Source organism: Paenibacillus selenitireducens (assembly GCF_002021565.1).
In the GTDB taxonomy this organism is placed as follows: domain Bacteria; phylum Bacillota; class Bacilli; order Paenibacillales; family Paenibacillaceae; genus Paenibacillus_K; species Paenibacillus_K selenitireducens.
In genome coordinates, this window is sequence record NZ_MSZX01000016.1 from 1 (window position 1) to 57,671 (window position 57,671).

Here is a 57,671-nt window from a genome sequence, read left to right on the forward strand (position 1 = left end):
STRCSSATNDATACTNTRYCHNAGCDTGGTTAAGCTACTAAGAGCACACGGAGGATGCCTAGGCGCTAGGAGTCGACGAAGGACGTGGCGAACAACGAAATGCTTCGGGGAGCTGTAAGCAAGCTTTGATCCGGGGATGTCCGAATGGGGAAACCCGGCTGGTGTAATAGCCAGTCACTCACATCTGAATACATAGGGTGTGAAGAGACAGACGAGGGGAACTGAAACATCTAAGTACCCTCAGGAAGAGAAAACAAAAGTGATTCCGTCAGTAGCGGCGAGCGAAAGCGGAATAGCCTAAACCAATCAGCTTGCTGGTTGGGGTTGTGGGACGTCTCACATGGAGTTACAAAGGAACCGATTAAACGAAGAGGTCTGGAAAGGCCCGCCATAGAAGGTAAAAGCCCTGTAATTGAAAGTCTGTTCTCTCCGAGACGGATCCCGAGTAGTGCGGGGCACGTGAAATCCCGTATGAATCCGCCAGGACCATCTGGTAAGGCTAAATACTACCTAGCGACCGATAGTGAAGCAGTACCGTGAGGGAAAGGTGAAAAGCACCCCGGGAGGGGAGTGAAATAGAACCTGAAACCGTGTGCTTACAAGAAGTCAGAGCCCGATCTATGGGTGATGGCGTGCCTTTTGTAGAATGAACCGGCGAGTTACGTTCCCGTGCAAGGTTAAGGTGAAGAGCCGTAGCCGCAGCGAAAGCGAGTCTGAATAGGGCGACTTAGTACGTGGACGTAGACCCGAAACCGTGTGATCTACCCCTGTCCAGGGTGAAGGTGCGGTAACACGCACTGGAGGCCCGAACCCACGCATGTTGAAAAATGCGGGGATGAGGTGGGGGTAGCGGAGAAATTCCAATCGAACTCGGAGATAGCTGGTTCTCCCCGAAATAGCTTTAGGGCTAGCCTCGGTGTTAAGAGTCGTGGAGGTAGAGCACTGATTGGGTGCGGGGCCCGCCAAGGGTTACCAAGCTCAGTCAAACTCCGAATGCCATAGACTTATAACCGGGAGTCAGACAGTGAGTGCTAAGATCCATTGTCAAAAGGGAAACAGCCCAGACCATCAGCTAAGGTCCCCAAGTGTGTGTTAAGTGGGAAAGGATGTGGAGTTGCAAAGACAACCAGGATGTTGGCTTAGAAGCAGCCATCATTTAAAGAGTGCGTAATAGCTCACTGGTCGAGTGACTCTGCGCCGAAAATGTAACGGGGCTAAACACACCACCGAAGCTATGGCTTGATACGTATGTATCAGGGGTAGGGGAGCGTTGTATGTAGGTTGAAGGTGTACCGTAAGGAGCGCTGGACAGCATACAAGTGAGAATGCCGGTATGAGTAACGAAAAGACATGTGAGAATCATGTCCGCCGAAAGCCTAAGGGTTCCTGAGGAAGGTTCGTCCGCTCAGGGTAAGTCGGGACCTAAGGCGAGGCCGAAAGGCGTAGTCGAAGGACAACAGGTTGAAATTCCTGTACCACCGTAAGCCGTTATGAGCAATGGGGTGACGCAGTAGGATAGTGACGCAGACTGATGGATGTCTGTCCAAGCAGTGAGGCTGATGTGTAGGCAAATCCGCACATCGATAAGGCTAGGCTGTGATGGGGAGGGAAAATTGCAGTACCGAAGGTCATGATTTCACACTGCCAAGAAAAGCCTCTAGCCAGGTGATGGTGCCCGTACCGCAAACCGACACAGGTAGGCGAGAAGAGAATTCTAAGGCGCGCGGAAGAACTCTCGTTAAGGAACTCGGCAAAATGACCCCGTAACTTCGGGAGAAGGGGTGCCCCGGTAGTGTGAATAGCACGAGGGGGCCGCAGTGAAAAGGCCCAAGCGACTGTTTAGCAAAAACACAGGTCTGTGCGAAGCCGTAAGGCGAAGTATACGGGCTGACGCCTGCCCGGTGCTGGAAGGTTAAGGGGAGTGGTTAGGGGTAACCCGAAGCTATGAACCGAAGCCCCAGTAAACGGCGGCCGTAACTATAACGGTCCTAAGGTAGCGAAATTCCTTGTCAGGTAAATTCTGACCCGCACGAATGGCGTAACGACTTGGGCGCTGTCTCAACGAGAGATCCGGTGAAATTTTAATACCTGTGAAGATGCAGGTTACCCGCGACAAGACGGAAAGACCCCATGGAGCTTTACTGCAGCTTGATATTGGACTTTGGTACGATCTGTACAGGATAGGTGGGAGCCTTTGAAGCATGAGCGCCAGCTTGTGTGGAGGCGACGTTGGGATACCACCCTGATCGTATCGGAGTTCTAACCTAGGACCGTAACCCGGTTCGGGGACAGTGTCAGGTGGGCAGTTTGACTGGGGCGGTCGCCTCCTAAAGAGTAACGGAGGCGCCCCAAGGTTCCCTCAGAATGGTTGGAAATCATTCGAAGAGTGCAAAGGCATAAGGGAGCTTGACTGCGAGACATACAGGTCGAGCAGGGACGAAAGTCGGGCTTAGTGATCCGGTGGTACCGCATGGAAGGGCCATCGCTCAACGGATAAAAGCTACCCTGGGGATAACAGGCTTATCTCCCCCAAGAGTCCACATCGACGGGGAGGTTTGGCACCTCGATGTCGGCTCATCGCATCCTGGGGCTGAAGTAGGTCCCAAGGGTTGGGCTGTTCGCCCATTAAAGCGGTACGCGAGCTGGGTTCAGAACGTCGTGAGACAGTTCGGTCCCTATCTGTCGTGGGCGTAGGAAATTTGAGAGGAGCTGTCCTTAGTACGAGAGGACCGGGATGGACATACCGCTGGTGTACCAGTTGTTCCGCCAGGAGCACCGCTGGGTAGCCAAGTATGGACGGGATAAGCGCTGAAAGCATCTAAGCGTGAAGCCCCCCTCAAGATGAGATTTCCCAATTAGTAAGACCCCTTGAAGACGACGAGGTTGATAGGTTGGAGGTGGAAGCGCAGCAATGTGTGGAGCTGACCAATACTAATCGGTCGAGGGCTTATCCTATAAATTAATTCGCAAAAAGTTGTTTCGTATCTAGTTTTCAGGGTTCAAACCTTGAATAAGTATTCCGTTTGGTGTCGATGGCGGAGGGGTTCCACGCGTACCCATCCCGAACACGACCGTTAAGCCCTCTAGCGCCGATGGTACTTGGACCGCAGGGTCCTGGGAGAGTAGGACGATGCCAAGCACATAAAGACCGTTGTTGAGATGAAATTCTCAATGGCGGTTTTTTTATGTTTTCATGTATTATATATCAACAATCCATAAATGTTTTGACTCGTCCGCTCCCTACCAAGGCTCAAGCTCGACCATGGTCATTGATGTGAAGAATGACGGTGGATTATTAAGTTATACATCATCTATTCCCTTTGTTCAGCAAATGAGATCCGATCATAATCCTAGCATTCGAGATATTCACGCTCTTCTCGGTCTACTTCATAAAAAGCATATTTATGCAATAAGGCGTATAGTCACATTCAAAGATCCACACCTTGCGCGTCAAAAACCGGAGTGGGCCATACATAAAAAAGACGGTGGTTTGTGGCAAGATATAAAGGGAACGCTATGGACAGATCCTTATCAGAGGGATGTGTGGGATTATAATATTGCCATTGCAAAGGAAGCAGCCGCACTTGGATTTGATGAAATCCAGTTCGATTATGTACGGTTTCCCGATAACGGCAGCCGTGTAAATCAGGGAGTAGGTTTTGCTAATAAGCACCATCTTAGCAAAGAAAAAACCATCGTCCAATTCTTCCATCGGGCCTGTCCAGAAAACCATCGTTCGGGTTCTTATTTGTCTGCCGATGTGTTCGGTCTAATCACGTCTTCCACAACAGATATGGGGGTCGGCCAAGTGTGGGAACAGGTTACACGCGAAGTCGATGTGATCTCGCCGATGACATATCCATCCCATTATTCATCGGGCATGTATGGAACTCGGCAGCCTGATTCAACCCCAGATGAAGCCATTCGCCATACCATGATGGATGCCAAATTACGGAATGTACAGGTTGTCCAAAGTGTCTCATCTCTCTCCGTACCCGCCGCAGCCATGCTTACAACCAAGCCAGCGGAAATACGACCATGGCTTCAGAATTTCACGGCAACATGGGTTCCCTCCTATCGGGTATATGGAATCCAAGAAGTACGGCAATAAATTAAAGCGTTAGAGGAGCAAGGAATTAGGCAATTTCTACTCTGGAATTCAAAATGTAAGTATAACTATAAATGACTGAATTTTTCGATTGTTGCGACTGTTTCAATGTATGCGATTACCATGCCTCACGTCCTTGACAGCCTATAACCCCTTTGCTAAGATTGCAATAATATTCAGAAACAACTATTCATTTAAGGGAGGAATAATCCGGTGTGGGAAACAAAGTTTGCTAAAGAAGGGTTAACTTTTGATGACGTGCTTTTAGTACCTCGTAAGTCCGAGGTGTTGCCTAGAGAGGTTGACACTTCTGTATCACTTAGTAAATCAGTTAAATTAAACATCCCGATGATTAGTGCAGGTATGGACACGGTAACTGAATCTGCATTAGCCATTGCCATTGCTCGTGAGGGCGGTATTGGGATTATTCATAAAAATATGTCGATAGCACAACAAGCCGAAGAAGTGGATCGTGTTAAAAGATCGGAGAGCGGCGTAATCACGAACCCCTTCTCATTAACTCCTGAACATCACGTATATGATGCGGAAGCATTAATGGCGAAATATCGCATTTCTGGCGTTCCTATCGTAGACGAAGATCATAAGCTTGTAGGGATTTTAACGAATCGCGATTTGCGCTTTGTTCATGACTTTGCGATTAAGATCAAAGAAGTGATGACTCATGAGAACTTGGTTACAGCGCCTGTAGGCACAACATTACAAGAAGCTGAAGTGATTCTTCAACAACATAAGATCGAGAAGCTTCCGATTGTCGATGACTTCAATACGCTTAAAGGTCTTATTACTATTAAAGATATTGAAAAAGCCATTCAATTCCCACGTGCAGCGAAAGATGCGCAAGGTCGTCTTCTTGTAGGCGCAGCTGTAGGGATTTCAAAAGATACATTTGAACGTACAGAAGCATTGGTACAAGCCGGTGCAGATGCGATCGTGGTGGATTCCGCGCATGGTCATCACATCAACATCATCGAGGCGGTCCGCAAGCTGCGTGAAGCTTATCCAGAATTAACAATTATCGCTGGTAACGTAGCAACGGGTGACGGTACACGTGAATTGATCGAAGCTGGTGCTTCCGTTGTCAAAGTAGGGATTGGTCCAGGTTCCATTTGTACAACACGGGTGATCGCGGGAATTGGCGTTCCTCAAGTAACAGCAGTCTATGATTGCGCAACTGTGGCTCGTGAGTACGGTGTACCGATTATTGCAGACGGCGGGATTAAATACTCTGGTGAAATCGTGAAGGCTCTTGGTGCAGGCGCGACAGCAGTGATGCTCGGCAGTATGTTCGCAGGTACGGAAGAAAGCCCAGGCGAATCGGAAATTTACCAAGGTCGTCGTTATAAAGTATATCGGGGTATGGGTTCCTTAGGCGCAATGAAAGAAGGAAGTAAAGACCGTTATTTCCAAGAGAACGAGAAGAAGCTTGTTCCCGAAGGTATTGAAGGTCGTGTAGCTTACAAAGGACCTTTATCCGACACCATTCACCAATTAATCGGCGGTCTTCGTGCAGGTATGGGTTACTGTGGAACGGCATCGATTGACGAGTTGAAGAATGATACGCAATTCGTTCGTATCACAGGTGCTGGATTACGTGAAAGCCATCCGCATGATGTGCAAATTACGAAAGAAGCGCCAAACTATTCGGTATAATGCGACAATTTGATATAGAATACCAAATTCAGACAGGGTAACTTTACCCTGTCTGTCTTTTTTTGCGGATAGGCGTGTGTTACAATGTTTCTATGCTTTAAATGGACATAAGATTTTGAGAGTACGAGAGGAGCCTACCGGTTTTGAAAGAGAATAATTATACGAAAACACGCCAACATAAAAAACGTCAAATTATGAAAAAGACGATTGCCATATTTATAGGTTTTCAACTATTGTGCGGCACATTAGCCCCTATGATGATGTTTGCAGAGGGAAAAGCGGCAACAACAGCTGCAACTACAACGCCAACGACGACTGCAGCGGATATCAGCAGCAAGATGCCTACTGCGGCTTCCTTAAATTTAGAAGTAAGTTCCGCCATCTTAATGGAAGCATCCACAGGTAAATTACTTGTTGATATTAATGCTGACGTTGCCTTGCCTCCGGCAAGTATGACGAAAATGATGGCCGAGTACATCGTTACGGAGCAAGTAAAGCAAGGGAAGTTAAAATGGGATACGGTTGTTACGACGAGTGAAAATGCATCTAAGGCTATCGGCTCGCGAATTTTCTTGGCTCAAGGTGATCAACATACAGTTGAAGAGCTGTTTATCGCGATGGCGGTAGGTTCCGCGAATGATGCTACGATAGCGCTTGCTGAACACGTCGCAGGATCTGAGCAAGAATTTGTGAAGATGATGAACGATACGGCGAAGAAGATGGGCATGAAGTCCGCTTACTTCATCAACTCCACTGGTCTTAGCCGTGCAGATATGCCGGAGAAATATCGTCCAGCTGAAGATCGTGAGACGGTGATGTCCGCACGCGACGTGGCGATCCTAGCACAACATATTGTCAAAGATCATCCAGACTTTGGCAAGTTCACTACGATTCAATCGTATAAATTCCGTGAACGTGATAAAGCACCAATTATCAACTACAACTGGATGCTGGAATCTAATAAAAACATTCAATCATTCAAAAAATATGCTTACGAAGGGCTTGATGGTCTGAAAACGGGCCATACAATTGCAGCTGGTATGTGCTTTGCAGGTACGGCTGAACGTAATGGCATGAGATTAATTAGCGTTGTCATGGGCGCTAAGACAGAAGCTAAACGTTTTATCGAAACGAAAAAGGTTCTGGATTATGGGTTCAATAACTTTGAAGTGAAGCAAGCTGTGGCATCGAAATCGGTGGTTCAAGGTGCTGAAACGGCAAAGTTGAAAAAAGGGAAATCTAAAAAAGTAGCTGCTGTGACGGAATCAGCTGTTAGTTTTGTTGTGCCGAAAGGTGCCAATGTAGATAACGTCACATTCACGACGAAATTAGATGACACGCTCATTGCTCCAATCAAGAAGGGGCAAAAGGTCGGGGAAATTACGTATACGTATAAAAACGATCAGAATGAGCAAAAAGAAACGGTGAACCTTGTAGCTGCTGAAGATGTAGAAAAAGCAGGTTGGTTACGTCTATTCTTCCGTGCCATTGGCGATTTCTTCGCTGATTTATTCAGCGGGATCAAAAATCTTTTCTAAATCGGTTGAATTCCGAGTCAATGGGTTGTCTATTTCAGGTGCATACTGTAAAATATTTTGTTAGATTCATAAATTTTCATGTAATATGTTGATCCTAACAAATCATTGTATTTCATATAAATTTCGGGGGGCAAATGACTATGGAAACAGGTACATCTCGTGTAAAAAGAGGTATGGCAGAAATGCAAAAAGGCGGCGTCATCATGGACGTCATGAACGCTGAGCAAGCAAGAATCGCAGAAGCTGCAGGTGCAGTGGCGGTTATGGCTTTGGAACGCGTTCCTTCGGATATTCGTGCAGCAGGCGGCGTCGCTCGTATGGCCGATCCAACCATTTTTGAAGAAGTTGTAAAGACTGTTTCTATTCCAGTTATGGCGAAAGCACGTATTGGGCACTATGTTGAAGCGAAAGTATTGGAAGCTCTTGGTGCAGACTATATTGATGAATCTGAAGTCTTGACCCCTGCAGATGAAGTATTTCATATTAATAAGAAAGAATTTACGATACCATTCGTATGTGGAGCCAAGGATTTGGGTGAAGCACTTCGCCGAGTAGGTGAGGGTGCATCCATGCTTCGTACGAAAGGTGAACCTGGAACAGGCAATATCGTGGAAGCTGTTCGTCATATGCGTCATATTAACAGCCAAATTCGCAAAGTACAGAACTTGTCGAAGGACGAGCTGTATGCAGAAGCGAAGAATCTAGGCGTTTCTTATGATTTGTTGCTTGAAGTTCATGAGTCCGGTAAACTCCCTGTTGTTAACTTTGCTGCCGGCGGTATTGCAACGCCATCGGATGCTGCATTAATGATGCATCTTGGCGCTGACGGCGTATTCGTAGGATCAGGTATTTTCAAATCCGATAACCCTGAGAAATTTGCTCGTGCGATTGTTGAAGCAACAACGCACTACACAGATTACAAACTCATCGCTGAAGTATCGAAGAACTTGGGTACGCCGATGAAGGGGATCGAGATATCGAAATTACATGCATCTGAGCGTATGCAAGATCGCGGTTGGTAAGAAGCTTTAAGGTTGAAGAGGGAAGGGACTTGCAATGAAGGTTGGAGTATTAGCGCTGCAGGGAGCTGTAGCTGAACATATCCGCAGTATTGAACAAGCAGGCGCAACAGGTGTCATCGTGAAGCGCGTAGAACAGCTAGAAGAGCTTGACGGATTAATCATTCCGGGCGGGGAGAGTACGACGATCGGTAAATTGATGCGGAAGTATGATTTTATCGATGCGGTTCGTCAGTTTTCTGCACAAGGGAAGCCGATTTTTGGTACCTGTGCGGGACTCATCGTTCTTGCCGAACGGATCGAGGGGCAAGACGATGCGCATTTGGGATTAATGGATATGACGGTTGCTCGGAATGCCTTCGGCCGTCAACGTGAAAGCTTTGAAACAGATCTGCCTGTAAAGGGGATCGAAGAGCCAATCCGTGCGGTGTTCATCCGTGCGCCGTTAATCACGCAGGTTGGTCCTGAGGTAGAAGTATTATCCACGTTTAATGGAGAGATTGTAACAGCTCGTCAAGGCCATTTGCTAGCGGCTTCGTACCATCCAGAGCTAACGGACGATTATCGTCTGCATCAATATTTCCTGGATATGATTAAAGCTTCTGCGAATGTAGAACGATAATCCATAAGGTAAATAAGCACCTTGACTCTTTCACAAGGGTTAAGGTGTTTTCATTGGAGGGAACCCCATTGTTAGATGTTAAAATTTTACGTAATGAATTTGAACGTGTAGAGGAAGCGCTTAAAAATCGCGGTAAGTCGTTAGAGTTGGTCGCTGAATTTCCAGCGCTAGATGTCCGCCGTCGTGAATTGCTGCAAGAGAGTGAGACATTAAAGAATCGTCGTAATGTCGTATCACAGGAAGTAGCAAGATTAAAAAAGGCGCGTGAGAATGCGGACGATCTTATTCTTGAAATGAGAGAAGTATCGGATCGGATTAAGGAAATGGATGAGGAAGTACGCACACTCGATGAACGTATCACGGAGTTAACGCTTGCGATTCCGAATATTCCGAATGAAAATACCCCGATCGGTGCGTCGGAAGATGATAATGTAGAGCTTCGCAAATGGTCAGAACCAAGATCATTTGACTTCGAACCGAAAGCCCACTGGGATATCGCACAAGATCTAGGCATTCTAGATTTTGAGGCAGCTGCGAAGGTAACAGGTTCTCGCTTTGTGTTCTATAGAGGTTTGGGGGCACGTCTGGAGCGCGCATTGCTTAACTTCATGATGGATCTACATAGCGATCAGCACGGGTATGAAGAAATTTTGCCGCCTTATATCGTCAATCGCGACAGTCTGATTGGTACAAGCCAATTGCCAAAATTCGAAGAAGATCTGTTTAAACTTCGGGATACGGATTATTACTTGATCCCTACAGCAGAAGTGCCTGTAACGAATATTCACCGCGAGGAAATTCTGAATGTTGAAGATTTGCCGAAGAAATTCGTTGCTTTCAGCGCATGTTTCCGTTCCGAGGCAGGCTCTGCCGGTCGCGATACACGCGGTCTGATTCGCCAGCATCAATTCAACAAAATTGAGCTCGTGAAATTAGTGAAGCCGGAAGAGTCTTATGCAGCATTAGAAGAGTTAACCGCCAATGCGGAGAAAGTGCTTCAATTGCTTGAGCTTCCATACCGTGTGCTTGCCCTTTGTACGGCAGATATTGGTTTTGCGTCTGCGAAGACATATGATTTGGAAGTATGGCTTCCAGAGAGCAATACGTACCGTGAAATCTCCTCGTGCTCGAACTTTGAGGATTTCCAGGCTCGTCGTGCGAATATCCGCTTTCGTCGCGAAGCCAAAGGGAAACCAGAGTTCGTTCATACATTGAATGGCTCAGGCCTTGCGATTGGACGTACTGTGGCTGCAATCCTTGAGAATTACCAACAACCGGATGGCAGTGTAAGCATTCCAAAAGTGCTTCAACCTTACATGGGCGGCCTCGAAAAAATTTCTAAGAAATAAAACTTGCTTTTTATATAAAAGGTATGGTATGATATTTTTTGTCACGAAGAAATATTATTTGGAGAGGTACCGAAGTGGTCATAACGGGGCGGTCTTGAAAACCGTTAGGGGGCAACTCCACGTGGGTTCGAATCCCACCCTCTCCGCCATAACCTTACATGAGATAGACCCTAGCGTCAGATATGGCGGCTAGGGTCTTTTTGCATATTCCAACAGCGGATCAGCCTGAATAAAAGAAGGCATCTCTTCACACATTAACACGTGAACGTAAGCAGGAGGTGTACTTTTAATGAACCAAGATCAGTTAGTCACTGCTTGGCAACAAACGTTGCCTACAACCTTGAATCATGGCGACCAAGCCGAAATTCAGGCGGACGGTGCGAACCCGAATGCGCTACGCATCCATATTGACGCCTCAGGGCGTCAAATGTACTCATTCGACTTCTCATGCGCCTATGTCGATTCACGCGAAGTACGCGTGGATCTGGTGGATGTGGAGCGTGATGGCGTAACCGTGGACGAGCGTAATGATGTCATTCAAGAGCTGGCGCAGAATTATACGCGTCATATCCACGAATGTGCTCAAGTGCTTCAGAGTGTTACAAATCCGGATTAACGGCTGTAGACCAATAGGGCTAAGGAGGTAACAACATGACGAAGGCAAAGGGCTCGCTCGATAAAAATTTGAGCAATGTCGTCGATGATCTGGATCAAACGGCTGTAAACAGCCATCAAGCACAACAGCAGCAGCAAGATTCAAATGACCGTCGGCATCAAGATGCACTGAATCATGATCATCCGACAGATCTAGAACATTTCTAAATCATAGCGAAGCGGAGGCGAATCTAATGGCTGGTAAATCGAAAGCGGTACCCGTACCGGAAGCACAAGTTAAGGAACGTCACCATGCAGCAGATAACGGAACAGGCCAACAAGAGCCGTTGTCTGGATCCAAGAAAACAAAACAACATAATCATGTTTCACACAATAATCCACAAGGTTAATTCGGGTTAATTTTCGCAAAAAAAACCTTAATTCTAATTAAATTTAGAATTAAGGTTTTTTCTTGGTGAAATGTTTTATATAATAAGTAGTATAGTAACTAAAATATTTCACAGGGTAAGAGAGAGGGGAATTCTATGCAAGACGAACATCATGCTCAAAGCGCAGTAGAGACCATTTCAACAAGGAAGCATTTAAGCACGCCATTACCCATCATTTTAAAGCGCGTCATCTTCATTATTATCGGTGCGGTTCTGATGGCTGTTGCCCTAGAGATGTTCCTAGTCCCTAATAGTATCATTGATGGCGGGATTACAGGTATATCCATTATTTTAGCGCACTTAACCGGCTTAAAGCTAGGTATCTTCTTATTTGTTCTCAATTTACCGTTCTTATTTATTGGTTATAAACAGATTGGTAAGACCTTCGCGTTATCGACATTGCTCGGTATCGCTGTGATGTCTTTAACGACGGTTTGGTTCCATCATGTTGATTCATTTACAAGCAATCCATTATTGGCTTCTGTATTCGGAGGGATTCTACTCGGTATCGGTGTCGGTCTGGTTATCCGTTTTGGAGGTTCATTGGACGGAACAGAGATCATCGCTATTCTCATTAGTAAGAAAATTCCTTTCTCGGTCGGACAGATTGTCATGTTCTTCAACTTATTCATCCTGAGCAGTGCGGGTCTCGTCTTCGACTGGGATCGTGCGATGTACTCGTTAATCGCGTACTTTATTGCTTATAAAATGATGGATACAACGATTGAGGGCTTTGACGAGTCGAAATCGGTATGGGTTATCAGCGAGAATCATCGCGAGATCGGGGAAGCTTTGCTTAGCCGTCTGGGTCGGGGTGTAACCTATCTGAATGGGGAAGGCGGATTTTCAGGGGATACGAAGAAGGTTATTTTCGCCGTTATTACACGTCTTGAGGAAGCTAAGTTAAAGACGATTGTCCATGATATTGATCCAACGGCTTTCTTAGCGATCGGTAACATCCATGATGTAAGTGGTGGACGATTTGCAAAAAAAGATATCCATTAGCGGATGAAAATTGTTGGAAAAATTTACAGAAAGCCATTTTCAATTCATTGGAAATATACTATGATAGAACGGTATTCCATTTTTTATTGAATTGAAGGGGGAAAATTAGTTTTGAACAGGAAAGTGTGGATGTCATTATTGGTGGGCATGCTAACGATCATGTTGGTGTTGTCTGGTTGTGGTTCGGCCAAGAAAGATCCGAAGGAAGCATTACAGCTTGCGATGGAGAATGCAGCAAAGTTAAGTTCTTATGAATTTAACACGTCCTTTATCATTAACGATCTAAGTGTTACGAGTCCTGAGATTACGACGAATCCGGAGATCGGCATGGTATATAACATGCTGAAGAATGCACAAGTTACGGTGAAGGGTGCATACCAGAAAGACCCGATGCAGCTCGAAATGAACGTTGATCTGACGATCAAAGGGGATGCGTCATTCACTCTAAATATTCCGGTTGTCATGACAACGGATAAGATGTGGGTTAAAATTCCGAATATTCCGATGCTGCCATTGCCTGAGAACTTGGTTGGCAAATTCGTAGAAGTAGATCTGAAGAAACTTGCAGAAGAAGCTGGAAATCAAGCAACTGTAGGTGCAATGGATACGGTGAAAGCGCAAGAGCTTGGTAAAGAGATCATGAAAATTGTATTCGATAAATTCGATGGCAAGACCTTCTTCCAAGAAGTCGATACGAAGGATGTAACGGTCCCTGCAGGAATCGAAGCGAAGCAAGTGATCAAGCTTGCAGTAACGAACGAGAATCTAGATCAAGGTCTAACGACACTTGTGAAGGATGTTCTGCCTCCGGTATTGGATCTACTTGCGAGCGACAAATATAAGGATGTTGTCGGCGTAACGAGTGCAGATGTTGCGGAAGCGAAGAAATCACTGTCTGACGAAGCTGAATTGAAAAAAGGGTTAGAGGAATTGAAGAAGACGCTGAAGATTAATGATTTCAACATCATTACCGCGTTGAATAAAGATAACTACCCTGCTTATCAAGAAGCGAACGTGAAGGCTGATGTGACATCAGATGGTGAAAGCGTCAAGTTAGACTTGAAGCTGACTTCTGAAACGACGAACATCAACGGTAAACCTAACTTTACAATTACAACACCGCCAGCGGATGTTATTCCGATGGATGAATTATCACAGATGTTCGGCGGATAGGTGCCGGCACAGCGCAATAATAAGTGAAGAAGAACCCGTCGAGGAATCGACGGGTTTTTTGTTGAATTTATATATCATTGGTGATTACAGTGTGCAGCCATATGTTTTATTCACGATGATTCGTCCATTGTTATTTTGCCGGTCTTATTTCCGTCATGCCGCGCATATAAGGCTGCAGGGCTGTGGGAATACGGATCGATTCATCAGCTTGCTGATGATTCTCGATCAGCGGGATCAGGATGCGTGGCGAGGCGACCATCGTGTTATTGAGTGTATAACAATATCTTGTCTGGCCTTCCTCATCACGGTAGCGTATGCGCGAGCGTCGGGCTTGAAACTCAAGCAAGCTCGAAGCCGAATGGGTCTCGCCATAACCATCCCGGCTCGGCATCCAGGTCTCGATGTCGTATTGTTTGTAGTTTTTCTGCCCCATATCTCCGGTGCATACCGCAACAATCCGATAAGGGAGTTCTAACTGCTCTAGTAGTTCTTCGCTGTTATGCACAAGTTGCTGGAGCATGTTCTCGGCTACGTCCAAATCATCTCGGCAGAGGATCACTTGCTCCACCTTGGCGAATTGATGGACGCGATAGAGCCCACGCACATCTCGGCCTGCCGAGCCCGCCTCACGCCGGAAACAGTTCGATACGGCGGCGAGTTTGATCGGTTCGGTGACATCGACGATTTCATCGCTGTAGTACGAGACGAGCGGTACTTCACCCGTACCAACGAGCCAAGCGCCATCTTCAGGCAACGCATAGGTCTGCTCACGGCCGCCAGGGAAGAAGCCAGTGTTGGTGAGGGCGTCCTCGCGAGCGAGCAGCGGGACGTCCATGACGGTGAAGCCTCGATCGCTGAGCATATCGAGGGCGAGCTGCTGCACGGCGCGGTGCAGGTACAGCCCAGCGCCGCGCAGGAAGTACTGGCGCGTACCGGCGACCTTGACGCCGCGCGCGAAGTCGAAGAGATCACACGCCTCGCCGAGGGCGATGTGATCTCTTGCGTCGAAGCCGAAACGGGGGCTATCGCCCACCCGTTTCACTTCGACGTTGTCAGCGTCGCTCACGCCAATGGGCGTGTCTGGCGACGCCAGGTTGGGCACGAGCAGCATGAGCTCGTGCCATGCTTGGACCGCGTCGCGCAGCTCGCGTTCCAGGCCCTTCAGCACGGCTCCTTGGTGCCGTGCTTCTGCTTGGATGCGCATCGCTTCGCTCGATGCGCGGTCCATGCTCGCGCTTCTCTGCGCGAGCTCATTGCGCGTGCGGCGCAGGGCTTCGACTTGCTGAAGCAAGTCGAGCCGCCGCACGTCGCTCTCGATCACCGCCGCAATGGATACGGCGATGCCTTTCTGATCTGCGATCTGTTGTAACTGATCTGCGTGGTTGTGAATAAATTTCATGTCTAACATGTGGATTTGCCCCTTCCGCGTGCATATTGGTGTTTTGACTATATAAAAAAACACAAAAAGCGCCCTCATCCGATTGGGACGAGGAGCGCTATGCTCGCGGTGCCACCCAACTTGATCTGATTTGTCAGGCAAATCAAATCCACTTTGGTACCGCGGTTAACGGGGCGGTGGCCGGTCTACTTAGGGGGTTCGAGGGGTGATCCTTGAGAACCCTGGTCGTAAACGCCTCAGAGTTGGATGCTCTTCATTGGCATAATTCCGATCTAAAATTATTGTATGCATTATAACGTAGATTGACCTCTTCTGCAAGGTTTACTCGCGGTCATGTTGCGGTCGCTCATCTTTGAATAGACCCCGATAGAGGTTTTTCTCATATTTCTCGTAGAAACGCTTACCGTCTGTGTAAGGACGCCATAGGCGGATCTTTTCACTCCGCTGCTTTGGCTCTATTATGACGCAATTGGCGGAAAAAATTCGTTAGAAGGAGGGCGCATTCTTCTTGTCGAACGCCATCGACAACTTCGGTACGGTGATTAAACCGCGGTTCCTGCAGCAAATTCATCAGTGTCCCTGCGCATCCTGCTTTTGGATCCGTTGTGCCATAGACCACGCTCGGTACGCGGGCTTGAACAATTGCCCCTGCGCACATCGGACATGGCTCTAAGGTCACATATAACGTGCAATCCAGGAGGCGCCAAGCGCCAAGTTTCTCGCTCGCTTGTCGAATGGCGATCATTTCTGCATGTGCTGTCGCATCAAATGTCGTTTCCCGCAAATTGTGACCTCTTCCGACGATTTGATCTTGCCAGACGATGACGGCTCCGATCGGCACCTCTCCAATGGCTTCCGCTTTTTGTGCTTCACGGATGGCTTCATCCATCCAGTTCTCATGACTCATTTCTTGCATCCTGTGGATACCTCCTGCTTTTGTGCGACGAACATTTATTCGTTGTTAACATGATGTGCACAACTTTGTGGATAACTTTAAATTTGTACACAGATTTGTGCACATATTATTCTATTCATCCACAGACCTGTGTGTAAAATGTGTATAACATCGAATCTATTGTAGATAAATATCCCCTATAGTTCAAGTGTGAACAAATGTTCTTTGCTAAGTAGGCGGGAAGAGAGTATTATTAATAGGGAAAAACATCCCAAATATAACCAACTCTAGTAGGCATAAGGTGGAGTGAACGTTGTCGATAAAAGTAAAATTGTCCCTTATTATATCCAGCACGTTGCTTGTGATTATGCTTTGTAATATTGTGCTTAGCTATTATTCGACAAAGGAAAACTTGAGGGAAGACAGCGAGACCAAAATGCTGGCTACCGCGCGACAAATCGCGATTGAAGTCGATCAAGCGCAAACGGCCAAGACTTATGTCGAGCAACTGATTGATGATAAACTGCACTTAGCATCGCGGGCCATCGCCAATGAGCTGAGTCACGATATCGGACAGGTAACCAATGAGCAGTTAGTAGAGTTGAGTGCAAAGTTTGGCATATCGCATATATCGCTGCTTGTACCGGGTGAGAAAAAGACCACGATTGTAAAATCTTCGAATTTAGCAGATCTGAACGTACAGACGAATGACTGGTATTTTGGTTATGGTGAGTATCAGAATTTCCTTAGGCCTACGATTTGGTTGGAACTTGCACAGGAGAAGACTTCAGAGCTGTTCTGGCCAGCTCCTTTCGAAGCAAGCCAGATCTCAGTCCGTGAGGAACAACGAAGCTTCTTTGTGGATAATAAACGCAATTATATTATTAATGCGTATATGCTCAACCGCGACTTGAAAGACTATTATCGGATTTCCAAGATGGATGATATCGTGCAGAAGTCGATTAAGGCCAATTCCAATATTCTTGAAGTAACGGGTATTCACCCGCAGCTGTTCAAGCATATATCTGCCTTGTCGCCGCCATTGAATAACCAGGAAGAGCGTGAAGGCTACTATCGTGCCTTGCAACCGATATCCTTTGGTACCTATGCCTACATGGACCCATCCAAAGATATCGAGAATGTACAAAAAGCTGCACAGGGGGAATATGTAACGTACGAGACTGAACTTCACGGCAAACATGTCATGAAGAGTTTTATCCGAATATCCAACGATACGCCTTATGTCATTAGCATTGTTATGGATTACAAAGTGATCTCATCGGTCTTGAATGAACAACTGGTGAATAACATTGCGATATCTATCGTGTTATTAGAAATGATGGTCATTAGCAGTTATTTGATTGCAGGTCGCATGATTCGGCCGATCCAATCGATCTTACATAAAGTCAATGATGTGGCGAATGGGAATTTCGGCGCCAGACTGAAGGTGAAGAGTAAAGATGAGTTAGGCTTGCTCTCACGGCGTATTAATATGATGGCAAGGAATTTAAGTATTTATACCAATCAGCTGCAGCAGACCTATGAAGAGAACCGGGCGATGAAAGAGTATTTAGAGTCCTTTATCAATCAGACCTCGGATGCCATCCATGTCGTGGATCTGGAAGGTCGGGTCATTCTAGCGAATTATGCGTTCCAACAGCTGTTTGGGTGGCAGCCTGATCAAGTGATCGGCAAACAGGTCAATATTATTCCGGAATCGAAGCTGGAAGAAGAGGAAGAGGTTCTAAGGATGCTTGCTTCGGGCGAACATCTGATGGCGAGGGAAACGCAACGTTGTACCAAAGACGATCGAATGATTGATGTTAGCGTATCTACCTCGGCGATTTATGACGATAATGGCAAATGCATCGCGTTTGCTAGTATTACGCGGGATGTGACCGAGAGCAAGAAGATGGAAGAATTGCTTCGCCGTTCCGAGAAGTTAACCACGGTCGGGCAGCTTGCTGCCGGGGTGGCTCATGAAATTCGTAATCCGCTGACCACGCTGCGCGGTTTTCTTCAGTTCCAGCAGCAGAGGAATGTACTCAATTTAAATCATACCGATATTATGTTGTCGGAATTAGACCGTATTAATCTCATTGTTAGTGAATTTCTCATTCTTGCGAAGCCGCAAGCCGTGCATTTTCAGAAGAAGGATGTTAGATTTATATTAGGTGATGTCATCTCGCTATTAGATAGCCAGGCCAATATGGTGAACATTCATTTTGATACGTTTTTTACGCAAGAGAGATGTGTAATTGAATGTGAAGAGAATCATCTGAAGCAGGTCTTTATTAATATTTCTAAAAATGCGTTTGAAGCTATGCCATCCGGCGGTACGATTCAATTGCGTATCGAGATTTGGAATGAGACGTATGTCCGCGTGCAGATTATCGATCAGGGACATGGGATTCCGGCAGAGAATATTCCTATGCTGGGACAACCTTTCTATACCGATAAAGAAACGGGAACAGGGCTTGGCCTTATGGTGAGCCAGCGTATTATTCATAATCACAAGGGTACACTGGAAATTACGAGTGTCGTGAATGAGGGCACAACCGTAACGATTCTATTGCCTGTGTCACCGGAAGGAGAAACGGAGCCATCTAACGGGTTAATTGACATTTGAGGTGAAAAGCATTGCGTATTAATAAGTTTATTAGTGAGACAGGATTCTGCTCACGACGCGAAGCGGACAAGCTGGTAGCCGCGGGTAAAGTGACGATCAACGGGGTTGTCGCGGAATTGGGGAGTCAAGCCGAAGAGGGTGACGATGTTCGCGTCCTAGGCAAGCCGATTGCCGAGAAGAGCAAGCACGTATATATTGTCGTGAATAAGCCAGTCGGGATTACCTGCACAACGGAGACACATGTCCCGGGAAATATTGTGGATTTCGTGAACCATCGGGAACGGATCTTTCCAATTGGCCGCTTGGATAAGGACTCGGAAGGTTTGATTCTCATGACCAATGACGGGGATATTGTGAATCAGATTTTAAGAAGCGAAGGGCGCCATGAAAAAGAGTATGTAGTAACGGTCAATCGTCCGGTTACCCCGCAATTTATTCAAGGGATGTCGAGCGGTGTTCGCATTCTTGGGGCGATGACGCTTCCTTGTAAGATAACGAAGATCGGTGAGCGTGAATTCCGTATTATTCTGACAGAGGGTAAGAATCGGCAAATACGCCGCATGTGCCAAGCCTTTGGGTATGAGGTGCGAAAGCTGCGTCGTATGCGGATTATGAATATTCAACTGGGATCTCAGAAGATCGGAACATGGCGCGACTTATCCCCGCAAGAGAAGGAAGAGCTTGGGGACATGCTGCAATATAAATTGGATTAATGACTGAATAATAAAAAGGCGCTTCGTATCGAAGCGCCTTTTGCGTATTCCATGATAAGATGGACGGGTTTATTTCTTCACCGTGATCTTCTGATCCGCACCATTATCTACGAACTTCCGCATGATCGAAATTTCAACCCGGCGGTTCTGGGCACGGCCGATATTCGTATTGTTCGAAGCAATTGGACGGTATTCGCCTTGCCCAATAACACTGAACAATTTCGGGTCTAGACTCTGATTCTGCAAGAGAATCTTCATGAATTTCGAAGCCCGGGTGGAGCTGAGTTCCCAGTTCGACTCGAACTCGGAATTAGAGATGGGTTGGTTATCCGTATGGCCCGTAATGATCACTTCATAACCAGGGAATTGCACGAGCATATCGGATAACGCGACGGCTAGGCTGCGAGATTCCGGTTTGACCGTCGCACTGCCTGACGAGAATAGGGCTGTATCACTAATGGTGATGAGAAGTTGGGATTGATTAAGTTTCGTATTCAGCTGGTTCGTCAATTTGTTGTCTTTAATATATTGATCCAGCTGCTTCTTGATCTTCTCCATATTCTCTTCTTCTTTTTTCATGGCGGCCATGTTCTCTTTATCTTTTTTATCCAAGTTGCCCATATTGGCCTTGTCTTTATCTTTCTTCCCATTGTCTGGGCCGGTATTGATGACCGCTGTCTGATCAAGAATGCCGGTACTTCCGTTAAAAGCCATGCTGAACGCTTGGCTCATTTCTTCGAATTTCTTCGCATCCACTGCGCTCATCGAATATAACACAATGAAGAGTGCGAGTAAGAGCGTCATAATATCGGCGTACGGAATGAGCCAGGATTCATCAATATGATCATCGTGATGGACCTTCCTATTCTTTTTGCTCACCGCCGGATGCCTCCTTTTCCTCCAATTTCGCACGTTCTACAGGAGTTAGGAATACAGCTAGCTTCTGACTAATCGCAATCGTTGAAACACCGGATTGAATGGACAACAGCCCTTCAACCATCATAAGACGAACTTGAATTTCACGTTCAGAGATCCGTTTTAATTTGTTAGACAAGGGATGCCAGATCACATATCCGGTAAAAATACCTAATAGGGTCGCAACAAAGGCTGCGGCAATCGCATGGGTCAATTTTTCCATGGATGACATATCCGCTAGCGCAGCGATTAGACCGATTACGGCGCCAAGTACCCCGAGTGTAGGTGCATACATCCCTGCTTGGGAGAAGATCAGTGCCCCCGCACGGTGGCGCGTTTCTGTCGCATTAATATTTTCCATGAGCACATCACGCACGAAGTCTTGGTCGTTACCGTCAATGATCATCCGCATGCCGTTACGCATGAAATCATCCTCGATTTCTTCTACTTTTGTTTCAAGAGCTAGAAGACCTTCGCGGCGTGTGATGCTCGCCCAATCTGTAAAAAGACCGATCAATTCGCTGCGGCTAATTAATTGTTGTTGCTTAAATGCAATACCGAATAACTTAGGAATTTTCTTGAGCTCTGACATGGGAAAAGCTACGCAAACAGAAGCAGCCGTCCCGACGAGAATGATCATGATCGCAGCGGGGTTATATAATGCCGAGATCGGAGCTCCTTTGAGAACCATCCCCACCCCGACTGCTGCAACGCCTAGAATAAGACCGAGTATTGTTGATTTTTCCACTATGCACACCTCATCCATGAGAATAAAATAATTACCATCCGTAGTTTTCGACGCATTTCGCCAAATCCAAAGAAAATGATATGTAATATACTATTTATCGTCAGCTTCGACGAAAAAATTTAGGTATAATAGAGAAGGAATTATGGTTGTTTATGACATCGGTTAGATAAGGGAGCGAAGAGTATGGGCGTAAAGCATGCAAGGGAGTATGCAGATATTCTGGTAGATTTAACGGAGGCCGTGGCCAAAATACCGGATTGTTATGAATTTTTCGAAATGACATCCGAAGAGTGGGAACGCTTAAGTGGGGAGGATCGGAAGGAAGTGCTTGAGGCGCTTGCAGACGATGTTTTCTATGGATTGGGTGAGCATACCATCATTCAAGTGGGCAGTTCAGAAGTAACCTATGATGCGAAATTCCATCTGATTGATGTCAGTATAGGCGATCAAATCCTGGCGATGGTAAAATTAACTTAATCACGCGATATACAGCAAAAAACACGTCGAGCTTTTCCGAAAGGGAGAAGTACGGCGTGTTTTTATATGTAACTTATTTTTTCGTAGCTAGGAATTTGGCAACATTAGCGATTTCTTCTTCTTTTAATTTGTCTTTAAAAGAAGGCATCATGCCACCTTTACCCTTGGTGATGGTCTTATAAAGTTTTTGCTCGTCCAGCTCAGCTCCGACTTTTTGCAAATTCGGTCCAACGCCGCCTTCAAGCGAGTTCCCGTGGCACGAAATACAGTTTGCTTTCAATGTTGCTTCGGCAGCTGCCGTATCTAATGTTACTTCTGGCATTGTAGCTTCTTGCTTGGCTGCTCCTTTAGGTCCCGCATTCATCGTAAACATCAATACAATAGCTAAGGTACAAGCTCCAAAAAACAGTGTGCTCATGATCCACTTTTGCATATGTTCGCCCCCTTTGCATCCTACTAGTTAAATTTACCACAGCTATACATCATCGTAACACTATATTCCAAAAGGTGTAAATGACAATTTTGTGAATACGGGGCGGATTAGGCTGTTGAAGTGACAATTATCCTTGTAATACCATGCAATGGAATTGCGCGAGTCCTTCAGGCGTTCGCTTATCATAGGTATCTGTAATGGTAAAACCTGACTTTTCATAAGTGCGAATGGCGCGCTTATTCCACGTATGGACCTCTAGATCGATTTCATGTTGTGGGGTACGTCGCAAGGCCTCTTGTACAATGGTCTCCATAAATGTAGAACCTAATCCCTGTCCACAGAGGTCCGGCCGCATACATACGCCAAGTCGAGTCACGCCCACCATCGGGAAAAATTGTGCGAAGCCAATAAGCTCCTCATCTACAGAGATAATGGAAGCGTATTGCTGTACACGGAACGTAGGGTCGCCGAACTCGATGCCTAGCCGCTGCATTTCCTCCCAGGAAAGCCATCCGTAAATATCATAGGGCGGTTCAAAGCTCCACTCGCAAATCGCTTCGGCATGCGCTTCTGACAGCGGTGCAATATGTAGTGAAAGAGGGGGTTGATTCATTCTATTGACACTCCTCTATAAGGATCGATATGGTATAAGTATAGCAAAAAGGAGGCGGTTGGATATGGTACATCAGAACACGGTGTCTATTGATTGGGTAAACAAGCATCTCGAGGATTCGAGCATTGTTATTGTAGATTGTCGATTCCAATTAGGTGCGCCTGAAGCGGGACGGACGCTTTATGATGAGGGGCATCTGCCAGGGGCCTTTCATTTGGATTTGGAACAGGATCTGTCTTCACCTGTAGGACAGCATGGGGGCAGACACCCCTTACCGAACGTAGACGAATTGGCTGTGAAGCTAGGGTCGCTCGGTATTGACGGCACGAAGCATGTGATTGCGTATGATGAAGGCGGGATTATGGCAGCCCGTCTATGGTGGTTGCTCAATTATATGGGTCATCCCGGAGGTGCATCCATCATGGAGGGTGGGTACCGTGCTTGGGGCGAGGCAGGATTTCCGACAACTTCTGCACCGTCTACCGTTATCACGTCGACAACGTTCGTTCCGCAAATCGACACTTCGATCGTCATCCATATCGACGAGTTACGACATAAATTGGGCCAACCGGGCGTTCTACTCCTGGATTCTCGGGAGGCACCAAGATACCGCGGAGAGATAGAGCCGATTGACCCTGCAGCGGGCCATATTCCGGGAGCGAAGAATGTCTTCTGGAAAGAAGGCTTGGATAACCAGGGCAACTGGCGTTCACGGGAAGAGCAACAAGCACGTTTTGCTGCCGTGGGCGCAAAGGATGCCGATGAGATTATTGTGTATTGCGGTTCGGGTGTGAGTGCTTGCCCGAATGTGCTTGCCTTGAGGGAAGCGGGATATACGAATGTGAAGCTGTATGCGGGGAGCTGGAGCGACTGGGTTAGCTATGAGGACAACCCGATTGCAATAGGGGAAGAGTAGGAGCCGAAAGGCCAAGTTAAGCATTTAAGAACAGCTTATGAGAAGGACAGAGGGACCAAAAAATCCCGCTGTCCTCTTTTTAATATTGGAACACTTACGATTACATTTGCTCCAGTGATTTTAATACGACCAGCGCAATATCGCTGATATCGATGACCCCATCACCGTTCAGGTCCATCATTCGATTGCCTTCGTTCAGCGTTTTGCCTAATTGTTGGGCAATAAGTGCGACATCCTGGGCGTTCACCTTATGGTCTTTGTTGAAATCTTCAACATCGTAAGTGAACTGGACGCCAAGCTTTACATCTTCTGACAGCATGTAAGACAGCCTGGTCATGTCTGCATTCTTGTCGGCAAAAAACGACTGCTTCGTAAGTACTACTTCAGCAGGATCCCCGAATTGCTTCGGCTTCATCGTAATATGTGCAACGTCCACGCTGTTACCAAGCGCTCGGTCTCCTAACAGCGTGGCGATGATGTTGATCTTGCCATTTGCGCTATCCTGGTTCCAGCCTATATATGCGGTTGAACCGGAGCCGAAGCCACTGGCCATTCGAACATCAACCACTTCGAAGAGTGCCGGATCGAATTCCAGTGCTGCCTGCACGGCATACAAGTCGGTAATGTCTTTTGCTTGTAATGTTACGTCAAATGGTTCCCCCACGGATACTTCACCGTTAACCTTCAATTGCAAGCTGCCTGGTGATTGTCCTTCAAAGGTGACGTGATCATAATATCCGATCATCATATTCCATGCCGATGAATACATGGCAATCCTCGCAAATGCTGCCTGCTCCGGAGCAACACCGGTTGCGGAGATGTCGATCCATTGTTTTTGCGGCATGTCTTTAATAATCGTACCTGCAACCGTACCGATCTGGGTTCCGGATTTATCATAGAAATATAAAACAATGCCGGAATCGTCTGTGTTCGTACCATAAATTAGTCCCTGCTCAATATAGAGCTTCGCAGCAGCCGTATATTCACCGCCGCGGACAACCGGAATCGGATCGCTCAGATAGCTGCCTACTCCTTTAGTTTTGTCCTGCTCTTTATCTACTACCTTCAAGCTTTGTCCCGAGTCTCCGCAATAGCTCTGCTCGCTCGAGAGACTAAATTCAGTCACCGTTGTCGTATAAGCATTACTCCAGCCCGGAATCGTTCCATCCGTATTGAGCGGCTCTTCGAAGCATCCGTTTCTCACCGGCAGCGTCACACTGGTAGACTTGGAAACCGGAATCATCATCAGCTTCGTGCCATCGGTATAATAGATTTGCTCCTGTCCCTCGGCATCCTTCGCCAGCGTCATGAAGCTCATTTCGAAGTTGCTTGGCGTTAGCGAGCGATGCTCCAGCGTGACCGGATCAACCACCGTCATTCGATTCGCTAGGCCGGTATAGAGGAGACCATCCTCACCCCAGCGGAAGTAATACGGGCGCCACATGCCGTAATCCTTCACATCCGGATAAATATTTTTCTGCTTGACGATCGACAGATCACTCGGGTTCAGCGCGAAAAGAATCCCGTCGACGCCGCCCCACAGCAACCCGTCCTCACCAAAGGTAAGACCGCTGATCATGCGATGTTTGCCAAGCCCCTCTAACGTGGTGAGCTCCTTATGCATCGTCATTTCTTTTTTCACGGTATCAAATACGAAGACTTCCGGATTATTCGCTGGCATCGTCGTGTTCAATCCGCCGGATTTCGTTGTAGAACCATAGATCTTACCATCCTTATACGCAAGGCCGACAATGCTATGATCTTTAATCAGATCCCGATAGACTTGCTTCTCTCCGCTAGCCAAATCGTAAATCGTTAACGCGCCGCCTAATTGCCCATAATCCGGAATGGAGCCGATGATCAGCTTGCCGTCGGCGTACGCCATTTTATAAGGCCGGTCTTGACCTGATCCGATTTGGAACAGCAGTTTGGGTTCGCTCATCTTGCCACCGGATATGTCCGCCTCAAAAATATTACCGCCAGGATATACACCGTAATACACCTTGTTACCGGCAGACACGATTCCTTCCGCTTGCCCGACTAAGAAATTGGAGGACTCATTGGTTCTCGGATCAAATACACCGCCAACTCCACCAGGATAAGCCGTCATATAGAGACGCCCATCCGTCCCACGCTCCATATTATGGATCGGAATTGGTCCGCCCTTGGCAACAACGCCCGGCAAATCCTTGCGAATTCCTTTCTTAACATCAAGCGCTGACAATTTACCGTTAGACTGAATCGTGACGATCGTGCGATCCGAAGTTAATTCAGGATCCCCCATATCGATCCAGGCCGCTCCCCGCAAAGACGTAGCGAAGCTGATTCCGGTATTTCGCGTCGTAAGCGTCGCTAAATCTACCTCCAAGATGCCGCCGTGTGCAGGAACATAGGCTTTACCGTCTGCGACAGGGATCTGGTTGTAGCTCATCACACCTCTTCCGCTTACAGGGTCAACACCTATCGATTTATTTTCCCACTTCTGTGTCTCAAGGTTGTAGTACACCAGGATCAGGCCTGCATTTCCGCTCGCCTTAACGAAAAGGTATTTATCCACGACGGCCATATCGTAGGCAAATTCCAGCTCTTTATGTTCTACGCCGAGAATCCCCGGCACCTCATCCGAAATGACTTCTGTGGCCCCTGTAGTCACATTCACCTTCACAACCTCGAACGGGAGAGCCATGCCGGCATAAATATATCCATCATGGTACGCCATCGAACGGATATAATTGTGGTCAGCAAGCAAGCTGCCGTAATCCTTTAATTCCTGGGTCTTCGGATTGTAACGGTACAACTTGCCATGATCATAGGTACCGATATAGACATTGCCTTCCGGATCGGTCGTCATGGACCATACTGATTTCTCGCTTCCGATCACCTTCAGCTTCTGAACTTTCTTGGTCACCGGCGAGTAGCTCCACAGCTCACCCGTGCCTGACGATGTAATGGCGCCGATATAGACGGTTTTATCCGGTGCAATGACATGTCTCCAGGATTGGGCTACGCCCTCAAGCTCGAAATCCCGGATCAGCTGATTATTTTCCACATCAATCACATTAAATACCGCCGGAGTCGTGGATGCTGTTGTGTAAAGAACCTGCTTTCCATCTTCCATCCCCATCACGCCATCGTTAATTGAAACCGTACGAATCGGATAGCCAAGGTTCTCGGGCGTACCAAACTTTATTTTTGACAATCTGCTCCCGTGCTCTGAAGCTGCCTGCGCCCCTGACGGCAATAGCATACTCAGCCCCAGTGCAAAAATGAGTAATAAAGCTAGCAAACGATTTCTCATACCGTATAGGTTCATAGACAGTGCCCTCCTTCGTGCTAATTCAACAGCTTCGACAAGATCGCATTTGTCAGCATTTCGACATCCGCCTGATCAATTCTGCCGTCGTTATTGATATCGAATTTCCAATTCTCATTGGTCACCATTTGACCTGTCAGCTTGGCTACGGCCATTACATCATAGAGATCGATCTTGCCGTCTCCGTTCACATCAAGAGATGCTCTGCGAATCGAAGTGCTTGATCGATCATCCTCTGCACTAACATAAATCTTGTTGTTCTCGACTCCATCCGCATCCTGCACGCCGGAGCCTTGCAGCAGCGTAACATCCACCTTTTCCGCTTCACCTAACAATTTAAAGGTAACGTTCAATACCTGCTTATCGCCGCTAATGGTAGAGCCCGCTGGTTTTGACACATCGAATTTGAAAATGCCTGTCTCTTCAATGCTCCAATGTAAAGCTGCTGCTCCTCCAGCATTAAAATCATTAGCTACGGCAACACCTGCCACCTCAAGTACCGCCGGATCATAGGCCAAGCTTCCGGGTGCCGTCTGAACGTCTATCCCTCGGCTAAGCATAACCTTCGCTTCAAGGGGCTGGCTGCCTAAAATACCTGTCGACATTTGTAGATGCAGAGTGCCTGGGGCTTTCTCCTCCTGAGGTGAAGTCAAGGTGAAATCATCGTAAAATGCTCCCGACTCAGCCGTAAAATAGTTAGAGATGGAGGCTGCTATTCTTGCATGTTTAGCATTGGCCGGAGCAATACCCGTTACGGTAACCCGCGTCCATTCTCCAACTTTTCTTAAATGAACGATGTTCTCGCCGTCCTTATCCGTATTGACCTGTTTCCCGACTGCATCATAGAAACGAAGCACCAGACTTGCCCCGCCTGCATTCCCCGCATTCGGCGCGATATAGATCATCGCTGAACCGTTATATTGAAACCCTGGGGTGACTAAACGCGGATCGCTCTGCAAATAGATCGGCAATGTATTGGACTTATCAACAAGCTTGAGGCTCGAATTGCCGTAGTAACGCACATCCTGCGTTATTTCGTGTGATGTTCCTTCATTCGGAGCAAAAAACATGCTCCAGCCCGGGATGGTTCCATCTGCATTCAGCGGCTCCTCAAAGCCATGATTAAAGAGAGGTTTATTGGTATAAACCGCCTGAGTGACCGTAGTTTTCTGAAGATCAGCGTCAACATCTTCTGAAGTCAACGCCTCATCTTGTTCACTCACGGGCTCATCCATCTGGCCATCGACAGATTCGTCAACAGATTCATCAAGCGAACCCGAACCTTCAACAGATTCATCTGCTTGTTCCTCAGGGACGCTAATCGGTACATCACTCAATTGTTCATCCTGCCCGTCTACAATCATTTCCAAGTTCCTCGTAGAAGCCTGAATTGGAGCGGGAACGAACGTAATCGACGGCAGTGCCATCAATAATGCTAAAGCTGCAATACTCGCGATTCTTCGTGCTTTCTTTAATTTGGAGTCTATCATTTGTGATTCTCCTCCTTTAGTTCAATTGCTGAAGCATTTTCCAGATGAACACAGCCGTATCTGCGCGATTCGAAGACTGCTTCGGTACAAACCGGTTTTGCCCTGTACCCGATGCGAGATTCATGCCTCTTGCCTTGTTTACAGCGTCCTTCGCCCAGCCACTGATGGCCGCGTCGTCTGCGAACTTCTCACCGGAAGCCGCGATGTTATCAGGAATCAGGCTCAGGGTTTGCAATGCATTCATCGCAATAACGACCATCTGCTCGCGAGTCACCGGATCATTCGGTCTGAATGTGCCGTCGCCAAATCCGTTGATCATATGAAGCTGGCGCAACGTTTCAATCGATTCGTAATACCATGCATTCGCTGCAACGTCAGAATATACGGTCTCTGCCTTGCTGCCTTGCGCAAGCTGATCCAGAGCGAACGCGCTCACAATCATGGAAGAGAATTCGGCACGGGTCACTTGTTTGGCGGGGGAGAAGAGCATCTCCGACGTACCTTTTACGATATGTCTGGCTGTCAATACATCAATCGCATACTGGGCCTCTGCATAAATTCGGGAAGTATCCTCATAGGTCTTGGCGTATTCCATGATGCGATAAGTTCCTGCCTGTTTTACGCCAATCGTGAATTTCCCGGCGTCTGCCTGATGAACGGCTCCCCGCACATAATCCCAGGTTCCGGCAGTCGCGTTATAACGATATACACCAAGTTTGTTGGCATCCCGTCCAGCCAGTGTATATCCCATAACCGCCTTAAGCTGCACCTGCGCGATTTGCGGAGAATTCATAGTCCATTTGGACAAAGAAGCTTTAATACTTTGAAGCAATGCATCGCGCTGGCGCAAATCATCGTCGGCAATGCCATAGACTGCATCGATGCCCGTTCCCTGTTTGCTCACAGCTACCTGGGAAAGTCCTTCAAGGGTTGCTGCCGCAGCCTTCAGCAGGACTTCCTTATCCGCTGATGCTGGCTCCGATTTCATCCCGTTAAGCAGCACCTGGAGCATCTCCGCAGCCCGTACCGGATCCTTTTCCTTCAAAATGGCATTCAGAATCTCAGACATATCCTTGGACACTGGAGGAGTTGGTGTATTCGTTGATCCGGTCTGACCGGTTGTATCCACCGCCGGTTGACCGCTGTCCTGCTTTGAAATTTGGACCGTAACAGCCGCACCCAACCCAGTTGTAAGCGATTTCAAATCTTTGTATCCTTGTTCATTGGTAATCCTTTCACTGCTCACGGCTTTGACATGTTGGAGTTTGACCACTGCGTCTTTTTCTTGCCTTGCCTTGAACGTAATTTCTGCCAGACGAACAGACGCTTGCGGATTAGGCTGTAATTGCTTCCTGACTAGTGGAAGGTACAGCTTGCCCTCATTGGCATCGATCGTATAGGCATCAAAGGAATCGTAAGCATCACCCGCTTTAACATCCAAAACCTGCAAAGCCTGAGCATCGTAGGTTAACGCAACCTCGACGCCGAAGAGATCATTGAACCGTTCCCCAACAACTTGCAGCTTGAACGTATCCCCGATACGAACGTTATTGGAGTTGCTGCTGAGTGTAATCTGTGAGCCTTCAGCCGCGCTTACGTCCGTACTTCCGATCGAGAAGACCGTTGAACTGAACAAGATCAGGCATAGGGCAAAAATCATTTTTTTCATCCTTATTTCTCCTTTCTTCGGATCACACATGGAATATCAAATATGAATCTAGCTATTGCGGGGCACTAAGGAGTAGTAAAAGAAAAGCTCTAAAATCGATCCATAAGGTAGAAGACGGAGTTTTGCTTTGGAAACATGGCTTCGAGCACAGATAAATGCTGCGGTTCCAGAGCAGATTCGTCATACCCTTGCAGCAGCAGATGCATGAATTCCTCCTGCGTTAAGTTGATGCGGAGGTATTCGATCTCCGCGCGCGGAGCAGGCTCGACCGCAACTTGCCCATTCAGGTAATGAAAATAGGCCCGTTGTCCTGCGCATTCCCATTCGATTTGCAGGGATTGATCCGCATGCGCTCTACTATTTTGCAGCCTAATCTGGAAGACGGAAGCCAGCTTCGCCAGTAGAGGCTGGAATCGGATGATTTTCCACATCATATAAGGCAACGTCTTCTTCACCGCCCCCCATGCCAGGAAACGATCGATCAAGATATGATCGCCAGGAAGATTGGCCAGCATGCGTGTCGCTTCCGGTCGCTGTTCAGCCATGGCATGGAACAAAGGGAGGGCAGCACGATCCTCGCCCTTGAGGTAGCAGAGTTCATCCAAGTAGACCGTTCCGTCTTCCTCCGGCTTGGTGATATGCCCGTATGCTACGACAACCCCTTCACGCATAGCCAGCAGGCAAGTGGTTGCCTCCCATTTCGGCCATTGCAGACGATCCTGCCAATGGCTGGCCGGACGGATGACCGTACCGGTCCGATTCTCGTTAAATTGCTCATAAATGCTGGAAACAACATCCGTATAGGACGAATCGAACGGAAGAATATCATATTCAGAATTGCTGCTGGCCGAAATGCTAGCGATGTCTAATTCGTACATCGTCTCAGGAACGATACTCCAGCCGGCTTTCTCATAGAACGGGTTGATCACGGCAAATAGCAGGGAGAGGTCATATTCCTGCTGCTCCATCCATGCTGTGATATGGTGCAAAATTTGCCTGCAATGCCCTTGTCCCCGATATTCAGGAACCGTAGCTACGCTGCCGATCCCCCCGATTTTCACCGCTGCATCGTTCAGGCGGCCGATAAAAGGGAAGAGTTGTACGGTAGATGCGATATCCTGCTCCTGCGCGGCGATCCAGGTGGTGGACAAATCGTAAGTTGAATCATGTTCTATACGCTTTTGGAAAAAGTCTCTTCCATCGGGAAATACATTTCCCAACATGTCATAAACGGCTTCCAATTCAGCGCGGTTTGCAATACTGCGAATTTCTGACTGTTGGCTTGTCATGGAATCTAGCCCTCCGATCGCAAAAGAGTGAATGCTGTTGCCTAGTATTTGATGACTGTCGCGATTGTTTCTGTCGGCTTTCTATAATTCTCATAGGCCTCTGCGGCATCATCTATTGCATATACATTTGTGATGAGCTTCTTGATCGAGATTCGCCCCTCTGCAAGTAAACGAATGTATTCCTCTACGTTTCGGCCCTCCGTCCAACGGACATAGCCGATCGGATAATCCCGATTCTCCCTTTCATACTGCGCGTCATACCGGCCGGGGCCGCCTGCGCGCGATATAAGCACCTGCGCTTCCTTCCCGAACATAAGCTCTCGGGAGAACTCGGCCGTCAAATCGCCGACAATGACGATTTTCCCGCGATCCCGAATCCATTTCATCGAGCTATTCATCAAATGCTCCCCTGGGCCGCTGGCACAGTGCAGAACCGCATCCGCCCCAAAACGTCCGACAGCATCCGTGAGTCGTGCTTCCATTACCGCCTGGTCCTGATACATATGAGCGAATCCGCGCTCTTGCAGCATGGCGACCCGGTCACCTCTTACATCGAGGCCTACGGTTCTGTAAGCAGCCGCACCGGCAATCTGCGTGATGAGGTTGCCGAGTATACCGAGCCCAACGATGACAACCGACTCTCCGAACCGCAAATCAGCCATACGAAGCGCATGAATAGCAATCGCGCCAAGACCGGCAAAAGCAGCCTCCTGCGGATCGACGTGATCGGGCACGGCGGCAACCAAATTCGCTGGAACGGCCAGCCATTCTGCATGATGTACATAGGGCGCGCCATAGCAGGCTACAAGCTGGCCTGCCCGAATATGATCCACGCCTTCCCCGACCTGATCGACAATGCCGACGGCATTGTAACCAAGCGTTGCGGGCTGCTCCGAACCCTTCCTGACAAAGATCATTTCCGTACCCGGACTAATCGCGGAATACATCGTCCGTATCAGGACGTGACCGTTCAGCAATACCGGCTTCTCTCGCTCCGCAATTATAATTTTTCCATTCTGTGTAGCAATCGTCTTCATCGCGTAGTCACTCCACATTATTCATTCGAATTTTGTTTTCGATATTCACTCGGAGAAATACCATAATACTTTTTGAATGTCGTCGTGAAGGTGGAGGAATTCATATACCCTGTCTTTTCCCCGATATCACCGATCGACAAGGAGCTGTCCTTCAGCAGTTCTTTCGCGTGCGATAGTCTCACTTTATTGAGATACTCAACGTAGTTGATCCCAAAAGTCCTTTTAAAATAGCTTGAAAAATATTTTGGCGACGTTCCCGAGATTTCCGCAATCTGATCCAGATATAAATTCTCCATATAGTGCAGCTCGATGTACTGCGAAATAAAGTTAGGATTGAGACGGTTCGTCTCCTCCTGTTTGCTGTGTTTGGCAATATGCTTCGCTGCTTCTATCAGGGCACGCTCGATATCCAGATAATCATGGGCATAATCGATCCTCTGCAGAAACTGCTGCTCCAGCTTATACATTTCATCATCTGCGTTGGCAGTTACACTCGCATGTCTCAGCAGGTACAGGAACATCGTTTTGGCGATATGCGCCATCTGGTGATGATGGACATTTCGTTTCGCGTTCTCCCTGAGCGTCTCGGAAATGATCTCTTTGGCCTCCTGCAGCTTGCCATTCGACATGTAGTTGGACAGCTTTTCGATTCGATCGAACGGGAAATACAGACTCCATCCGTAATGAATCTTTTCTACATCGAGCACATTCGACGGTTCATTCACGGCTCTGTATAACAAGCCATTCATGGCGCTGCGATATGCCAGCTGATAATTCATCAGTTCGGCAGCATACAGCTTGCTCACGCTCGCCCACACCGAATAACCCGGCAGCTCTTCCTGTTCCAGATTCGCGCACAACCGTTTCAGGCGCTTTAACAGCACGGCCCGATCACTTGGCTGCCCCATGCCAACAAACGAGACAAAATGAAGGTTTTTGTCATAGATCACATGGACATCATCACTTTCCTCCTGCAGAACCGTAGTCAGAACCGCAGCGATTCTCTCCACGGGCATTGCCGATTGCTGCTCTTTGTCCTTCTGATCCAAATGAAACATAATCAATACAAAATATTTGCTGTGTACGGTATCGCTGTAGCTGCTCTGCAGCTGTAAATCATGATCGGCAGCGTAAGCGTATTCATCGACAGCTTGCAGAAATAAGCTTCGGCGGGCTTCCGACTCCGCTAGCTTCAATTGTTGCCTGGTCTCATCGATCTCCATTTGCATTTTCACGACGCCGCTTAAAATTTTGCGGAAATCATTCCCTCTGCTTGTGCCGCCAAGCTGACGAATGATCTTCTTGACCGGCCTGTTCAAATAAATGCTGAGAAGTACAGACAGCAGGACCGCGCTGATGATGGCTGATAACATAATCATTTCATTGGCTCCGATGACGGAATCGATATTCTGGAACTGGTACGGCACCTTATTGATATAAACAAAATCGTTAAAATCCGACTTGTAAAAGTTGTATTGATAGTCTTCTTTCTTCAAAGAAGCTTCTTGGGACGAATTGAAATAGACCTCGTCAATTATTCCCGATAAATCGGAATTCGTGTCCGTACTCAGAATCACGCTGCGGTCTTGATCGAGTACGATAAGCGAAGCGCCCGGAATCATCAGCTTCTGGTTTACATATTTCAGCAAGGCTGCCTCATCAATGAGAAGGACGATGTTTTTGTTCGAAATCCGGACCTTATTCCCGCCGGCGGCGATCATCAGCTTTTTCCTTTGCCACGATGCATCCGTTGCGACTTTGAAATATTGCCCGGGCATCACCTTAAAGCTGTTTTTTCCCTTCATATACGTGCGCCAGTAATTCTCGTTATACAAGTCATGCTTGTATTTCTTATCGAACAATTGGCTGAGACTGCTCGTACCGATGGAGGTGATGGCCAGATCTATATCATCATAGAATACGATGACTTCCTCGATGAAATCCACGGAGGAGACGAGCGCTGCAATGCTATCCCGCATTGTATAAACCTTAGCCATGTCAATACGCCCGTCTTCTTCCGATTCCAGACTGCTATAAGGAAGCCCGTGAATGGTATGGATGATGTTGTTGATCGTCCGAAAGCTGTTGTCGAAAGATTGAATCATTGTTTTTACCGCAAGAGTGTTGTTTTGTGCGACTTTCTCATAGATACCGGAGATGGAGTTTTTGTATACAATATAATTGGATACATACATGATACCGATGACTAGGAGCAGCGAACAAAAAATTTGCACGATACCCAGATTCGTAAAAAAGCGCTTCAAGGAGTAGTCATCCTTTCTCATAATTGTTTATCCAATCAATTATACATAAGAAGAAATGACTTCGTCGTCCTATTTATCCCTTCTCAGAACCTAACATGACACCCTTCGCAAAGTATTTTTGAGCAAACGGATAAATCAGTAAGACAGGAATCATCGACAGCACAATCGTCGCATTCTTCTTCGCTTGCGGGGCGAGTGCCGCCGCATCGACCAATCCAGTCTTTGTGCCTTCATCGAAGATGAGCATATCTCGAAGAACGACCTGAAGCGGATACATACTTGAATCCGTTAAATAAATCATCGGCAGGAAGAAGCTGTTCCAGTGGCCCATGAAATAAAAGAGCCCGATGGACGCCAACGCTGGCTTGGATAGCGGAATGACAATGTTGAACAGGATCCTGTATTCAGAGGCCCCATCGATCAGCGCCGATTCACGGACCTGCGAAGACATACTCTCATAGAAGCTCTTCAGAATGATGAGCTCCATCGTCCAAATCGCATTTGGAATCACGAGTGCCCATACCGTATCGGTAAGTCCCAGCCCATGTACGATCAGATAATTCGGAATGATGCCCGGATTAAGGAACATCGTTAGCACGATGCCTATCATCCAATATTTACGCCAGATGAAATCAGGACGGGACAACGGATAAGCCGCGATCGCAGTCAGCAGTAAGTTGATAAAGGTCCCGAATCCTGTATAGAATATCGTATTTAAGTACGCCCTCGGTATCCGATCGTCTTTTAGAACATCCAAGTAAGCATCAAAGTTAATGCCTTTGGGAAACAAAGTGATTTTCCCCTGAACAACGGAAGCCGTATCACTTATCGATATCGAGAAAATATAAATGATCGGATAAACCGTAATAAGACCAACGCAGCATAGGAGCAGGGCGTTGATGACTCCGAACAGGTTAAGCTTTGATTCTCCTACCATAGCCCTTTACCTCCAGCCTTTCTGCTTATGAAGTTTGCCGACAGCAGCATAATCATGGCGATTAAAGCTTCAAACATGCCAACAGCGGCAGCATAGCTGTAATTGGATTCAATCAAACCTTTTCTGTATACATAAGTGGAGAATACATCTGCTACTTCGTATGTCGTCGGCGTGTAGAGCAGCAGTACCTTCTCATATCCGATACGAAGCATATTGCCCGTTTTCAAAATGAACATAATGAGAATCGTCGGCATCAGACTAGGAATCGTAATATACCAAAGGCTCTTCAATCTGCTGCATCCATCCACCCTGGCTGCTTCATACAGCGTTGGGCTAATACCGGCGATCGCAGCGAGATAGATGATGGCTTCATAGCCCATGTTCGCCCAAATATCCGACGCGACATAAATGGTACGGAACCACTCAGGCATAATCAAAAAGTAAATTTTCTCAAATCCTAGCGCGGCAATCAGCTTGTTGATCAAGCCGCTGCTTGGCGATAAAAAGTCGATCACCATGCTGCAAATAATGACAACGGACAAAAATGCCGGTAAATAGGTAAGCGTCTGAATTGATTTTCCAAGCCACTTCACCCGAAGTTCATTGAGCGAGATCGCCAAAAGAATCGGAATCGGAAATCCGAATATCAAATTGAAAAAACCTAATGCCAGCGTATTTTTGAACAGCAGCACGAAATCATTGCTTGAGAAAAACTTGACGAAATGCTTGAGACCGACCCACTTGCTGCCCAAGATGCCTTCGAATACACTATAGTCCTTGAAGGCAATCGTTAAGCCGAACATTGGCCCGTATCGGAAAACAACATAAAATATGAGGCATGGCAGAAAGAGGACCAATAGCTGTCTGTCCCGTTTCATATGCTTCAGCGTCCCGGTCAGTGACGCGGTAACCCGTGACGTAAGTGTTGACTTATTCAGTGTAAGGACCTTCTCCGTGTTGGGGTTTGGCACGTTTCTTCTCCTCCTGGATGCTGATGAATGGCACTTTGGAGCATAAAGCCCTTCATGCCATTCATCATCCTAATCATCCTAAATTATTCTATTTATTGGCATCATAGCGTTTTTGAGCCTGGTTATACACGTCAGCATACTTGCTTGCACCCATCTTCTCAGCTTTTGCCAGCCAATCAGCCCATTCCTTGTCTCCATAGTTCTTGTTAACGATATACTTCGCATTAAATTCATTCATAGATTTCATAATCGAGGTTTGCAGTTCAGCAATTGTAGCGATTTCTTCCTCGGTTAGATTGAGTATAGGATCCATCGGTTCAAATTTGTTGGCAGATACAATCTTATCTTGAGCTTCTTGTTCTTTCTCCGTGAAGTTGTAGTATACAGAGCGATGATCCGGATTCAGGTACATGCCCTCAACCCACATGCCGTAATTCTCTTCCAATGCTTTGATCTCTACCGTTGCTAGATCTTTTAATTCTGGATATACCGGCTTACCTTTGTCATCGAAGTTAAAGTTTACGCCCTCAACACCAAGCGTAATCAGCTCTGAACCCGATGGGCTCGTTAAATAGTCAAGCAATTTGAGTGCAGCTTCTTTATTCGCGTTATTGGCCACCGAGATCCCGAAGTCTGCATCGATCTTTGGCAGCGTGCGGATGTTGCCCGTAGGTCCGACCGGATTGCCGTAACGTAGGTTATACTCAGGATTTTCCGCGCTGACTTGGTTGTAGAACAGTTCAAGACGTCCGATCCAGTCCCATGTCACGAATGATTTGCCGGTCGTCATTTTGGCCGTCCAGGATTCACTCGTAGCGGTCAGGAATTCTTGGTCCAGCAACCCTTCGTTATACAGCTTTTTCAGGAAATCGATCATTTCTTTATACTCCGGCTGTGTGCCGGCGAATTTCCATGTTTTATCGGACTCGGCATAATAGGCAGGATAGCTCATGCCGCCGATGCCCCAGCCGTAAGCAAGATCTCGAAAGATATCTTCTTTCGTTTTGGAAGCCATCGGATAGGAATCCGGATAAATTTCTTTTAATTTTTTCAGCGCCTGATAGAACTCTTCCGTATTGGTCCATTCCGGAATATTGTTTTTATCGAAAATATCTTTGCGATACATCATGCCGTGGTTAACGTCGCGGTTCATGTTATAAATCGGCCATGAATAGAGCTTGTTATTCTCATCGCCGAATGAATTGGCAACCCATGGATTCTCATCAACATATAATTTTTTGAAGTTCGGCAGCATATCCACATAGTCATTGATAGCCACGACCGCTTTTTGTTGGCCGATTTTCTTCAGCTCAGAAGGTTTAAGCCCGTTGAAAATATCCGGAAGCTTACCGGATGCGACGATCAGACGAAGCTTGTCTTCGAATGTCGCCGAAGAATAGTTTTGGAATTCTACGGTAATCCCCGTGCGTTTCTCAATTTCCTTCGCAACCAGCTTGTCGTTAAGCGGCGTTTCACTAACGACCATCCAGGTGATCTTCGTTGGCTTATCGACGAGCGGAAGCTTTAATCCCCCGGTATCGCCATATTGTTTCGAGGTATCTTCCACTACTGTGTTGCTTGGCGCATTCGCTGTTTCATTTGAAGCTTTCTCATTCTTGTCGTTGCTCCCCGAACCGCATGCAGCCAGCAGTGAACCTGCTAACATCAGGACAAGCGCCATGCTGAGAATCCTTTTTGACATGTTTGTTCCTCCCCTTGTAATATGTGATGATTTTCTTCGTGCCCGAAGCGTTCATTCGGACAATTCAAATTGTAGATGGTGGAAAATATTTCGTAAATGAAGCGTTTTCATTTGCTGTTGTTTTTTGACCCGAAATATGATGGAAAACCAGGAAAAACCTTATATATCAAGCGATTTCTTAGTGTGGAAAAAGCTAAAGAGGTGGAAAATGCTTTATAAATATTTCGCTTTTTTTACTTTCCGTATTTCCACAATTCATTCCATTTGATCAAACGAATATAAATCAGCAGGGCATTCCAATTTCTTATAAAAGGACAGGGTTCCCCGATCGCCTGCTCTCCTCGGCTGCCTCTACAAAACGGATAACTTCCAGGGTCTCCTTTGAGTCCAGTGGAGGGGTCTGCGTATGGAACAGAATCATAACCTGTTCAAGCAAGCTGGCATAAACAGGTTTTCTATCTAAATCAATCTCGACCGCTGAGATTTGTCCCTCCCGGTGAATGATTGCGCTGAAGGGAGTTTCAGGCAAGCGGCTGAGCCTGACCGTTCCCGAACGCCCATCTTTCCAAATCGCAGCGATTACATCATAATCTTCCGTCGTGGTTACACGGACTTCCGAGCAGCCCTTGCCCATAATAGCATAGAGGAGCTCAACCGAATGAATGCCATACCAATAATAGTAGGATTGTGTGGGTTCCACGGCCAAAGGGCCGCCGACATCAGCGCCAGTCACAGCCACAGCGCCTCCACGTTCTAAATCATCCGATATTTGCTGGGCATATCTCAAAGCTGAACTGCTCATCAACGGAAGCTGATGCTGCTGGGCGATCCGAAATATCTCTTTGGCGTCCCCGCTGTTTAGCGCTAACGGTTTATCGATAAAGACCGGTTTGCCGTATGGAGCGATCCGCCTGAACTGATCCAGATGTACCCGGCCATCCGCGGATGTAAGCAAGATGGCGTCACAATTCGCAGCAACCTCCTCGGGACTATCCAATTTCCGGACACCGAACTCGGTTTCGAGCGTCGCCATAAAACCTTCCACCCGATCTGCGCTAAGCGGGAAGTCTAGCGACCCGCCTAAAAAAGCTGCTACAACTTTCCCTCCCGGCACATGATTCGCGTCGGTTGGGTCGTTGAGCAGCCTCGTAAATGCAACAGAATGGGAGGAATCCGTACCAACAAGACCTATGTTTATAGAATCCACCTTGATCTCCCCTTTCCAGATAACTGCTAGTCGCTAGTCCGCCGACAACCTCTGTAGTGCAATAGCCGCAAGCAAGGAGGCACCAAGCGGAATGCATTCCTCATTCAGTTCATATTTCGGATGATGAAGCCCGTAAGCGCTGCTCGCGTCAACGGCAGGACCCGAGCCCAGCCAGAAGAAGCAGCCTGGCACATGCTGCAAATAGACGGAGAAGTCCTCACCCGCCAAGGTCGGATCCGCCACGACTCTCCGCTCAGTTCCGATCATGCGGTCAATCACTTGCTCAACATGGCTCACGCATTCATCATGATTCACCAAGACCGGCGTTTGCTCGATGTAATGAAGCTTCGCCTTACATTGGTAAGCTTCGGCAATTTGCTTCACGATCCGTTCTATTCTTTCAGGCATTTGCTGCTGAACCTTCGCATCAAATGTGCGAATCGTCCCCGTCATTTCCGCGTAATGCGGAATGACATTGTTCGCTTCTCCCGATTTGATGCTGCCGATCGTGACCACGACGGGATCGAAGGGAGACATCTCTCTGCTGACAATGCTCTGCAGCGCCATGACGATGGCCGAAGCGCACACGACCGGATCTATGCTCTGGTTCGGAATCGCGCCATGTCCGCCTCGGCCCTCTAGATGAATTTCGATCCGGTCCACAGAACCCATCAAGGAACCGCAGCGTGTAGCCGTCATTCCCGCTGGCAGCGTCGGAAGATTATGCAGGCCATAGATCTCATCGACGCCCTCCAGTGCCCCCTGCGCAATCATCGCCTTCGCCCCCGCATTAATCTCCTCGGCCGCTTGAAATAGAAAGCGGACGGTGCCCTTTATTTTTACGGCTGCAAGCAGTTTGGCCGCGCCAAGCAAAATGGCCGTATGCGCATCATGTCCGCATGCATGCATCATACCCGGGCGGGTAGAGGCGAACTCGAGACCCGATTGCTCATGAATCGGAAGGGCATCCATATCGGCACGAAGCGCAATGACCGGCCCCGGCTGCTCCCCCTTCAGTTCAGCGACAATGCTGAATCCGCCGACTCCGGCCCGAAATTCGAGTCCGAGCTGCTTAAGCTGCTCGGCAACTTTGGCAGCCGTCTCCGACTCTTGCAGGCTGAGTTCGGGAAAACGGTGCAGGTCCCTGCGAAATGCGATCAATTCCGCCTCAAGCTGCTTGCCCGATTGAACGAATGTTGACAAAGTCATCGTCAACCCTCCTCATTAGCATAAAGTTCTTTCATCATCTTTCTGCCCGTAGGTGTCTGCGCAAGACCGCCTAAAGCCGTCTCACGATGCTTCTCAGGCATGGCGCTTCCCACCTCTAGCATAACATCGATGACTTCATCCGATGGAATGACGCTTTTAATGCCTGAGAGCGCCATATCCGCAGCGGCCATTGCCGTGACGGCACCGAAGCCGTTCCTGACGATGCAAGGGATTTCAACTAGGCCTGCGACCGGATCACATATAAGGCCAAGCGTATTTTTGAGCGCCAATCCGACCGCATGCACCGCCTGTTCCGGCGTGCCGCCGCGCAGCTCCACCAATGCTCCGGCCGCCATGCCGATCGCAGAGCCTATCTCAGCCTGACATCCGCCTTCGGCACCCGACACGAACGAATTATTGGCGATAACGTAACCTATGGCTCCCGCGCTGAAAAGCCCCTGGACCATATACGCATCGCTCCAGCCAAAACGCTCCTGCGAGCTGACGAACACGCCTGGAATGATGCCGCAGGATCCTGCCGTCGGCGTAGCTATAACCCGCCCCATGGAGGCATTTATTTCAGAAACTGCCAAAGCATAGGCCATCGCGGTGCAGGATTCCGCTCCTAGAGAAGGAACGCCGTTATGCAAATACGAATGAACCCGTCTGGCATCGCCGCCCGTTAATCCGCTGCGGGGTTTCGCGTCGCTCTCAATCCCTTTGTGAACCGCTTCTTTCATAATTTCATAATACGCGGCCATTTGTTCTATCACTTGCTGAGCGAGTTTTCCCGTCTCGGCGGCCTGCTCCGTCATCATCAGCTGTCCGATCGTGACCGATTCCTCTTCACATAACCGAATCAATTGCTCTAAATTCGTAAACCTCATATGCTATCCCCCTTAGCGGTGAGATGAATAAGGCGAACCCTGTAAACATCAGATATTTCGGCAATCCTGCCGATAAATTCGCAGTCCAATATCTCATCGCTCTCAATCACGGTGAGGGCATCGCCGCTTCTGGACTTTCGGTCAACCTCCATATAGCCGATATTGGCATCGGCATGCTTGAAAATATCCATCATTTCAGCCAGAATCCCGCGCCGGTCAGCATGAAAGATCAGTAGGGTCGGATAGATCGCCGTAAATTTCACGTCGAAATCATCGATGCTGACGATCTCAATATTGCCGCCGCCGATGGAGCTGCCCGTCACGAAAATCCTGTGCTCCCCCCGCTGAAGTATCATTGTTGCTGTATTGGGATGTACCCCGACCTTCTGGGCTGAACGAACATCTACTTCCATACCGGCATCCTTGGCGAGGTCATAAGCATCCCTGATCCGCATATCATCGGTATCGTAATTCAGTAGACCGGCAATCATCGCAAGATCCGTACCGTGACCACGGTAGGTTGCAGCGAAGGAGCCGTAAAAAATGATCTCTGCACGCTCCGGCAGCGCCCCAAGCGCATGGCGGGCCGTTCTTCCAAGGCGAACGGCTCCGGCGGTATGGGAGCTGGAGGGGCCTACCATGCTCGGACCGATAATCGAAAATACATCCTTAAACCGCATGCTTAAGCCCTCCGCTTTTATTTGTCGCTAAGCCACGCTGTAAGATGCTCAGATACAAACGCATCATCGTGCAGATGTGGATACTCCCGATAGACGCGATCAATCTCTTCCAATTGTCCCGGAGACAAGGTTTCATTCGGATTCAGGCACCATGTGCCCTGCAGCAACCCTTGACGGCGCAGTATTTCATGAATCCCTGGGATACAGCCTGCAAAATGGTGCGCCGGATCAAAAAATGCTGCATTTGTATCCGTCACTTGCACGTTTCGCGTCAGCCATTCTTTCGATATTTCGCCGTTAGCACGGGCAAGCTTGATTTCCTCCAGCAGTTCTACGGCTTTTTTCGTCCACACGGCCCAATGGCCAAGCAAGCCGCCAACAACAGCTTTCTCTACCGTCTTGCCTTCTACTTCAAAACGATAAGTCGTTAACAGATCATTGATGATATTGTCATCATTTCCTGTATATAGCGCAATTTCATCGCGTCTGCTTGAATAGCACACGGCACGGGCAACATCAATCGTCTGGTAGCGATTGAATGGCGCCATTTTGATGGCAACGACGTTGGGGATTTCCGCAAATTTGCACCAAAAGTCGAAGCTGAAAAGTTGGCCGCCTACGGATGGCTGTAAGTAGAAGCCGATCACAGGCATGATCGCTGCAACCTGCTTCGTTCTCTCCAGAATATCTTGTTCGCTCCAGTTAACAAGACCGCCCATGCTCAGCAGAGCCGCATCATAACCAAGCGATTGCGCTAACAGCGTTTCGCTTATGGCCTGCTCCGTAGGTCCGCAAATACCTGCTACCTTAAGGAATGGACGCGCTATATTCGCTTTCGCGATTTCTTCAGCAGCCATCCGAAGTACAGGCTCATATAAATTGTACGGTTCATCGCGGATTTCAAATTGCGTCGAATGAACGCCAATCGCGATCCCGCCTGCTCCTGAAGCCGCATAATAACGGGTTAGCGCCCGTTGATGACGTTCGTCCAATTGCCGATTCTGATCCAGCGCCAAAGGATGCGCCGGTATGACGAGTCCCTCATGCAGCGCTTTGAACAATTCAGGTGACAGTGTTGCAGCAGCCATTAGAATTTCCCCTTTCTTTCCTGGAAATGGGTGGGTTTATTCCACGTCGTTCCGCCCGCTTGAATCCATTCCGCGAGCCAATCGATCATTTGAAGCAAGGATACCGAAGGATAGCCGAAGCGCTGATGCGATTTCGAGGCGTTATTCAGCAGCGCCAGCTCAGATTCCGTGTCTTCGAATATCGCATCCTTCCCGAGCCGCTTGGCGAATTCTTCAGCAGCCCAGCGGATCGACATCGTCTCAGGCCCTGTAATGTTCATAATGCTAGGCGGATTCGTACATTCCGTCAGGCAGCGCAGCGCCATCTGATTGGCATCTCCCTGCCAAATCACGTTCGCATGTCCCATGGTCAGGTTAATGGCACGTTGTTCATTGACGGACTTTGCGATTTCGAGCAGCACGCCATAGCGCATATCCATCGCATAATTCAAGCGATAGAACAGCATCGGGGTCCCGTTTTTATGGGAATGGAACTCAAAAATACGCTCACGGCCCAAGGTGGACTGTGCATATTCTCCCATCGGTTCGGGAGTTACTGACTCGCTGGCTCCGCCGCTGCCGATCGGCATGAAAGGGTAAATATTACCCGATGAGAACACGACGATCCGGGAATCCTTATATTTCTCCGCTACTCTGCCCGGCAAGTAGGTATTCATGCCCCAAGTGAAATACTCTCTGCCTGTTGTTCCGAATTTATTGCCTGCCATATAAATAATGTTATCGGCATGAGGCAGTTGCTTCAGCTCATCATCATTCAACAGGTCACAGGAAATCGTCTCGACCCCGGCATCCTCCAGCTCGCGTCTTGCTTCTTCGTTTGAAAACCGCGATACGCCGATCACGCGCTTGTTCAATCCGCCTTCACGAACCGCATTTTGCGCCAACCGGGCCAGGCTCGGTCCCATTTTTCCGCCGACGCCAAGAATCAGGATATCACCGTCTACTGAAGATAAGTCTTTTACCAATGCCTCGGAAGGATCGGCTAGCTTTGCTTCCAATTCCGCTAATGTTTTCAATGCGCTTTTCCCCTTTCTCCATGTGGATCTGTCTCCATCATACCGACAGGAGGGATATAAAGACAAATCTATAAATCGTCTTTAAATCGGCAAATCCATTACATCATCGTCTGATCCTTCAAAAAAGAGAAACGGTAAATTTGACGCGGTCTTCCCTTCGGCACCTTCTCCATGCTGGAAATATCAACGAGCCCGTTATCGATCCAGAGGAGCAGCAGACGGTGTGCGCTTCTTACTGTAATATCAAGCAGAGTGGCAAGTTCGTGAACCGTATATTCGTATTTGCCGAATTTCGAGGTATGAGAGAGCAGCCTACTTAAATAAGCGCTTGTCATGCCGGCGTCCTCCGCTTTCTTGATCAAAGCGGTATGCGTTGGCGACAGCACGGTTTGTATTGGATCTGACATTTCGAGCGGCCCGATCAAGGTCAGATCCTCGCGGATAATAAAGCAGGTATTTCCCCCGGCTTCCCTCGATTTGCGGAGCGCAGCCCGCGCATGGGTTCCCGCCTCATTGGCCGATGTCCCGAATCCGACGCCGAAGCTCAAGGAGATTCCGAACGATAAGCTGGCGTCTTTAGCTAGCGGAATCGTCTTGTAGCCGCCGGTTTCCCTCTCGAATATGCCTCTTGTCGTGAAAAATAAATACTCATCTCCACCGATGGGCGTCAAATAGCCGTCCAGCGATTCGACATAGTCGAGTACCATGCGGTGTATGTCCAGCTTCAGCTTCTGTACCTCATGCTCGTTATTGCGTTTCATGACCAGCTTGCCGAACTCATCCACCTTTATCATGCCGACGACAATCTGCGATTCCTTGATACGGCGCGATTCCGTAGATAGAAGCGCACGCTCCAGTGTCACGCTCATATCCTGGTCCGAAGGAATAAGCCATTCATTCGCTGCCTGAGCGGCCGACAATCTGCGGGCAACCGATTCCACCCCGGTAATGGCAAATGAACAAACTCCCGTGTTCAGTAGATTGTGGTGGAATACAAATAGCTTGTCCGGCGAGGCATGCGCGGGTCCGTTATAGACAACTACCTGGGTATGTTCGATCCCTAGGTCTGTCAGGACATTCATCACCATGGATTTCGTGAGCGAATCGATGGAAATACCGCCGCTCAGGTGATCCGTCTGCAGGGCACGAAATAATGTTTTATAAAGACCTGTTCCCGTTAACGGGACATAATGCACCGGAATCGTTGCGTTCACATGATCTTTGACCTTACGATGTGCTTGCGCGTCGAATAAAAGAAGTACCTCTACCTCCATCATCAATGTCTCAGCAACGGAGGGGACTTCATCCACGTCGTTCACAATCCGAACCACCGGTGTAAACGTCGGGAACGCCTTAATCACTTGTAATAGCTTGTCTACGACTTGCTGCATTCCAATGATGCCAATCTTGATTTGCATGTTAGCTAATCATTCCTTTCATTGAGAGTTTCTCTTTGGCCTGTGCCGGTTTTTGTCGTTTCAATGCATACACGCCAACACTGTATCCTCCCACAACTCCTAAATCGTAATCTTAGCTCTATATTAGCGAACTTAAATCAACTTTAAAAGAACCTTGAAATAAGTTTAAAAACATCTTGTAAGAAGCGGAAAAAGAGGCTAATATATTTTTATTGACTGAATTATTAATTTATAGTCATTAAAAGGAGGGGGATTATGCCTAAAATTGTCACCGAACATGAAAAAGAAATGGTGATAGAAGCGATGTATACCAAAGGGATTGAATTGATTCGTAAGAAAGGCGTAAAGCGGGTTACTGTGGAGGATATCACCATTGCGACCAATATCGGTAAAGGTTCCTTTTACTCGTACTACAGCTCCAAAGAAGAACTTCTCTATACGATCATAAAAAAGAGCGAGAATAGAATGTTTGAGAAAGTAGAGTCCGTTTTGTCCGAAAAAATAAGATTGAAAGAGCGGATTGTAAAGGCATTGAAGGAAATCTATTTGGCAGCGGACAGTATTGTTTTCTACGTTTCTCCATCGGATATTGAGTATCTGCTTCGCAAGCTTCCAGATGAGGCGGCAGACTCGGAAGCATCAAAATCTAACGACTTTTTTAGCAGGACGCTGTCGCTTTGCGGCATTGACGAATCGAGATGCGAGATGGATGTGCTTGCCTATTTAATGAATACACTCCATTTTATTGGATCGACAGATATGCCTTTTGGTGAGCGGGGAAGAGAGAAGGCCTTGGATATACTGGTCCATTCCATTGCCGACTATATGGCGGGGGGAGCAAAGCAATGAGCATTTTATGGATCGTTTTAGGCGGATTGCTTGTATTGATGGTTTATTTGGTTCTGTTTGTCCAGTACAAGAAAAAGAAGAAGGCAAATCAAATTCGGATCACTCCCATGAGTAATGGCATTGATTGCAGAGAATTCGTAACCATCGGCGGCATTTCGCAATATTTGCATCATCGGGGCGAGGACATTGATAATCCTGTGATGCTGTTTCTGCACGGCGGGCCAGGGGAGCCTATACTGCCGTTTGCCCAAGAGTTTCAGATCCCATGGGAGAAGCGTGTCACGGTCGTACATTGGGATCAAAGAAATAGCGGCAAAACCTATTTCAATAATGATCCGAAACAAGTTGCGCCAACAACCACAGTTGATCGTATCGTTCAGGATACATATGAAATTGTGGAATATTTGAAAAAAAAGTATCACAAAGAGAAGATTATCATTTTGGGACATTCATGGGGCTCGGTGCTAGGCAGTCTGTTCAGTAAAAAATATCCGGAGCTTGTGCAGGCTTATATCGGCGTTGGGCAGGTTGTCAATATGATTGACAATGAACGCGTAGGCTATGAAAAAGTACTGGAAGCGGCGAAAGAAGCGGGCAACGACAACGATTATCGAGCTCTTCTTCGTTTGAAACCTTACCCTCCGCTCGCATTCCATGACGAAATGATCAGGAAACTTACGAAGGTACGCAAATTTCAAAGAAAGTATAAGTTATCGGCTGGACCTACGAGAGAGCTTATCATCAATGCTTTATGTTCACCATTTTATACGCTCAAGGATATGAGATATTTTTTCATCTCCGGAGCATTTGGTGATGGACATCGTCATATTTGGAAATATTTAATGGAATCGTTCGATCTGTCATCTATGGGCGCAACGTTTGAAGTGCCTGTCTTTTATATCCATGGCGAGCAGGACTGGCAAACACCTTATCCGCTGGCACAGGAATTCTTTTCAACAATACAAGCGCCGCTTAAGCTGTTTTACTCCATCCCGGATGCGGGTCATATTGCCATGCTTGACCAGAAGGAGAAATTCAATGAGGCGTTATTTGATATTTTGGAGCGAACGAATGGTATGGCGACGGCCAAGTGAGTCTCTGCACGGGCTCAAGGGCTCTGACAGGTTGCCAAGAGGTGGGCTGTTCACAGCCCTCTTTTGGGCTTTCCGTTCGACAGCATGCAAACAAGAACTTTAGTCGGTCTCTTCCATGAGGCCTTCTAAATCGATCATCAAATCAGGGATCCACGCTTCTGAACCCGGAATGGTGTCAGTCCCTCCATATACAAGCCATTTCAGAGTCTTAACAAGCCAACATATCCCACCGACTCTTACTTGCCAGTTAAGCTCTTCTACAGATAAATCAGTTCGAACCTCATTACGAAATGCGGATAGAATATCCTGCTTCGATACGTTGCTCCAAGCGCATGCTTCAGTAATTAAACAATATAAATCACCGAGATGAGGACTTAAATAAGATAATGACCAGTCAATCGGCATAATACAATTGCCCTGAATTAAAAGGTTCTTAGCATGATAATCATGATGGACAAGCGTAAGAGGGAGTGTCTGATACAACTTATTAAGATCGCGTGGAAATGTGTTTTGTAGTTTTAAAAGCGTATTGCTTCCCGAAAGACGGTGCGACCGAAGAAGATCATCTAAAAGTGCAAGCAAGTCTGCGGCCGATATCGTGTATGAACGAATGATTTCGCTTGGAAGGTTTTTCTCCAGATTAGCCGATGCTGCCTCTCGTAGTCTTGCTAACTCCCTTGCTGCTTCTAGAAAAAGATCTGGGCTGGGCTGCTGTTCCAAATTATCTCTTCCAACATCCTCCATAATCATAATTGCGCTATTTTCCAATTCAAAAAACCCAAAAATGTGGGGCGATCTTATCTTTAAGGGACTCACTAGCCGCTGGTAGATGTCTGCTTCCCCAGCCATTTCTTTTCCACCCCATTTGATAATACGAGATTCACCTGATTTCAATCTTACCCTGTATACTTCCGAAAGTGACCATTTCCTCAAAAGCGACCATTCAGATATTTCACCAAGTAAGGGAGTTACTGAGTAATAAGCAGATAGACGTTCTGGAATCATATATTTCCTCCTGTATTATTTTTTTCTTACAGATCAAATTTTCTCACCAATACAAAGAAAAGTATAGGGGTTCGTGGGGGATAAGAAGCTGGAGCGATTGGGTGAGCTATCCGGAGAATCCGATTGCGAGAGGGGGTGAATAAGGTATACGGCACTTGGGCCACAGTTATGAGTTAGATTACAAAACTGTGGCCCAAGCGCCTTTATCGTGTGATTATTTTTGTTTGGAGAGCCAGTCCGCTAATTCTTCCGTCTGTGTAAGAACGGCTAGCGGATCATAATACCAGGATCGCCCTTCGGGCCATACATACATATGATGGTTCTTTACTGCGGGAAGGCTGCCCCAAATCGGATCGGCCTTGAAGTCTTCAATCGTACGATGGTTGGAAGTCATGATAATATAATCACCGGCATATTTGCTTAACATTTCGGCCGAGATCTCGGCCCATTGTTTCTTGATGATTTCATCAGCAACTTCGGCTGGCGGTTTACGTCCTAAGGCTTGATAGATGGGTTGGCCGCCGCGGCCAAAGTTATCGCCATATACCCAAGTCGATTTTTGTCCATCTTCCATAATGCTGAATGAGGAATCAGCCGGTATGGCGGCATCGACTTTGGCTTTGGCTGCCGCTATGCGCCGGTCATATCCCTCCAGCCAGATTTTGGCCTCGTTTTCCTTGTCGAACAGGGTACCAAAGTAAGTTAACTCTTCGTGCGCATTCTTTAAATCCCCGTATGGAATCACGACCGTGGGTGCGATTTTGCTAAGTTGATCGTAGTTATCCCCATTGCCCGTGATGATGAGGTCGGGATTCAGTTCAACGACCTTCTCGACCGAAGGCTTCCCGTAGTCCCCTATATCCGCAACGCCGACCAGAGATTCCTTGAAATAATAATTTTGTATCGTGAGGCCCGGTGCGCCAACCGGAATAACATCTAGAGCGATAAGACTGCCTAAATATTCTTCAGCCACGATTCGCTGCGGATGAACCGGAATTTCGATATTTCCATGTATGGTAGAGACCGTTCTAACCTTCGGTTCTTCCGATGGACGCTCGCTCACTTCTTGCGATGGAGCCGTAGTTCCGGTCTGTGCAGTTTCCTTACCATTGTTCCCTGCCTCTGCTGATCCGCAAGCGGTGACGATACATGCCAGTATAAGCATGGTAGTGATAAGTGCTAGACTGCGTCTGCTGAATTGATGTATAGAAAACACGTTGAATCCCCCTTATATAACGACAATGATAATCATTCTCGAATAAACTTTACAGCCTATCCCTTTAAATGACTATGCCTAAATATGATGTCTGCTCATGCATATTTGTGATGTGTCGTTAGCGCCTTCATCAGCTCGTGTAGTTGTGCTTGTGAAGAGATGGGGTCATATCCGAAGAACAATTCGGGCTGGTTCATCAGATATACGCGATTGCGGCGGACTGGCTCTAAGTCACACCATTTCTGTGAATGGAACAATCGATTTACGCGTTGTTGATCATCTTGATAGGAAGGCAGCGAAGTAATGAAGATATGGTCTGCTGGATACGAAGCGATATATTCAATGTCTACTTCAAGATACCCATGCGCGGTTATATGTCGCTCCACAAGCCGCGATGGAGGGCGAAAGCCGAGATCATGATACAGAATTTGGCTTCCCCGACCATAACTACTGCTGAAACAGTAAGCTTTGCGCGGGCAGATTTCCCAGACAACAGCGGTTCCCCGCTCACCGAGTACGCGGTCAAGTTGATTGTTCATACGATTGACGAGCTCGTCATACTGCGAGAGCCAATCATCTGCTATCGATTGCATATTCATCGTATCTGCAATCAGGCGGAATTGTTCGCGCCAACTCATCGTCTTGAACGGCAATTCTAGGATTGGTGCTAAGGAAAGCAGGCTATTGTTCTCTTCTGCCGTATTGTAGCTAATAATGACATCCGGATGGGAGGAAGCGACGGCGTCATAGTAGGCAGCGGGTGTGTATGCGTTTGGATTGAAATTGCTTCCTATGCTCATGTTTTTTTTGTTTTGAGCCTGCTCCAGCCAGGGCGTATAGACACCTAGCTCCGGTCTGATGCCTAGTGCCAATAGCATGGCGGTATGGTTGAGGTTCAACGCGACGATTCGTTTGGGTTGGCGTTTATAGGCTGTCGGTGATATGCCTACGGATTCTTTGAATTTGCGGCTTAAATAAAAGCCATCCTTATAGCCTACATCTTGGGCCAGCGTATTCAAGTCCGGGGAACCGGTCAAGATGCGTTTTTGCGCACAGCGAATCCGAAGCAGCGTCAGATAGGCATTAAAGGTACGCCCAGTGTGCTTACGAAACATGCGTGAGAAATGCTCTGGGCTGACATCTGCCAGATCAGCCATCTGATCTCGTGTAAGATCTTTATTGAAATTTGCTTCTATATAGAGCAAAGCTTGTTCTATCCACGAATGGGATGAAGGTTGTCTGGATTCAAGCTCCGTATATATCTCGCGTAGCAGCTCAATAAATAGCTGTTGCATTCGAAAAGGTCCCCCGAGCTGTGGATCCCGCCAGATACTTTCGAGTTCTTCGGCAAGGCTTAGGATCTCGGCTGGAATACGATGTAGAGGTGCAGGATGCTTCAGTCCATAAGCTTGGGGGCCGTCCATGGATAGGCATCGATATTCTATATAGATCCCCCGCAAGAGAGACTGCTTCTTGCATTCTAACGTTAGTTGCGGCTCGGTATTCGATAGGAATAGGCTTCCTCTTGATATTGGGTGTGATTGTTCATCCATATGGAGTATTCCTTCTCCATCCCCTATGATTAGAATTCGGTAACAAGGCTCTAAATCGTTCTGACGTATATTAAGTGCTTCTTCACCCAATCTGAACATACGTATGGGCACATGGAATGGAGGGAGGACAGGGGCGGACTCTTTGAAAGTCGAAGAGGATAATGGCATAGGTTCTCTCCTTGTGATAATCATTATCAATTAGTGTGTTGTTGTTTATTATAGCAGACCCTCCTATATGGACATTGCATATGTGATTCAGTCTATGCTGTAGACTCTTCTTGTTGGTTCACAGCGTTTGTCATAATATAGCGAATAACGATTTCAGCTAACACGAGATTCGTGAATATCGCACCATACACCCCAATCGTGTAACTGAGTTCATAGGGGAGCCCTGTTCCGTTATGGAGGATAAACGTGAAGAGATGAATGAATAAATTCGTAAAACAAAACGCATAGCTGCGCACCATCCAATGACGATGCTTGACCGGTTGCTTGCGCTTAATATAGACGAGCGCCATTATCGTCATTGCCAGCCAAATCATATTCACGGCGTTAAAGGCGATGCTGTTTATTTTCCCTGCTGTCGAGAAAGGTGCCATGTAACCCGAGGTGATGTCGACCATACAGACGGAGATGACGTAGAGATAGCCGTTCATTCTATGAAATTTGCGGAATTTGCGCTGCGTGTGTTTGGAGAAATTGATGGCCCCGGCAAGCATTGCTAAGCACGCGAAGATCACATGAATATACATCACATTCAACCAGATCGGGATATGCAAGGGACGTTGCAGGTTTATTTTATGACGAAGGAAAGAAGTAGCCTGCGGATCATAGAACAGATTCATGTACGTGACATACAAGATATATAACACGGATACGATAATCATGATCGGATATAAATGCTTTTTAATTTTCATGAATGACCTCATATATTGGTGTAATTTACAGTCGAAAGAAAGAAGGACATGCAATATGAAAAATATAGAGTTTTTATCAGGGATATTCAAGTCCTTATGTATAGCGGGATTTCCAATGTTAATCTAAACATTACCTCATTTTTCTAATTTAATGCCTCGTATTAACCGATAAAAGGGATTGGGTATAAGTTGGGAAATCGATCTACCTGAATTTCGAAGGCGATATATAGCAAAAAGATGAACAGACTCATGTTGTAAGACATCCTATGAAGTAAGGCAGTAAGCGGTATGCCCCATCTACGGATCGGGGCTTTTTTCAAGCGTTTATGACGTATAACGTTGTTACCCGATAAATTCAACCGGATGTTCTCATAGGTTAGGAGGAGTGTCAGTTGCTTTCGCATCCGGGTTTACGGCATCTTGCTTCGCGTAACTTTTGAAATTTAGGTGTATATTCATTTTTTCCTTCCACCAAGATAGAGAGGCTGATATGAAATGAAAATGAAAATGAAGCTAAAGAAATTGGCTAGTAATAACTTTAAGACCAAGCTGTTATCCACATTCGTGCTGATTCTTGTCGTTCCTTCGATGATGATCGGGATTCTTGCGTACAACCAAGCACATACTGAAATGGATAAGCAAATTATGCTTAGCGCTGCGAATAATGTCAAATTAATTGATTCCATCATTAGCAGTAACATTCAACCCAAAATGGATGATGTGGATTATCTATCGAAAAAGATTCAATCATCTATGTATAAAGGGCAGGACAGTCCGGAAGTTAGCAGCTATTTTGATACCTATATGGGTATGCACCCCGAAGCATCGATTATTGCCTTAGGGACGGATACAGGCTTGTATATTCGATCTCCTAAGCAGGAAGTAAAGGCAGGGTTCGATCCAAGAACAAGAGATTGGTATAAAATCGCGATGGCAAGCAAAGGGGAAGCGATCATAACAAATCCCTATATTTCAGTGAATTCCGGTAAAACCGTCGTAACAATTGCGAAGACGACAGCAGATGGTACTGGAGTTATTTCTATCGATTTAAGTATGGATTATATTAAGAAATTAACGAGCACGGTCAGTATTGGTAAAAATGGATACGTGATGATTCTGGACCAACAGCAGAAATTCGTGGTGCATCCGACGGAGAAAGCAGGGACGGCACCACAGGAAAGTTTCTACGGTCAAATGTATAAGCTGGCTTCTGGCCAATTCGGTTACGAGTTAGAGGGACAAGCCAATAATATGATGTACACGACAAATTATCTAACAGGCTGGAAGGTAGCGGGATCGATGCCCTCTGCCGAGATCGAAGAGGCAACGAAACCGATTTATATGAATAATATCATCGTTATTGCGTTGTGCTTATTAGTAGGGTTTATCATTATTTATTTCGTTCTGAAATCCATTATTAGACCAATCACTCAATTGAAAAATCATGCCGTCACGGTGAGCCAAGGCATTCTTACAGAAGAGATTACGATACATTCCGATGATGAGATCGGTCATCTTGGACGGGCTTTTCGTGATATGCAGCAAAATCTCCGTTCCTTGATTCAAGAGGTGGAACAGCGAGCAATACTGGTATCAGCCTCATCTGATCAGTTAACGGCAAGTGCAGAGCAGACAAGCGAGGCCACCGAGCAAGTGACCATGGCAGTACAGGAAATTGCGAGCAGCGCCGAGAAGCAGACAACCGGTGTGGACCATACAGCGCAAGCATTGAATGAGGTCTCACAGGGCGTGGTGAGTATTGTGGATCGTGTCCAATTGTTGTCAGATCTCTCGAAGCATGCGACAGAACAAGCCGTTGAGGGCGGTGCTTCCGTGGGTCAAGTGGTTGCCCAAATGAACTCCATCCAGGATTCCGTTGCGCAGTCGGATCGTATGATCAAATCCTTATATGAACGTTCGAAACAAATCGGGGCTATATCCGACATTATTCGTGAAATTTCACAACAGACCAATTTGCTTGCTTTGAATGCAGCCATTGAAGCGGCGAGAGCGGGGGAAAATGGACGTGGATTTGCTGTCGTTGCGGACGAGGTGCGTAAGCTGGCGGAGCAATCGCAAGGATCGGCGCAGCAAATTACGGATCTCATTCAAGAAATCCAGCGGGAGACACGCGATACGGTAGATACGATGGAGAAAGTAACACAAGACGTTGAGGACGGGTTGAGCGTGTCGAATGCAACTATTCACAAGTTCGAATTCATTATGTCCAGCATGCAGGAGACTTCCCCGCATATTGATGAAGTATCGGCCATCACGCAGCAGATATCGGCAGGAATTCAGGAAGTAACCGCGGTTGCCAATGAACTTGCCATGATTGCCAAGGGAAATGCGGCTACGTCGGAAGAAGTTGCTGCCTCGGCTGAGGAGCAATTAGCCTCCATGGAAGAAATATCGGCCTCGGCGCAATCTCTCTCCTCCTTATCTGATGAACTGAAGCAGATGATTAATCGATTTACCTATTAGAAGGTCAATGCTAGAAGATCGGAGATCCCTTAAAACAGGATTTTCGATCTTTTTTGTCATAGAGGGGGCACCGGTTATGGATATATATTGACAGAAATTAAACGAATCTGCTATTATTCAATCAATAATGATAATCATTATCAATAATAATATGATTAATGATAAGATAATCAACACCATTTTTAGGGGGCACTTATGAAAAAGAAAAAATCATTTTTTATCGGAACCGCGATCATCTTGCTATTATCACTGATGGTCACGGCATGCGGCGGCAATAACACGAGCAGCAATGCCGCATCCGAAACGGCAGACAAACCATCTACGACCGAAACGTCAACATCAAAGGAGACAACACCAGCAGCAGAATTCCGCGATTATAAGACAGATAAGGGAATCGTTAAAATCCCTACCAAGCCGCTCCGCATCGTTACCGATTATTATGGCGGCGAATTGCTGTCAGTTGGCGCGAATGTTGTCGGCGTTGAACCTACGGCATTCGACAATCCTTTTATCAAAGATCAGTTAAAAGATGCAGCGGATGTAGGGGCACCAATTAATGCCGAGAAAACGTTAGCGTTAAACCCGGACTTAATTGTTGTGATGTATGACGATAGCTATGATGCATTGTCCAAAATCGCACCAACGGTACATATCCCGTATGGAACCGCTACGAATATTTATGACACCGTGAAATTATTTGGAGATTTGGTAGGCGAGCCGCAAAAGGCGGAAGATTTCATTGCAGCATTCGATAAGAAAGCAGCAGAAGGCCGCGAGAAGCTGAAGGGTATCGTTGACCCGAATGCGACTGCGGGACTCTATGAGTTGACCGATAAAGGCGAGCTGTGGATTTTTGGCGATAATGCGGGCCGCGGCGGTCAAGCCGTGTATAAAGCGCTTGGATTCAAAATGCCTGAGAAGCTGTCAGGGAATGGTCAAACGACGCAGCTCTCCTTGGAAGTGCTTCCGGAGTATGGCGCGGATTACATGTTCCTAACAACCTATGACCCTGAGAAAAAGGGAGATGAGTTGAAGAAACTGAAAGAATCGGGTGTATGGAGAAATGTGAAAGCCGTGAAGGACAACCAAATTTTCTATAACGATTTCGATACGTTCTATCGCTATGATCCGATTGCGATTACCGGACAAATTGATCTATTCGTGGATATGTTGATGAAGCGAAGCCAAGAGAATAAAAAGTAAGTTGCTCATAGAGAACCAGCCCACCTAGGACGTAAGCCAAGGTGGGCTGGTTTTTTGCGCATATAATGTTCTATACGTGGATATCTTCGATCTCCAGAATGACAGGACAGTGGTCGCTGCCCATGATCTGTGAATCAATATGAGCATCCGTAATGAGTGAACCAAGTCGGGAAGAGACGAGGAAATAGTCGATCCGCCAACCGACGTTCCGCTCTCTGATCTTAGGCATATAAGACCACCATGAATAGGCATCGGTCCGGTCTGGATAGAGGTGACGAAATGAATCCACAAAACCGGAATCGAGCAGTTGTGTCATTTTGCCCCGTTCTTGAGGGGTAAATCCAGAGTTGCCTTCATTCGATTTCGGGTTCTTCAAGTCCATGGCTTGATGGGCGACGTTCAAATCGCCGCAGATAATGACAGGTTTCACGCTGTCCAACTGAAGAAGGTACTCGCGGAACCGATCTTCCCATTCCAATCGATAGTCGAGTCGTGCGAGATCACGTTTGGCATTCGGCGTATATACGGTCACTATATAGAAGGTATCGAACTCTAATGTAATGATTCGGCCTTCAGGTTCTTCATCTTCTTCAATGCCATAACGTACGGATAAGGGCTTCATTCGTGTGAAAATCGCCGTACCCGAATACCCCTTCTTCACCGCATAATTCCAGTATTGCGAATATTCCTCGCTTAATTCTAGGCTGATTTGCCCCTCTTGGAGCTTCGATTCCTGAATGCAGAAGATATCTGCATCCACAGCGTTGAAATAATCGAGGAATCCTTTATTCACACAGGCCCGTAGACCATTAACGTTCCATGATACTAGCTTCATGATCATTTCCCCTTGTCGTAGCTTGATATGTCTACTAGTTTATCATAGAATCATAGGTTCACGGTTCACCCTTTTTATTCCGGTGCATGACTTCATCGGCCCTGATCTTCATAGTATGTCTCATCTGCGTAAGTACGATCTGTCCCTTTGAGATAAGCCCAGATGATGGAAGGCTTTTTTACGACCCCCCAATCGCCATATTTATCGAACTTCCGACAGGAAGTAATCATTTGAGCCTTTTTAATCGTCCCGTATTTTTTGTGTTGCTGTTTGCCCCACTTTTTGAGTCGATGAGCAAAATCAGCGTCCTCCGCCATCAGCATCCGTTCGTTAAATCCTCCGATAGCATCAAAGTCTATCTTTCGACACCAGAAGATTCCGACAGAAACTGCGCCGTATTTGATGAGAAGAGGGACAATCAGTAAAATCGCGGATACGATAATCCCCAGAGAGACCCGCTCAAATTTGCCAGCGACACCACCGCCAATGTAAGTTCCAAGAGACAAATGTCGATCTATTTCTACAAGCATGAGATCTGTCATTTGACTGTCGGCATCAATGGTAACGAGATACTCCCCATTCGCGATTTGCGCCCCCGCGTTGCGGATTTTCGACAAATTTTTAGAGTCATTCTTCAGGGTGATGCAGCCGAATGAACGAGCAATTTCTTCGGTTCGATCTGTACATCGGTTTAGGATAACAATAACTTCGACTTGGTTGGGAAAAGGTAACGCAGCCGTCGCAATGGATTGAAGACATTTAGGAATGTAATGTTCTTCATTATGTGCAGGAATTAAGATGGAGAATTTCACAGGAACTTGCGGATTGGATCGAGCGAACGTTGTATCGGTCATAAACATCAATCTCCCTTATCAGATGTTATACCTTCTAGTAACAACCTCGTTGCGTTGTGGAACAATTGTTTCATCTGCTCACGGTTCATGAATAAGTAGCTGTCACTTAGCCCTGAGAAGTAACTCATGATGATAAATGCAAGCTCCTTAGGGTCCTCATGTTTGAATTCCTTGGCTGCGATCCCCTCCTTTACGATGGATTCCATATCGTCGATAAC

Annotated in this window: 48 protein-coding genes, 1 tRNA gene and 2 rRNA genes (1 of these 51 running past the window's edge); 22 read left to right on the forward strand and 29 right to left on the reverse strand. The window is 47.1% G+C overall.

Features of this window, described 5'->3' with window-relative positions; genetic code table 11:
- Nucleotides 1-27 precede the first annotated feature (27 nt).
- The 14 genes from BVG16_RS28045 (at nt 28) to BVG16_RS28105 (ending at nt 13,528) form a co-directional block, all read left to right on the forward strand.
- Nucleotides 28-2,955: ribosomal RNA gene (locus BVG16_RS28045) — 23S ribosomal RNA — on the forward strand.
- A gap of 67 nt (nt 2,956-3,022) precedes the next feature.
- A 5S ribosomal RNA gene (rrf, locus tag BVG16_RS28050) occupies nt 3,023-3,139 on the forward strand.
- A gap of 123 nt (nt 3,140-3,262) precedes the next feature.
- On the forward strand, nt 3,263-4,111 hold the full coding sequence (locus tag BVG16_RS28055) for a putative glycoside hydrolase (protein WP_158081821.1): 849 nt from the start codon (nt 3,263-3,265) through the stop codon (nt 4,109-4,111).
- 210 nt (nt 4,112-4,321) lie between these two features.
- Nucleotides 4,322-5,779, forward strand: coding sequence for an IMP dehydrogenase (gene guaB, locus BVG16_RS28060; RefSeq protein WP_078502512.1), 1,458 nt, complete (start codon nt 4,322-4,324; stop codon nt 5,777-5,779).
- 143 nt (nt 5,780-5,922) lie between these two features.
- On the forward strand, nt 5,923-7,317 hold the full coding sequence (locus BVG16_RS28065) for a D-alanyl-D-alanine carboxypeptidase family protein (RefSeq protein ID WP_408635389.1): 1,395 nt from the start codon (nt 5,923-5,925) through the stop codon (nt 7,315-7,317).
- 140 nt (nt 7,318-7,457) lie between these two features.
- Entirely contained in the window at nt 7,458-8,339 is an 882-nt protein-coding gene (gene pdxS, locus BVG16_RS28070) for a pyridoxal 5'-phosphate synthase lyase subunit PdxS (RefSeq protein WP_078502513.1), read from the forward strand.
- Nucleotides 8,340-8,373: 34 nt separating this feature from the next.
- Nucleotides 8,374-8,958 carry a pyridoxal 5'-phosphate synthase glutaminase subunit PdxT gene (gene pdxT, locus BVG16_RS28075; protein WP_078502514.1) on the forward strand — a complete coding sequence of 195 codons (585 nt, stop codon included), beginning with the start codon at nt 8,374-8,376 and terminating at the stop codon, nt 8,956-8,958.
- Nucleotides 8,959-9,026: 68 nt separating this feature from the next.
- Nucleotides 9,027-10,307 (forward strand): serine--tRNA ligase, encoded by a 1,281-nt coding sequence (gene serS, locus BVG16_RS28080; protein ID WP_078502515.1) that lies wholly within the window; start codon nt 9,027-9,029, stop codon nt 10,305-10,307.
- 60 nt (nt 10,308-10,367) lie between these two features.
- Nucleotides 10,368-10,456, forward strand: a tRNA-Ser gene (locus BVG16_RS28085).
- A 140-nt stretch (nt 10,457-10,596) separates the two neighbouring features.
- Nucleotides 10,597-10,923: a hypothetical protein gene (locus tag BVG16_RS28090; protein ID WP_078502516.1), complete on the forward strand. Its 327-nt coding sequence runs from the start codon at nt 10,597-10,599 to the stop codon at nt 10,921-10,923.
- Nucleotides 10,924-10,958: 35 nt separating this feature from the next.
- Complete coding sequence (locus BVG16_RS33215; RefSeq protein WP_198957547.1) at nt 10,959-11,129, forward strand: hypothetical protein; 171 nt, start codon at nt 10,959-10,961, stop codon at nt 11,127-11,129.
- 26 nt (nt 11,130-11,155) lie between these two features.
- Nucleotides 11,156-11,311 (forward strand): small acid-soluble spore protein P, encoded by a 156-nt coding sequence (locus tag BVG16_RS28095; RefSeq protein WP_078502517.1) that lies wholly within the window; start codon nt 11,156-11,158, stop codon nt 11,309-11,311.
- 135 nt (nt 11,312-11,446) lie between these two features.
- Nucleotides 11,447-12,355, forward strand: a complete 909-nt coding sequence (locus tag BVG16_RS28100; RefSeq protein ID WP_078502518.1) for a YitT family protein — start codon at nt 11,447-11,449, stop codon at nt 12,353-12,355.
- Nucleotides 12,356-12,466: 111 nt separating this feature from the next.
- The gene (locus BVG16_RS28105) at nt 12,467-13,528 is read left to right on the forward strand and encodes a hypothetical protein (protein ID WP_078502519.1); all 1,062 of its coding nucleotides are present in this window, start codon (nt 12,467-12,469) and stop codon (nt 13,526-13,528) included.
- Between the two features lie 130 nt (nt 13,529-13,658).
- Here the strand turns inward: BVG16_RS28105 and serS (BVG16_RS28110) are convergent, their stop codons facing one another.
- Together serS (BVG16_RS28110) and tadA are read right to left on the reverse strand one after the other, a co-directional pair.
- The gene (gene serS, locus BVG16_RS28110; protein WP_078502520.1) at nt 13,659-14,936 is read right to left on the reverse strand and encodes a serine--tRNA ligase; all 1,278 of its coding nucleotides are present in this window, start codon (nt 14,934-14,936) and stop codon (nt 13,659-13,661) included.
- Nucleotides 14,937-15,363: 427 nt separating this feature from the next.
- Entirely contained in the window at nt 15,364-15,843 is a 480-nt protein-coding gene (gene tadA, locus BVG16_RS28115; RefSeq protein WP_078502521.1) for a tRNA adenosine(34) deaminase TadA, read from the reverse strand.
- Nucleotides 15,844-16,135: 292 nt separating this feature from the next.
- Between tadA and BVG16_RS28120 the strand changes: the two genes are divergently transcribed.
- Complete coding sequence (locus BVG16_RS28120; protein WP_078502522.1) at nt 16,136-18,451, forward strand: ATP-binding protein; 2,316 nt, start codon at nt 16,136-16,138, stop codon at nt 18,449-18,451.
- An 11-nt stretch (nt 18,452-18,462) separates the two neighbouring features.
- Nucleotides 18,463-19,164, forward strand: coding sequence for a pseudouridine synthase (locus BVG16_RS28125; protein WP_078502523.1), 702 nt, complete (start codon nt 18,463-18,465; stop codon nt 19,162-19,164).
- 69 nt (nt 19,165-19,233) lie between these two features.
- On the opposite strand, the gene motB is transcribed toward BVG16_RS28125, so the two are convergent.
- Both motB and motA read right to left on the reverse strand, forming a co-directional pair.
- Nucleotides 19,234-20,043: a flagellar motor protein MotB gene (gene motB / locus BVG16_RS28130; RefSeq protein ID WP_078502524.1), complete on the reverse strand. Its 810-nt coding sequence runs from the start codon at nt 20,041-20,043 to the stop codon at nt 19,234-19,236.
- Nucleotides 20,027-20,827, reverse strand: coding sequence for a flagellar motor stator protein MotA (gene motA, locus BVG16_RS28135; protein ID WP_078502525.1), 801 nt, complete (start codon nt 20,825-20,827; stop codon nt 20,027-20,029). The genes motB and motA overlap by 17 nt, the downstream gene beginning before the upstream one ends.
- A gap of 183 nt (nt 20,828-21,010) precedes the next feature.
- Between motA and BVG16_RS28140 the strand changes: the two genes are divergently transcribed.
- On the forward strand, nt 21,011-21,304 hold the full coding sequence (locus tag BVG16_RS28140; protein WP_078502526.1) for a hypothetical protein: 294 nt from the start codon (nt 21,011-21,013) through the stop codon (nt 21,302-21,304).
- Between the two features lie 73 nt (nt 21,305-21,377).
- On the opposite strand, the gene BVG16_RS28145 is transcribed toward BVG16_RS28140, so the two are convergent.
- The gene (locus tag BVG16_RS28145; protein ID WP_078502527.1) at nt 21,378-21,737 is read right to left on the reverse strand and encodes a c-type cytochrome; all 360 of its coding nucleotides are present in this window, start codon (nt 21,735-21,737) and stop codon (nt 21,378-21,380) included.
- A 127-nt stretch (nt 21,738-21,864) separates the two neighbouring features.
- A complete protein-coding gene (locus BVG16_RS28150; protein WP_078502528.1) occupies nt 21,865-22,350 on the reverse strand; it encodes a GNAT family N-acetyltransferase in 486 nt (161 codons plus the stop codon).
- A 64-nt stretch (nt 22,351-22,414) separates the two neighbouring features.
- On the opposite strand from BVG16_RS28150, the gene BVG16_RS28155 reads away from it, so the two are divergent.
- Nucleotides 22,415-23,266, forward strand: coding sequence for a sulfurtransferase (locus tag BVG16_RS28155; protein WP_078502529.1), 852 nt, complete (start codon nt 22,415-22,417; stop codon nt 23,264-23,266).
- A 100-nt stretch (nt 23,267-23,366) separates the two neighbouring features.
- Here BVG16_RS28155 and BVG16_RS28160 read toward each other — a convergent pair whose 3' ends face one another.
- The 16 genes from BVG16_RS28160 to BVG16_RS28235 form a co-directional block, all read right to left on the reverse strand.
- Nucleotides 23,367-26,579, reverse strand: coding sequence for a cohesin domain-containing protein (locus BVG16_RS28160; protein ID WP_078502530.1), 3,213 nt, complete (start codon nt 26,577-26,579; stop codon nt 23,367-23,369).
- Nucleotides 26,580-26,599: 20 nt separating this feature from the next.
- Entirely contained in the window at nt 26,600-28,069 is a 1,470-nt protein-coding gene (locus BVG16_RS28165) for a dockerin type I domain-containing protein (RefSeq protein ID WP_078502531.1), read from the reverse strand.
- Nucleotides 28,070-28,085: 16 nt separating this feature from the next.
- The gene (locus tag BVG16_RS28170) at nt 28,086-29,738 is read right to left on the reverse strand and encodes an S-layer homology domain-containing protein (protein ID WP_158081822.1); all 1,653 of its coding nucleotides are present in this window, start codon (nt 29,736-29,738) and stop codon (nt 28,086-28,088) included.
- Between the two features lie 89 nt (nt 29,739-29,827).
- On the reverse strand, nt 29,828-31,027 hold the full coding sequence (locus BVG16_RS28175; protein WP_078502533.1) for a GNAT family N-acetyltransferase: 1,200 nt from the start codon (nt 31,025-31,027) through the stop codon (nt 29,828-29,830).
- Nucleotides 31,028-31,068: 41 nt separating this feature from the next.
- The gene (locus BVG16_RS28180; RefSeq protein WP_078502534.1) at nt 31,069-32,064 is read right to left on the reverse strand and encodes a zinc-dependent alcohol dehydrogenase; all 996 of its coding nucleotides are present in this window, start codon (nt 32,062-32,064) and stop codon (nt 31,069-31,071) included.
- A gap of 17 nt (nt 32,065-32,081) precedes the next feature.
- Nucleotides 32,082-34,328, reverse strand: coding sequence for a helix-turn-helix transcriptional regulator (locus BVG16_RS28185; protein ID WP_158081823.1), 2,247 nt, complete (start codon nt 34,326-34,328; stop codon nt 32,082-32,084).
- Nucleotides 34,329-34,401: 73 nt separating this feature from the next.
- Nucleotides 34,402-35,265, reverse strand: coding sequence for a carbohydrate ABC transporter permease (locus BVG16_RS28190; RefSeq protein WP_078502536.1), 864 nt, complete (start codon nt 35,263-35,265; stop codon nt 34,402-34,404).
- Nucleotides 35,259-36,203, reverse strand: coding sequence for an ABC transporter permease (locus BVG16_RS28195; protein WP_408635393.1), 945 nt, complete (start codon nt 36,201-36,203; stop codon nt 35,259-35,261). The genes BVG16_RS28190 and BVG16_RS28195 overlap by 7 nt, the downstream gene beginning before the upstream one ends.
- A gap of 121 nt (nt 36,204-36,324) precedes the next feature.
- Complete coding sequence (locus tag BVG16_RS28200; RefSeq protein WP_078502537.1) at nt 36,325-37,938, reverse strand: extracellular solute-binding protein; 1,614 nt, start codon at nt 37,936-37,938, stop codon at nt 36,325-36,327.
- 304 nt (nt 37,939-38,242) lie between these two features.
- On the reverse strand, nt 38,243-39,145 hold the full coding sequence (locus tag BVG16_RS28205; RefSeq protein ID WP_198957548.1) for a Gfo/Idh/MocA family protein: 903 nt from the start codon (nt 39,143-39,145) through the stop codon (nt 38,243-38,245).
- 33 nt (nt 39,146-39,178) lie between these two features.
- Nucleotides 39,179-40,354, reverse strand: a complete 1,176-nt coding sequence (locus BVG16_RS28210) for a M20 metallopeptidase family protein (RefSeq protein WP_078502539.1) — start codon at nt 40,352-40,354, stop codon at nt 39,179-39,181.
- 2 nt (nt 40,355-40,356) lie between these two features.
- Nucleotides 40,357-41,241, reverse strand: coding sequence for an L-serine ammonia-lyase, iron-sulfur-dependent, subunit alpha (sdaAA, locus tag BVG16_RS28215; protein WP_078502540.1), 885 nt, complete (start codon nt 41,239-41,241; stop codon nt 40,357-40,359).
- Nucleotides 41,238-41,921, reverse strand: coding sequence for an L-serine ammonia-lyase, iron-sulfur-dependent subunit beta (gene sdaAB, locus BVG16_RS28220; protein ID WP_078502541.1), 684 nt, complete (start codon nt 41,919-41,921; stop codon nt 41,238-41,240). The genes sdaAA and sdaAB overlap by 4 nt, the downstream gene beginning before the upstream one ends.
- 17 nt (nt 41,922-41,938) lie before the next feature.
- A complete protein-coding gene (locus tag BVG16_RS28225; RefSeq protein WP_078502542.1) occupies nt 41,939-43,009 on the reverse strand; it encodes a dihydrodipicolinate synthase family protein in 1,071 nt (356 codons plus the stop codon).
- Nucleotides 43,009-44,025 (reverse strand): NAD-dependent epimerase/dehydratase family protein, encoded by a 1,017-nt coding sequence (locus BVG16_RS28230; RefSeq protein ID WP_078502543.1) that lies wholly within the window; start codon nt 44,023-44,025, stop codon nt 43,009-43,011. Before BVG16_RS28230 ends, BVG16_RS28225 begins: the two co-directional genes overlap by 1 nt.
- A gap of 98 nt (nt 44,026-44,123) precedes the next feature.
- A complete protein-coding gene (locus BVG16_RS28235; protein ID WP_078502544.1) occupies nt 44,124-45,443 on the reverse strand; it encodes a helix-turn-helix domain-containing protein in 1,320 nt (439 codons plus the stop codon).
- A 255-nt stretch (nt 45,444-45,698) separates the two neighbouring features.
- Here BVG16_RS28235 and BVG16_RS28240 point away from each other — a divergent pair, with 255 nt between their 5' ends.
- Both BVG16_RS28240 and BVG16_RS28245 read left to right on the forward strand, forming a co-directional pair.
- Entirely contained in the window at nt 45,699-46,292 is a 594-nt protein-coding gene (locus BVG16_RS28240) for a TetR/AcrR family transcriptional regulator (protein WP_078502545.1), read from the forward strand.
- Nucleotides 46,289-47,386 carry an alpha/beta fold hydrolase gene (locus tag BVG16_RS28245; protein WP_078502546.1) on the forward strand — a complete coding sequence of 366 codons (1,098 nt, stop codon included), beginning with the start codon at nt 46,289-46,291 and terminating at the stop codon, nt 47,384-47,386. Before BVG16_RS28240 ends, BVG16_RS28245 begins: the two co-directional genes overlap by 4 nt.
- Nucleotides 47,387-47,485: 99 nt before the next feature.
- On the opposite strand, the gene BVG16_RS28250 is transcribed toward BVG16_RS28245, so the two are convergent.
- The 4 genes from BVG16_RS28250 to BVG16_RS28265 form a co-directional block, all read right to left on the reverse strand.
- Complete coding sequence (locus tag BVG16_RS28250) at nt 47,486-48,391, reverse strand: phosphotransferase (protein ID WP_078502547.1); 906 nt, start codon at nt 48,389-48,391, stop codon at nt 47,486-47,488.
- A gap of 214 nt (nt 48,392-48,605) precedes the next feature.
- Nucleotides 48,606-49,607, reverse strand: a complete 1,002-nt coding sequence (locus BVG16_RS28255; protein ID WP_078502548.1) for an ABC transporter substrate-binding protein — start codon at nt 49,605-49,607, stop codon at nt 48,606-48,608.
- A gap of 95 nt (nt 49,608-49,702) precedes the next feature.
- Nucleotides 49,703-51,160: a helix-turn-helix domain-containing protein gene (locus BVG16_RS28260; RefSeq protein ID WP_233147199.1), complete on the reverse strand. Its 1,458-nt coding sequence runs from the start codon at nt 51,158-51,160 to the stop codon at nt 49,703-49,705.
- 260 nt (nt 51,161-51,420) lie between these two features.
- Nucleotides 51,421-52,077, reverse strand: coding sequence for a DUF2306 domain-containing protein (locus BVG16_RS28265; protein WP_078502550.1), 657 nt, complete (start codon nt 52,075-52,077; stop codon nt 51,421-51,423).
- A 495-nt stretch (nt 52,078-52,572) separates the two neighbouring features.
- Between BVG16_RS28265 and BVG16_RS28270 the strand changes: the two genes are divergently transcribed.
- Both BVG16_RS28270 and BVG16_RS28275 read left to right on the forward strand, forming a co-directional pair.
- On the forward strand, nt 52,573-54,561 hold the full coding sequence (locus tag BVG16_RS28270) for a methyl-accepting chemotaxis protein (protein WP_332888820.1): 1,989 nt from the start codon (nt 52,573-52,575) through the stop codon (nt 54,559-54,561).
- A gap of 195 nt (nt 54,562-54,756) precedes the next feature.
- Nucleotides 54,757-55,764: an ABC transporter substrate-binding protein gene (locus BVG16_RS28275; RefSeq protein WP_078502551.1), complete on the forward strand. Its 1,008-nt coding sequence runs from the start codon at nt 54,757-54,759 to the stop codon at nt 55,762-55,764.
- Between the two features lie 70 nt (nt 55,765-55,834).
- On the opposite strand, the gene BVG16_RS28280 is transcribed toward BVG16_RS28275, so the two are convergent.
- The 3 genes from BVG16_RS28280 to BVG16_RS28290 form a co-directional block, all read right to left on the reverse strand.
- Nucleotides 55,835-56,599, reverse strand: coding sequence for an exodeoxyribonuclease III (locus BVG16_RS28280; RefSeq protein ID WP_078502552.1), 765 nt, complete (start codon nt 56,597-56,599; stop codon nt 55,835-55,837).
- Between the two features lie 92 nt (nt 56,600-56,691).
- A complete protein-coding gene (locus BVG16_RS28285) occupies nt 56,692-57,453 on the reverse strand; it encodes a glycosyltransferase (protein WP_078502553.1) in 762 nt (253 codons plus the stop codon).
- Nucleotides 57,454-57,458: 5 nt separating this feature from the next.
- A protein-coding gene (locus BVG16_RS28290) for a TetR/AcrR family transcriptional regulator (RefSeq protein ID WP_078502554.1) crosses the window boundary here: on the reverse strand, nt 57,459-57,671 show its end. 387 nt of this gene lie beyond the right edge of the window; the window shows 213 of its 600 coding nt (coding positions 388-600); its start codon lies off the right edge, out of view; its stop codon occupies nt 57,459-57,461.

Bases quoted from the DNA above. Each gene is read 5' to 3' on its own strand.
- tadA (WP_078502521.1), bottom strand. From the start codon at position 15,843: ATGCAAGAAATGAGTCATGAGAACTGGATGGATGAAGCCATCCGTGAA.
- BVG16_RS28250 (WP_078502547.1), bottom strand. From the start codon at position 48,391: ATGATTCCAGAACGTCTATCTGCTTATTACTCAGTAACTCCCTTACTT.
- BVG16_RS28180 (WP_078502534.1), bottom strand. From the start codon at position 32,064: ATGAAGACGATTGCTACACAGAATGGAAAAATTATAATTGCGGAGCGA.
- sdaAB (WP_078502541.1), bottom strand. From the start codon at position 41,921: ATGCGGTTTAAGGATGTATTTTCGATTATCGGTCCGAGCATGGTAGGC.
- BVG16_RS28170 (WP_158081822.1), bottom strand. From the start codon at position 29,738: ATGAAAAAAATGATTTTTGCCCTATGCCTGATCTTGTTCAGTTCAACG.
- BVG16_RS28055 (WP_158081821.1), top strand. From the start codon at position 3,263: ATGGTCATTGATGTGAAGAATGACGGTGGATTATTAAGTTATACATCA.
- BVG16_RS28265 (WP_078502550.1), bottom strand. From the start codon at position 52,077: ATGAAAATTAAAAAGCATTTATATCCGATCATGATTATCGTATCCGTG.
- pdxT (WP_078502514.1), top strand. From the start codon at position 8,374: ATGAAGGTTGGAGTATTAGCGCTGCAGGGAGCTGTAGCTGAACATATC.
- BVG16_RS28165 (WP_078502531.1), bottom strand. From the start codon at position 28,069: ATGATAGACTCCAAATTAAAGAAAGCACGAAGAATCGCGAGTATTGCA.
- BVG16_RS28245 (WP_078502546.1), top strand. From the start codon at position 46,289: ATGAGCATTTTATGGATCGTTTTAGGCGGATTGCTTGTATTGATGGTT.
- BVG16_RS28225 (WP_078502542.1), bottom strand. From the start codon at position 43,009: ATGGCTGCTGCAACACTGTCACCTGAATTGTTCAAAGCGCTGCATGAG.
- BVG16_RS28190 (WP_078502536.1), bottom strand. From the start codon at position 35,265: ATGGTAGGAGAATCAAAGCTTAACCTGTTCGGAGTCATCAACGCCCTG.
- serS (WP_078502520.1), bottom strand. From the start codon at position 14,936: ATGTTAGACATGAAATTTATTCACAACCACGCAGATCAGTTACAACAG.
- BVG16_RS28100 (WP_078502518.1), top strand. From the start codon at position 11,447: ATGCAAGACGAACATCATGCTCAAAGCGCAGTAGAGACCATTTCAACA.
- BVG16_RS28160 (WP_078502530.1), bottom strand. From the start codon at position 26,579: ATGAACCTATACGGTATGAGAAATCGTTTGCTAGCTTTATTACTCATT.
- BVG16_RS28090 (WP_078502516.1), top strand. From the start codon at position 10,597: ATGAACCAAGATCAGTTAGTCACTGCTTGGCAACAAACGTTGCCTACA.
- BVG16_RS28155 (WP_078502529.1), top strand. From the start codon at position 22,415: ATGGTACATCAGAACACGGTGTCTATTGATTGGGTAAACAAGCATCTC.
- BVG16_RS28275 (WP_078502551.1), top strand. From the start codon at position 54,757: ATGAAAAAGAAAAAATCATTTTTTATCGGAACCGCGATCATCTTGCTA.
- BVG16_RS28240 (WP_078502545.1), top strand. From the start codon at position 45,699: ATGCCTAAAATTGTCACCGAACATGAAAAAGAAATGGTGATAGAAGCG.
- BVG16_RS28235 (WP_078502544.1), bottom strand. From the start codon at position 45,443: ATGCAAATCAAGATTGGCATCATTGGAATGCAGCAAGTCGTAGACAAG.
- BVG16_RS28095 (WP_078502517.1), top strand. From the start codon at position 11,156: ATGGCTGGTAAATCGAAAGCGGTACCCGTACCGGAAGCACAAGTTAAG.
- BVG16_RS28175 (WP_078502533.1), bottom strand. From the start codon at position 31,027: ATGACAAGCCAACAGTCAGAAATTCGCAGTATTGCAAACCGCGCTGAA.
- BVG16_RS28140 (WP_078502526.1), top strand. From the start codon at position 21,011: ATGGGCGTAAAGCATGCAAGGGAGTATGCAGATATTCTGGTAGATTTA.
- BVG16_RS28145 (WP_078502527.1), bottom strand. From the start codon at position 21,737: ATGCAAAAGTGGATCATGAGCACACTGTTTTTTGGAGCTTGTACCTTA.
- BVG16_RS28270 (WP_332888820.1), top strand. From the start codon at position 52,573: ATGAAAATGAAAATGAAGCTAAAGAAATTGGCTAGTAATAACTTTAAG.
- sdaAA (WP_078502540.1), bottom strand. From the start codon at position 41,241: ATGAGGTTTACGAATTTAGAGCAATTGATTCGGTTATGTGAAGAGGAA.
- BVG16_RS33215 (WP_198957547.1), top strand. From the start codon at position 10,959: ATGACGAAGGCAAAGGGCTCGCTCGATAAAAATTTGAGCAATGTCGTC.
- BVG16_RS28260 (WP_233147199.1), bottom strand. From the start codon at position 51,160: ATGGATGAACAATCACACCCAATATCAAGAGGAAGCCTATTCCTATCG.
- pdxS (WP_078502513.1), top strand. From the start codon at position 7,458: ATGGAAACAGGTACATCTCGTGTAAAAAGAGGTATGGCAGAAATGCAA.
- BVG16_RS28150 (WP_078502528.1), bottom strand. From the start codon at position 22,350: ATGAATCAACCCCCTCTTTCACTACATATTGCACCGCTGTCAGAAGCG.
- BVG16_RS28280 (WP_078502552.1), bottom strand. From the start codon at position 56,599: ATGAAGCTAGTATCATGGAACGTTAATGGTCTACGGGCCTGTGTGAAT.
- BVG16_RS28210 (WP_078502539.1), bottom strand. From the start codon at position 40,354: ATGACTTTGTCAACATTCGTTCAATCGGGCAAGCAGCTTGAGGCGGAA.
- BVG16_RS28285 (WP_078502553.1), bottom strand. From the start codon at position 57,453: ATGACCGATACAACGTTCGCTCGATCCAATCCGCAAGTTCCTGTGAAA.
- BVG16_RS28200 (WP_078502537.1), bottom strand. From the start codon at position 37,938: ATGTCAAAAAGGATTCTCAGCATGGCGCTTGTCCTGATGTTAGCAGGT.